A 56,224-nucleotide genomic window follows, 5' to 3' on the forward strand; every position below is an offset into this window, starting at 1 on the left:
TCGGCTGCCACACCTGTTCGGTGACCTGCAAGAACGTGTGGACGAACCGCGAGGGCGTGGAATACGCCTGGTTCAACAATGTCGAGACCAAGCCGGGCATCGGCTATCCCAAGGACTGGGAGAACCAGAAGCGCTGGAACGGCGGCTGGACCCGCACCTCCGACGGCCGCATACGGCCGCGCATGGGCGCCAAATGGCGGGTGCTGGCCAAGATCTTCGCCAATCCCGACCTGCCCGAGATCGACGACTATTACGAGCCGTTCGATTTCGACTATGGCCATCTCCAGACTGCGGGCGAGGTTCAGGCCTCGCCCACCGCGCGGCCGCGATCCCTGGTGACGGGCGAGCGGATGGAGAAGATCGTCTGGGGGCCGAACTGGGAAGAGATCCTGGGCGGCGAATTCGCCAAACGGTCGGCCGATTACAACTTCGCGGATGTGGAGAAGGAGATCTACGGGGCCTTCGAGAACACCTTCATGATGTATCTGCCCCGGCTCTGCGAACACTGCCTGAACCCGACCTGCGTCGCCGCCTGCCCCTCGGGCGCGATCTACAAGCGCGACGAGGACGGCATCGTCCTGATCGACCAGGAAAAATGCCGCGGCTGGCGGATGTGCGTCTCGGGCTGCCCCTACAAGAAGATCTATTACAACTGGTCTTCGGGCAAATCCGAGAAATGCGTCTTCTGCTATCCGCGCATCGAGGCCGGCCAGCCCACCGTCTGTTCCGAAACCTGCGTCGGCCGTATCCGCTATCTGGGTGTGCTGCTCTATGACGCCGACCGTATCGAGGCCGCCGCGGCGACACCCGACGAGGGTGATCTCTACGAGGCCCAGCTCTCGATCTTCCTGGACCCGAACGACCCCGAGGTGATCGCCCAGGCCCGGCGCGACGGCGTGCCCGAGGCCTGGCTCGAAGCCGCCCGGCATTCGCCGGTCTGGAAGATGGCGATGGACTGGAAGATCGCCTTCCCGCTCCACCCCGAATACCGGACCCTGCCGATGGTCTGGTACGTGCCGCCGCTGTCGCCGATCCAGTCCGCCGCCGATGCCGGCCGGATCGGCATGGACGGCGAGATGCCCGATGTCTCGTCGCTGCGCATCCCCGTGCGCTATCTCGCCAACCTGCTGACCGCCGGCCGCGAACAGCCGGTGATCACGGCGCTGAAGCGCATGCTGGCCATGCGCGGCTATATGCGCGCCAAGACCATCGACGGCGTGCGCGACGAGGCCCTGGCCCGCTCGGTCGGACTGAACGGTGCGCTGATCGAGGACATGTACCGGATCATGGCGATCGCGAATTACGAAGACCGCTTCGTGATCCCGACCAGCCATCGCGAGATCGGCGAGGACGCCTATGACGTCCGCGGCTCCTGCGGCTTCTCGTTCGGCAATGGCTGTTCGGGCGGCACCAGCGGCGTCGACCTGTTCGGAGCGAAGCGCACCCGCACGGTCCACACCCCCACCGACGTCTTCCGCGGGGAGGCCTGACGCCATGTCCCGGATCTTCAAGATCGCCTCGGTGCTGCTCACCTATCCGACGCCGGAGCTTCAGGCCGCAGCGCCGGAGCTTCGCGCCGCCATCGCTGCGGAGACCTGCCTTCCGTCCGCATTGCGCACGGCGCTCAACGAACTGGTCGGCACCATCGCCGATCGCGACATCTATGCGGCGCAGGAAGACTATGTCCTGCTCTTCGACCGCACCCGGTCGCTGTCGCTGAACCTGTTCGAGCATGTCCATGGCGAAAGCCGCGATCGCGGCCAGGCGATGGTCGATCTGCTCGGCATGTACGAGGCGGCGGGTTTCGTACTCGGCGCCCGCGAGCTGCCGGATCACCTGCCGGCCTTCCTTGAATATCTCTCGACCCGCAGCGCGGCCGAGGCCACGGAACTGGCGGGCGGCATCGGCCATATCATCGAAGCCCTGCAGGAACGGCTGATCGCCCGCAACAGCCCCTATGCCGCGATCTTCGCCGCGCTGATCGCAGCCGGCGCCACCGCCGAAGACCGCGAGGCGGTCGCGATGGTGATGGACCTGCCCGATGACGACCCGACCGATCTGGCCGCCCTCGACCAGGTCTGGGAGGAAGACGCCGTGCGCTTTGCCGGTGCCGCAGCCGGCGAGGGCGACTGCGGCCCCGACCGGCTGCGCCGGCGCCTGCGTGCCGCCGCCCGCCCCGCCGCAGACCCGGCGCCGGCCGCAACAGAGGAGGTTTCGTGATGGCCAGCTACATCCACGGCGCCGTGTTCGGCGTCTATCCCTATGTGGCACTCGCGGTGCTGATCCTGGGCAGCGCGCTGCGCTATGACCGCGACCCCTATACCTGGCGATCGGGATCCAGCCAGCTGCTCCGCCGCCGCCAGCTGATCTGGGGCTCGGTGCTGTTCCATCTGGGCGTGCTGGTGATCTTCGCGGGCCATCTGGTCGGGCTGCTGACCCCCATCCAGGTCTTCGACACGCTGGGCATCAGCCATGGCGCCAAGCAGCTGCTGGCGATCGTGGCGGGTGGCGTCGCCGGCATCGCGGCCATCATCGGTGCCAGCCTGCTGATCCATCGCCGCTTCTTCGACCCGCGCATCCGGCGCACCTCCAGCACCACCGATCTGCTGATCATCGTGCTGCTCTGGCTGCAACTGGCGCTCGGGCTCGCCACCATCCCGGTCTCGCTCGGCCATCTGGACGGGCATGAGATGGTGAAGTTCATGAGCTGGGCACAGGGCATCTTCACCTTCGACACCGCCGCCGCCGGCTACATCGCCGATGTCCACCCGATCTTCAAGGCGCACCTCTTCCTGGGGCTGACGATCCTGTTGCTCTTCCCTTTCACGCGGCTCGTCCACATGCTCAGCGCCCCCATCCGCTATGTCTGGCGCCCGGGTTATCAGGTTGTGCGGACGCGCCGCCGGCCCGTCGGCAACCACCCCGGCGCCAGCCGCCCCGCGGCCGCCCGGCCCGGCACCCGTTGAACGGAGGCAGAGATGGTCGTCATCCGTCAGAGCCCGCGTGTCGCGGCGGCACGGTCCGCCGCCGCCCGGCATGCCCACCACGCCGCCAGCCATATGCACATGGCCGACCCCGTCCCCGTTTCGGTTGACGGGCGGGACATCCCCGAAGAGGAGATCCGGGCCGAGATGCACAATCATCCGGGCCCCGACCCGGACACCGCCCGCAATGCTGCGGCGCAAGCGCTGGTGATCCGCGAGCTGCTGCTGAACGCCGCCCGGGCCCGCGACATCACGGCCCGCCCCGGCACCGACGGCCAGGGCCGGCAGGAGCTGGACGACGAGGCGCTGATCCGCGCCCTGCTCGATGCCGAGGTCACCACGCCCCAGGCAGACACGGCCGCCTGCCGGCGCCATTACGACAGCCATCCCGGGCGTTTCACGACCTCTCCGGTCTGGGAGGCGCGGCACATCCTGCTCGCCGCCACAGAGACCGACGAGGCCGGCCGCAAAGCGACGCGCGAGCGGGCGCAGGCGATCCTGGCCGAGCTGGCGAGCGATCCCGACCGCTTCGCGGACCTCGCCACCGCCTTTTCCGCCTGCCCGTCCCGGGCGGAGGGCGGCCGTCTGGGCCAGCTGGTCCGCGGCTCTACCGTGCCCGAATTCGAGGCGGCGCTCGCCCGGATGAACCCGGGGGAGATTGCGCCCGCACCGGTCGAGACCCGGTTCGGGGTCCATGTGGTGGCGCTGGACCGCCACCTGCCCGGCGCGGTGCTGCCCTTCGAAGCGGTGGAGGCACGCATCGCCGCCTGGCTCGAAGCCGCAAGCTGGAGCCGGGGCGTCGCGCAGTTCATCTCGGTGCTGGCCGCGGAGGCCGATATCCGGGGCGTCGCACTGGCAACGGCGGAGGGGCCGCTGGTGCGCTGACCCGGCGGCAGATCCCTGGTGACAGGCAGAGGAGGAGGTGCGGGAGCATGGAAACCGACCGGATCGCCCTTGGCGCCCTGACCGAGGGCCTGCCGCCCACGCTTTTCCTCTCGCCGCTCGACCGGATCTTCGCCGATCATTTCCGCCAGCGCGCCCTGTTCCGCAGCCTGGACCGGATCGCTACCACGCCGGATGTCGATCCGGCGCTGATCACCGCCGTGACCGGCTTCCTCGCGACCGAGGTCGAGCCCCACTGGACGGATGAGGAAGACGACCTCTTCCCCCTGCTCCGCGCCCGCGCGCGCCCCGAAGACAGGATCCGCCGGCTGCTGGCGAGGCTCGCCCGCGATCACGACGCCGCCCGGACCGCGCGCGCCCGGATCATCGCCGGCCTGCCCGACCCCGCCACCCGCCGCGATCCGGCCTTCCGCGAGATGCTGACCGGCTTCGCGGCGGATGAGCGCCGGCATCTCTGCCTGGAGAACGCCGTGGTCCTGCCGATTGCGCGGGCCCGGCTCGGCCATCAGGATCTGATGGTGCTGGGCCAGCGCATGGCCGCGCGGCGCGGCGTGCCCATCGCCATGACGGAGTATGTGACATGACCTCCCCCGGAGAGTGCAACTGCGACGGCCCCGGGCTGCTCGCCCTCGACCAGGCGGTGGCCCGCGCCGTGGCGCTCTGCCGGCCGGTCACTGACACCGACGACGCGCCTCTGGCCACGGCGGCGGGCCGGATCTCGGCCGCACCGCTCGTCGCTCCGGAACCGATGCCCCGCTTCGACCATGCCGCGATGGACGGCTATGCCCTCCGTGGCGAGGATCTGGGCGGCAGCGGGCCGTGGCCGTTGCCGGTCACCGGCCTTGCCGCAGCGGGCGGCGCCGCACCGGCAGCGAACAGCGGGCCGCACGCCCTGCGCATCCTGACCGGCGCCCCGGTGCCCGCGGGCTTAGACCGGGTGGTGATGCAGGAAGACTGCACGGCCGGGGACGGGATGGTGACGATCCGCCGCGATCCCGGCCCCGGCGCCAATATCCGCCGCGCGGGAGAGGATGCCCGGGCCGGCCAGATCCTGTTTCCGGCCGGGCGGCGGATCGACGCCGTCGCCGTGGCGCTCGCCGCCATCGCCGGCCGGCCGGTGCTGCCGGTGGTGCGGCGGACCCGGGTCGGCGTGATGACTTTCGGAGACGAGCTGGTGGCGCCGGGCGCCCCACCCGGCCCGGCGGCGATCCATGATTCCAACCGGCCGATGCTGCTGGCGGCGCTGGCGCGGCCCGATGTCGCGGCGGCCGATCTGGGCGCCCTGCCCGATGATCAGGCGATCATCACCGCCGCCATCACCGATGCCGCGGGCCGTTTCGACCTGATCGTCTCGACCGGGGGGGCCTCGGTCGGTGATCGCGATCACCTGAAACCCGCCTTCCTCGCGGCCGGCGGCACAATCGAGGGCTGGCGGGTGGCGATGAAGCCCGGCAAGCCGGTGATGTTCGGCCGGATCGGGGGTGCCGTTTTCCTGGGCCTGCCGGGCAATCCCGTGGCCGCATTGCTGGGCCTGCGCCTGTTCGGCACGGCGATGATCCGCCGGTTGCAGGGGCGCCCGGCCGAGCCCCCGCCGGTCATGGCCGCCGCCGGCTTCACCCATGGCCGCCGGGCCGGGCGTACCGAATTTCTGCCCGCCCGCCTCAGCTGCCAGCCGGGTCGGCAGCCCGCCGTCGTCACCACCGGCGGCAGCGGCGCCGCACGGCTGGTGCCGCTCGTCGCCGCCACCGGATTTGCCGTCATCCCCGCCGCGCAGGACACGGTGGCGCCCGGTGACCCCGTCGGCTGGCTGCCTTTCGCCGACACCGATCTGTCCGGAGACCCGTCATGACCGCCACCGACAGCCCCGCGCCGCGCATGGCCGTGATCATGGTCGATCGCGGCATTCCCGCCGATGCCGTCTTCGATCGGGTGGCAGCCCGGCTCAGGGCCCGGGGCCTGCGGGTCGGCGGCCTGGTCCAGCGCGAAGGCCCCGCACCCGAAGGCTGCTGCGCCGCCATGGATCTGGAAGAGCTGGAGAGCGGCCGGCTGATCCGGATCTCGCAGGATCTGGGCCCCGGCGCCCGCGGCTGCCGGCTGGACCCGCGCGGCCTGGCCGAGGCGGCGATCGCGGCCGAAACCGCGCTGGCCCGCGGGCTCGACCTGCTGGTGATCAACCGCTTCGGCAAGGGCGAGGCCGATGGCGGCGGACTGCGCGCAGTGATGGCCGCCGCACTCGATGCCGGCGTGCCGGTGCTGACCGCCGTCCGCCCGCCCCTATGCCGAGGCCTGCACCGCCTTCCATGGCGGCATGGCGGCCGAACTGCCGGCGGATGAGGCCGCCGTGCTCGCCTGGTTCGCGGAGACCGGATCATGAGCATCCTCCACCCGCCACCGCCCCTGTCGGGCGTGGCAGACGCGGCCCGGGGCTGCCCGCTGATCGACAGCTTCGGCCGCCAGGTCCGCTATCTGCGGCTCTCGGTCACCGATCGCTGCGATCTGCGCTGCGTCTATTGCCTGCCGGCGCAGGCACGCTTTCTGCCGCGCGCCGCCATCCCCTCGCTCGACGAACTGGCCACGCTCGCCGATGTCTTCATCGCAGCCGGGATCCGCCGCATCCGCCTCACCGGCGGCGAACCGCTGGTCCGGCGCGGCGTGATGACCCTGGTGGCGCGGCTGGGCGCGCTGGTCGCCCACGGCATGCTCGACGAGCTGACGCTCACCACCAACGGCACCCAGCTCGCCCGACATGCCGACGCCCTTGCGGCCGCCGGGGTGCGGCGGGTGAACGTCTCGCTCGACAGCCTCGATCCCGGCCGCTTCGCCGCCCTCACCCGCGGCGGCGATCTGGACCAGGTGCTGGCCGGCATCGACGCGGCGCAGGCCGCCGGGCTGCATGTGAAGCTCAACACCGTGGCGCTGGCGGGCGAGATCGAGCACGAGATCGACCGGCTGATCCGCTTCGCCCATGGCCGGGGCATGGATCTGACCCTGATCGAGGTCATGCCGCTGGGCGAGACCGGCACCGATCGCCGCCACCAGCACCTGCCGCTCAGCCACTTCCGCGCCGAACTCGGCCACCGCTGGACGCTCACCGATCTGCCCGACCGCACGGCCGGCCCGGCGCGCTATGTCCGGATCGAAGAGACCGGCGGCCGGCTCGGCTTCATCACCCCGCTCAGCCACAATTTCTGCGAAAGCTGCGACCGGGTGCGGGTGTCGGCCACCGGCCGGCTCTATACCTGTCTCGGCCATGAAGGCTCGGTCGATCTGCTGCCGGCGCTGCGTGGCGGCGGTGCCGCGGCGGCCGAAGACGTGATCCGCCGGGCGCTGCTGCTCAAGCCCCGCGGCCATGATTTCGTCGTCGACCGCCACCGCGTGCAGGGCATCGGCCGCCACATGGCGGCACTCGGCGGCTGACACGCGCCTTAACCGAAAGCCCTCTCCCATGCGCATCGGCATCCTGACCATCTCGGACCGCGCGGCCGACGGCCGCTATCAGGATCAGGGCGGCCCGGCCATCGAGGCCTGCCTTTCCGCCCGGATCACCAGCCCCTGGACACCCGACCGGCGGATCGTGCCTGACGGGATCGAGCCGGTTTCGGCCGCCCTGATCGATCTGGCCGACCGGGCCGGGGCCGGGCTGATCCTGACCACCGGCGGCACCGGGCCCTCACCACGCGACCTCACCCCCGAAGCCCTCGCCCGGGTGATCGACCGCGAGATGCCGGGCTTCGGCGAGGCGATGCGCGCCGCCAGCCTGAAGACCGTGCCCACCGCCATCCTGTCGCGCCAGACCGCCGGGCTGCGCGGCTCGACGCTGATCGTCACCCTGCCCGGCAAACCGGCCGCGATCGGCGTCTGCCTCGATGCCGTCTTCCCCGCCATCCCCTGGTGCCTGGAATTGACCGGGGCCGGGCGGATCGATGCCGCCGGTGCCTTCCGCCCGGCCTGACGCACAGGGAGAAAGATCCGATGACCAGCCGCCCCTCCGGCGCCGCCCTCAGGCGGGCGGGACCGCCGATCCTGCACGGTTTCCGCCTGTTCTTCCTCACCGCCTCGATCTGGGCGGTGCTGGCGATGGCGATCTGGGTGCCGCTGCTGCGCGGGATCTTCGCCCTGCCGGGCGGCCTCGGCCCGATCGACTGGCACGCCCATGAAATGGTCTTCGGCTATGTCTTCGCCGTGGTGGCGGGCTTCCTGCTGACGGCGGTGCCCAACTGGACCGGGCGCCTGCCGCTGACCGGCCGGCCGATCGCGGTGCTTGGCCTGCTCTGGCTGGCCGGACGCGTCGCCATGGCATCGGCGGGCCTCGCCGGCACAACCGGCCCCTGGATCACGGCCGGGTTCGATCTCGTCTTTCCGGTGGTTCTGGCGCTCGCGATCGGCCGCGAGATCCTGGCAGCCCGCAACCAACGCAACCTGAAGGTTCTGGTCCTGCTCGCCCTGCTGATCGCCGCCGATGCCGGGTTTCATGCCGCGCTGATCCTGGAGACCGATACCCGGCCCTGGCTGCGCGCCGGGCTGGGGGTGACCCTGCTGCTGATCATGCTGGTCGGCGGGCGGATCGTGCCCAGCTTCACCCGCAACTGGCTGGCGAAGCAGCCCGGAGCCGGCCCGCTGCCGGTGCCCTTCAACCGTGTCGATGCGGTTTGCATGGCGGTTGCGGCCATGGCCCTGGCGCTCTGGGCCATCCTGCCCGAGGCAATGGTCACCGCCTGGGCGGCGCTCGCAGCCGGGCTGCTGCACATCGCCCGCCTTGCCCGCTGGGCCGGCTGGCGGACCGGTGGCGAGGCACTGGTGCTGGTGCTGCACCTCGCCTATGCCTTCGTGCCGATCGGGTTCCTGGCCGTCGCGCTGTCGGTTCTGCTGCCGGGCAGCCTCACCCCGCAGGCGGCGCTGCACGCCTGGAGCGCCGGTGCCGTCGGGCTGATGACCCTGGCGGTGATGAGCCGCGCGGCACTCGGCCATGGCGGGCTGCCGCTGACGGCCGGGCCCGCCGCGCGCACGGCCTATGCCTGCCTGACGGTCGCGGCGCTGGCGCGGGTCGCCGCCGGCAGCAGCCTTGCCGGCGATCTGACCATGCCGCTCACCGATCTGGCCGCGGGCGGCTGGATCGCGGGGTTCCTGATTTTCATCATCGGCTATCGCCGGGTCCTGACCGGCCACAGCGCCAAGGGCTGATCGCGGCGGTCAGGCCATCTCCACCCGGTTGCGGCCGTTCTGCTTGGCGCGGTACATGGCGCGATCGGCTGCGGCAAGAGCTGCCTCCAGCCCGGCGCCGTCGGGTGTCACCAGCGCCACCCCCAGGCTGGCCGATCCGCAATAGGCCTCGACGCCGGGCCCGAGCGGCACCTCGACGCCGCGAATGGCGTCGAGCAGCCGCACGGCGATCCTCCGCGCCTCCACCCCGTCGACATCGGTCAGCAGCACGGCGAATTCCTCGCCGCCGATCCGGCCCAGCAGATCCTCGCAGCGCAGGCTCGCCTGCATCACACCCGCCAGCCTGGCCAGCACCCGATCCCCGGCCGGATGCCCCCAATTGTCGTTGACCCGCTTGAAATGATCGGCATCGACGGTGATCACCGCGGCCGGCCGGCCCTCCCCGGCCAGACGGTCGGTCAGCGCCCGCGCCTTTTCCATGAAGGCGGTGCGGGCGAGCGTGCCGGTCAGCCCGTCATGGGTGGCGGCATGATGCAGGCGCTCCATCAGCTCTTCGCGGCTGGCGGTGACCGCGACGACGGTGAGCGGCGCCAGCGCGGTGAGGGTGATGCCGATGCGGATCGAGATCATGTCCTCGCGCGGGATCGGCGGGCGCGAGGTGCACATGCCCCGCCGACACCATCAGCACCATGGCGAGCGCCGAGACCAGAACCAGTACCGCGGTGCCGAACGGCCGGTAGCGCAACGCGCACCAGAGCAACGCCGGTACCGGAAAGGTCAGCGCCCCGGCACCGCCGACCAGCACGGTGGCCAGCAGCGACAGGGCCAGTGCCACGGCCGGCGCCCAGCGCCAGGGGGCGACCTCTTCCAGCCGCGGGATCGGCGGCCGGCGCCGGCGTTCGGGGCGGGGCGGCAGCGCCGGGGGCGCCGACGATGCGCCCAGCCGCTCCGGCATGGTCAGGATCACCGGCAGGATGGCCATCACGTTCAGCAGATCGGCACCGAACCAGTTGCCGAAGGCCTCGACCGGCGAGCGGCCGAACAGCACGGCCTCGGCCTGGCACCCCAGCCCGGCACCGACGGTCGCGACCGCCAGCGCCGTGCCCGCCAGCGCCAACACCCCGGACGACCGGGTGAGCGCCAGCTGCGCAGGCGTGAGCCGCCGGAGCAGCAGCACCCCCACCGCAACCCCGGCCATGTTGGCCGCCGTCATCCACAGGCTGACATCCAGCGGCGAACCGGTGAGATAATCCGCCAGCACATAGCCGAGGGCCGCCCCCAGCCACCCCGCCGGGCCTGATGTCCCCTTCCAGCGCAACATCATGCCGAGCAGGATCGCATTGGCCGGCCAGACCGCCGCCAGAAAGCCCACCGGCCGGGTGAAGATCCCGAACAGCGCAGCGATGAAGATGATCAGGAACACGACCCCGGCCCGGGCGGGGTGGCGAAGCCAGGCCGGCATCGGCCGGGTCGGCTGCAACCCGGCCGGCTGCCTGGTGGCGATCGGTTCCTGCGGCGACATGGCCTGCCCCTCCCCCTGTCCGATGCGGGTGCATCGGACAGGCGTTCTATCACCGTTTCGCTCCGGTTGCCAAAGCGTACATGTGGCGTGGCAGGGAAGGCCTTCGTCACTCAGTGATTGAGGAGCTGCGACAGAAAGGTCCTGGCGCGTGGTGTCGCCGGATCGGAGAAGAAGCGGGCCGGATCGGCCTGTTCGACGACCCTGCCATCGGCCATGAACACCACCCGGTCGGCCACCTGGCGGGCAAACCCCATCTCATGGGTCACACAGATCATCGTCATGCCGTCACGTGCCAGCGTGACCATCACCTCGAGCACCTCCGAGATCATCTCGGGATCCAGCGCCGAGGTCGGCTCGTCGAACAGGATCATCCGAGGCTCCATGCACAGCGCGCGGGCGATCGCCACACGCTGCTGCTGCCCACCCGACAGCTGCCCCGGATACTTGTCGGCCTGATCGGCGATGTGCACCCGTGCAAGACAGGCCATCGCCCGTTCCCGGGCGGCACGCCTGGACAGCCGGCGCACGCAGAGCGGCGCCAGCATGCAGTTGTCGATCACCGTCAGATGCGGGAACAGGTTGAAATGCTGGAAGACCATGCCGGCCTCACGCCTGACGGCGTCGACATTGTCCAGCCGGTCATCGAGTTCCCGGCCGAAAACGGCAATCGAACCGCCATCATGCTCCTCCAGCCGGTTGATGCAGCGGATCAGGGTGGATTTGCCGGACCCGGAAGGACCGCAGATCACCACTTTTTCGCCCAGGGCGACATCCAGATCGATCTCCTTCAGCGCCTGATAGCCGCTGTAGAACTTGTTCATCCCGCGGATGACCACGGCCGGTTCCTGCAACGACATGGACGCACTACCTCCGGGACGAGTTCAGCCGGTGCTCCAGATGTGCACCATAGCGGGAGAGCGAGAAGGTGAAGGCGAAGTAGATCAGGGCAACGAAGAGATAGACTTCCAGATAGGCGAAGTTCCACTCGGCATCGCCATAGGCGGTGGCACCCGAGGCCAGAACCTCGAAGAAGCCGATCACCACGATCAGCGAGGTTTCCTTGAAGGTGACGACCAGCTGGTTGACCGTCGGCGGCAGGATGGCCTTGAACACCTGGGGCAGCAGCACCCGCAGGATGCGGTCGCGATAGGGCAGCCCCAGCGCCATGGCCGCCTCCTCCTGCCCTTTGGGCAGGGCCTGGAAGCCGCTGCGCAGGATCTCGGCCTGATAGCAGGCGAAGAACAGCGCAAAGACCAGGATCACCCGGTAGAGCTTGTCGCCCTGAAGCCAGCCGGGCAGTGCAAAGGGCAGGACGATCGCCGCAGTGTAGATCAGCGCCAGCAGCGGCAGGGCACGGATGGTGTCGATGATCCCGCCGGTGATCGTCGCCAGCGGCTGAAGCTTCGACCGTCGGACCAGGGCGAGAAGAATGGCGAGCGGCATGCCGATGATCACCACCGAGGCGAAGACGAAAAGGGTGAGGGCGAGCCCGCCCCAATCCTGCGGCGACAGTTCACGCAGCCCGGCGAAGCCGCCGCTCATCAACAGGTAGAAGCCGGTGAAACCACCCACCCACAACAGGGCGATCCGCCGCAGGTTCCACATCCGCGGCCAGGCGGACAGCAGGCCTGCACCGATCAGCAGGGCACAGCCGAGCGCCGAACGCCACTGCTCTTCGACGGGATAGAGGCCGAACAGGATCAGCCGCCAGCGGGCGTCGATCACGCTCCAGCAGGCGCCGGCATCGGCCGCCCGGCAGAGGGCACGGTCCGCCTGGTCCCAGACCGCCGAGACCACCGCCCAGTCGCCGACCCTGATCACGATCCAGCCGATCGCAAGGCCGAAGATCAGGCTGGCACAGCCACTGCGCCAGCTGCGGAAATAGCCGGCCCGAAGCTCGCCCCATGACCGCGGCAACAACCGCACCGGGGCGAGCCGGCCGCCTGACATGCGCAGTTGGTCGCCCTTCAGCCGGATCACGGCATTGATCCGGTTGAAGAGGGTGGCCAGCAGATAGTTGATGCACCAGAACACGACCATGAAGATGCCGATCAGCTCGAAAGTCTGGCCGCTCTGGTTGATCGCGTTGGAAACGACGAGGAAGAAGTCGGCGAAGCCGACCGCAAGGCCGATCGTGGTCGCCTTGAGCAGCCAGACATACTGGCTGGTCAGAGTCGGCATCACCGCCCGGATCGCCAGCGGCAACCGGATCTGGAAGAAGGTCGCGGCATCGCTCAGGCCCAGCGCCTTCGAGGCCTCGATCAGGCCGCGATCCACCGACTGGAATCCCGAGCGGATGATCTCGGCGATATAGGCCGAGCCGTAGACCGCGAGTGCGATGACGCAGGCCAGCATCTCCTGCGACAGGCGGAAGCCGCCCCGCAGGTTCAGCCCCTTCAGCGCCGGCAGGTCGAGCAGCGGCGTGCCCGGCACGTGGGTCGCCTGGAAGATGGCCACCGACAGGCCCAGTGCCGCCAGAAGGGCCAGTCCCGCGCGGCGAAACTTCGTGCCCGGCGTTGCACCACCCCTATTGGCCAGAAGCAGCCAGAGGGCGGTGGCCACCCCTGCGACCATCACGACGCAGATGGCGATGCCGGCGGCCACCGGCAGGTTCGCCACCGGCAGATAGACGCCGCGATTGCTGAGGAACAGCGCATCGCCCATCGACACCGCCTGACGCGGGGGCGGAAGGGCGGTGAGGATCTTGTACCACAGCATCAGCTGCACCAGCATCGGCACGTTGCGGAAGATTTCCACATAGACCGTGCCGGCCAGGCTGGCGACCGCATTGCGGGAACTGCGGATGGTACCGATCACGACGCCGACCACGGTCGCGATCGAGAGCGACACCGCCCCCAGCAGCAGCGTGTTGAGCAGGCCGGCGAGCAGCGCCTTCCAGTAAGGATCGGTCGGCCCGAAGGGAATGACCGAGAAGCCGAGATCCCAGCCGGTCGCGCGCCACAGGAAACCGAAACCGCTCGCCATGCCGTTGAACGCAATGGCGGCCCGGGCATTGCCGACCAGCCAGACGACCAGGGCCGCGAGGGCCCCGATCACCACCATCTGAATCACAAGGCTGCGGGTGCGTGCGGATCCCAGACCGTTCAGACGGCGCCTTTCCCCGGTCAGCGGACCGGGGATGCGGGGCCGGCCCCGCCCGCCGCGCGCGATCTCCGCCATCAGTCGAACGCGACCGGATAGTGGACGCCGCCATCCTTCCACAGCGCATTGATCCCGCGTTCGAGCCTGAAGGCCGACTCCATGCCGAGATCACGCTCCCAGATCTCGGAATAATTGCCGTTCACCTTGATGACATTATAGGCCCAGTCGTCGGGCAGACCCAGGCGCTTGCCCACGCCGGGGGTGGTGCCCAGCATGGTGGCGATGGCCGCACTCGGCGGATTGGCGCGGATCTCGTCGACATTCTTCGAGGTGATGCCCTCCTGCTCCGCAAACCAGAGAGCGTTGAGCGCCCAGTTGGCAATGTCTTCCCACTGGTCGTCGCCTTCTTTCACGTACCAGACCTGCGCTTCCAGAGAGACCACATCGGGCAGGATCAGCTGGTCGTCGGGGGTCTTCGCGTTCATGCGCGACACGGCGAGCGTCGAAGCCGTGCCGATGATCCCGTCACAGCGCCCTTCGAAATAGGCCGACAGCAGTTCTTCCCACTTCTCGTAGGACACCGTCTCCAGACTGATGCCCTTGGCCGCGGCATATTCGGCGATCACCCGCTCATTGGTCGAACCGGCCGGCGCACAGATCGATCCGCCATCCAGATCGGTAATGTGCGCAGCGCCCAGCTCCTTGTGGGTCATCACCTGAAAGGTGCCGATGATGTAGGGGCGCGAGGCGTTGAAGCCGAGTTCGGTATCGCGGCTCTGGGTCCAGCCGCTCTGCTTGATCACCACGTCGAGTTCGCCCGACTGGAGGGCCGGCCAGCGCTGGGCCCAACTGATCGGGATCAGATCCAGATGGCCTTCATAGGTGCCGAAGATCGCGGTCGCGAACACCCGGCACATGTCGATGTCGAAGCCGGTCCAGTTGCCGGTGCCGTCGACCTGAGCGAAGCCCAGCTGGCTGCCGGTATGGGCCGGGCAACGGAGCGCGCCACGCTTCTGGACCTCCGCCAGCTTGCCCGCAGCCGGCCTTCCCTCTGCATATGCCGCATGACCCGACATCACCAGACAGGCGAGACCGACACCCGCCATGATTCCCTTGTACATCTCCCGTTCTCCCTGTCGTTGCCGGACGCCCTTCCCACAGACGTTCCGGTGGATGATGCTCTCGCCCTCAAGATGATCTGAAATGATCAGAGCTGCATTTTTGTCGACTTCAAATCCATCATCTCCAGGATCATCGTCACCTACTCTGCGCCCCGGCTGCCTTTTATCCCAAATTCATTCTTTTGGGTGGCTCATGCCTTAAATGCATGGATTGCGGTCACGATGCCACCTGCAAAGGAGCCTCGAGGTCACGCAGAATCTGCACCAGCCGATCGATCTCGGTGGCATCGAGCCCGGTGACCGGGGTGCGCAACACGCCGCCATCCGTGCCCTGCAGCTTCATCGCGGCCTTGATCGGGCTCGGGAAGCTTCGGGTCACGAGGCCCAGCGCCAGCGGGTTCAGCTTCTGCTGCAAAGCCCGGGCCCGGGCGACGTCACCGGCGGCCACGGCCTTCCAGAGATCGACGGTCAGTTCGGGCGCCACATTGGACGTGTAGGTGACGGCACCGGCACCGCCGGCGAAGCCAAGCTCGGCGATATAGCTGTCCCGTGAGGTATAGACCGCCACCCGCGGTGACAGCCGCCGCACGCCTTCCGATGCCTGGAGCTGATCGCCTTCCTTCACACCCACGAAATGCGGGCTCACCTCGGCGATCGCCTCCAACTCGTCCAGGCTCAGCATCGGCGAGGTGTAGGTCGTGTTGTAGACGATGTAGTCGAGATCCGAGACGCTGCCCATCCGGCGGAAATAGGCCACACGTTCGGCCTGGGTCAGGCGGTAGAAGAACGGTGCCAGGATCATCAACCCCTGAGCACCGATCGCTTCGGCCGCGCGGATGTCCTCGACGGTCTCGAAGTCCCCGACACTGCCGGCCGTGGCGATGACTGCAGCCCGGCCGGCGAGGGTGTCGACGGCACAGCGCAGCGCGTCGCGGCGTTCGGCCGGCCGCAGGCTGCCGCCCTCGCCGGTGACCGCGTTCATCACCACACCCGCACAGCCGGCATCGGCCAGCCGGACCAGATGCCGCGCAAGGGCGTCGAAATCGATGCGGCCGTCGGAATCGAACGGCGTGATGGAGGCTGCCAGAATGCCCTGCAAACTGCTCATGCCCTGCGAACTGCTCATGTGGGTCTCCGGTATCTCAGACGAAACGGTGGACGATCGGGCCAGGCAACGGACACGGGCTGGCTGCCCTCGCCCGCGGCCATTGCCGGGTCGGATCGGAAAGGAACGGGAAGCTCGCCGCTCAGTCGATGGCGGTCGCCGCCACCGCGGGATGTGCTGCAAATGCGTCGAACCAGACGGCCAGGCCCGGCCGGGTGTCGCGCCAGGCCAGATCGCCGAGGCGGAAGTCCAGATAGGCAAGCGCGCAGAACACCGAGATCGTGCCGATGTCCATCCGCTGGCGAAGTCCCTCGGCTTCCGTTTCGAGGCAATCGAGGCCGTCGACGATCTTGCTGCGCCAGGCCTCGATCCATGCCGGCCAGCGCAGGGCCTCGGGACGCAGGGCCGTCTCGTAACGGCACTGAAGTGCCGCATCGACCATGGTATCGGCCAGTGCGGCCTGGCGCTGATTGCGCCACAGGTCGTCGCCGGTGCCTATCACGCCCCCCCCGGCAACCATGTCCAGATAGGCGCAGATCACCGGGCTGTCGAACACCACGGTGCCGTCGTCGGCGATCAGCACCGGGATCTGGCCCGACGGATTGATGCGGCGGAAATCGGGGTCACGGCGGGTGAGATCGCCCGGCGTGCGGATCAGTTCCAGACGATCGGCCAGACCCAGGAGATGGGCGACGATCATCACCTTGCGCGCGAAGGGCGAGCTTGGGGAGTGATGAAGCTTCATGGGGTCCTCCGGGCGGCCGCGGGGAAGAGTCGGAACCTGCCGGCGGAATAGGGTGCGAGATCGAGCGCCGGCACTTCGTCCGCAGCCAGCGCCGCCACCAGCCGTGCCGTGGCCGGCGCCATCGACGGACCGGCATGACCATGGCCGAACGCATACAGGACCTGCACGCAGCGTCGGGCGCGGCCGATCACCGGCAATCCGTCGGGGGTCGAGGGGCGGTGGCCCATCCAGCGATCGACCCGCACCTCCGGCGCGCCGGTATCGAGCCCCGGCAGGCCACGCGCGGCATGGTGCAGGACGATATCGGCCCGGCGCCAGTCCGGAGCCTTGTCGACGGGCGCCAGCTCCACCTGTCCCGCCGCCCGAAACCCGCCGGGCTGGGGTGAGACGGCGATCTTGCCGTCGCTCAGTATGACCGAATGCCGCGGACCGACGCTGGCACCTGACACATGGACATGATAGCCGCGCTCCGAGGCCAGCGGCACCCTGTCCCCCAGTTTGCGGGCAAGGACATCCGAGCGGATGCCGGCAGCGATCACCGCATGGCTGCACGGCATCAGTCCGTTATCGGCCTCCACCGCCACCAGCCGGCCGGCCTCGATCCGAAAGCCGATCGCGCGCGCCGCCAGCACCTCGCCGCCACCACGAACCAGCAGCGCCGCCAGCGCCTGGCAATAGCCGGCGGTGTCCGCAAGCCAGGCTCCATCCTCGATCGAGGTGGCGAAGCCATAGCCCTCGGCAAGGTCGGGTTCACGCGCCCTGAGATCCGCGGCCTCGATCTCGCGCAGCCCGATGCCCAGCCGCGCCCGGATTCCTGCCTCGGCCTTGCCGGCCAGATAGGTTTCCCGCCTGCGAAAAACCGTGACCAGACCATCGCGCCGGACCAGTTCCGGCACACCGGCCGCCTCGGACCATCGGACATAGTCCGAAATCGCATCGCGGCAGAGGGCGTAGCGCCGCCTGGCGCAGGCCTCGACCTTCTCCCAGCTGCTGCCCGCCAGCAGGAAACGCACCAGCCAGGGCGCAAGCCGTGGCAGATCCATCGGCGACAGATAGAACGGCCCGGTCGGATCCATCAGGAAGCCTGGCACCTTCTTCCACAATCCCGGGACCGAGGTCGGCATGACCGATGCCGGATTGATCCAGGCGCCATGACCATAGGATGCGGATTGCCGCCCGCCTGCCGGCCCGGGATCCAGCACCACCACCTGCCGGCCGCGGCGCTGCAGTTCCAGCGCCACATGCAACCCGACGATGCCGGCACCGATCACGACACAGCTTCCGGTCATGTTCTCGCCCCCCATGGTCAGCGCCCCCTCCGGCGCAGCCCGGCCATCTCGCGGACGTCCTTGCGGTCCTTGGCCGCCACCCAGCGCGCGGCCACGAACGGGCTCAGACCATGGAAGGGCAGCGGCCGCATCGGCTCGAAGGGAATGGTCAGCGCGGTTTCGGGTTCGCCCAGCGCATCGCGGGCAAGGTCGCGCCCGAAGGTCGTGCCCATGGCGACGCCACGGCCGTTGCAGCCCAGCGCCGCGGTCACGCCCGGCGCCAGACGGTGAAGCTTCCAGGTGCCGGCCAGGCTCATCGCCATCCAGCCGCTCCAGCGGATCTCCGGATCCAGCCGGACCGGCGCCAGCTGGGGAAAGATCTCCTCCAGCCGTGCCACGCTACGGGCAAGATCGGGTCCGGTGTCATGGCCGACCGGCGGGCCATAGCCGTTGAAATGGATCCGCAGATCGCTGGTCACCCTGAGCCCGATCAGCAGGCGGCGACGGTCGGTCATCACTGCCGCCCCGGGCAGGACGCTACGGGCGACGGCCTCGGACAGTGGTTCGGTCGCAAAGTGGTAGGACCGCGCCGGCACCACCGTCCGGCGCAGTCCCGGCCAGAGGTCGTCGGCATAGGCATTTGTACACAGGATCACCCGGGTGGCCGTCACCTGGCCTCGGGCGGTACGGATGATCCAGCGCGGGCCGTCGGCCGCGATCGACAGCGCCCGGCTGTCCTCGAACACCCTGGCGCCGAAGCCGATGGCGGTACGGACCAGGCCACGGACATAGGCCATGGCGTTGACTGCACCGCCACGTTCATCCTTGAAAGCGCCCAGATAGAGCCGGCTGCCGATCTGCCGGGCGGCCTCGTCGCGATCCAGGAACCTCACCGGCTTGCCTTCGCGGGCCATGACCTCCGCCCGGGCCGACAGCTCCGCCGCCGCAGCCGGGGAATGGGCGGCGACGATCACGCCCCCCCGGCGCACCCCGGCATCGAAGCCGTGCCGCTCCGCCAGGCCGAACACCAGATCGGGCCCCGCTTCGCAGGCTTCGTTGAAACGTGGTCCATGCAGGGGGCCATAGCGCCGCACCGCCTCGTCGAGGCTGAGCTTCGAAGCCGGGGCCACATGGCCGGCATTGCGGCCCGAGGCTCCCCAGCCGACGGCATTCGCTTCCAGTACGACCACGGACGCACCTGCCCCGGCCGCGTGCAGCGCCGCGGATGCGCCGGTGATCCCACCGCCCACGATCGCCACATCCGCGTCCACCGCACCGACCAGGGCCGGAAGGTCGAGCGGCGCACCGGCGCGAGCCGTAAAGGCGGTACGTGGCAGGTCGCGTGGATCGGAATTCGGGCTGTACACGGGCGGCATTCCCTGAGCGAGGCCAGCGTCGGCACGGCCAGGCCGCATGACGCGCTACCCCCTGAGCCTAGGCCCGGCAGAGACCTGCCACAAATGCATCTTTCCCCCCATGTCATATCCATTTTGGAATGAGCTGTATGACCTCAAGGTTCTGGAGATTTCAGGGGGCCGGATGCCTCAGGATTCCGGATGCTGGCCGATCTGCCTGGCTGCGACCGCCTGAACATGCGCGATGAAAGCCTCTGCAACCACCGAGAGCGGCCGCTGCTGGGGCAGGATCAGGCCCAGCGCGATCGGCACATGCGGTTCGAACGGCACCACCTCGAAGCTCTCCCGGCCGTCGCGGAACGAGACCGAAAAAGGATCGACCAGGCCGACCCTGTCGCCGATCTCGACGAATTTGCGCACGATGTGGCTATGGTTGGTCGCGATCACCTGATTGATCCAGATGCCCGCCTCCGCCAGCGAGGCCATGATCACCGCGCCCAGGCCCAGCGTTCCCGGATAGGACACGAACGCCACCCCGTCCAGGTCGCGCGGCGTGATCCGTCTCCGTCCGGCCAGCGCATGGCTGCGCGGCACCAGACAGACGATCCCGGCACTGACCAGGGTGTGTGTGGTCAGATGCTCTTCCCTCTGCGGATAGTGCACGAAACCGAAATCATAGAGCCCCTGGGCGACCATTGTATGGATCTTCTCGGCATCGACCACGTCGACCTGGATCTGGAGCGTCGGATGTTCGTCCCGGAAGGCCTCGATCGCGCCCGGCAGCAGCGAGATACCGAAGGTCGCGAGGGTGGCGATGCGCAGGGTCGGCTTGCGCAGCGGCGAATTCGCCCGTCCGAAGGTTTCGATCAGATCGATCTGCTGCATCAGTCGGGCGACATGCTGTGCCAGCAGTTCGGCCTCGGGCGTGGGCCGCAGCTTGCCGCCGGTGCGCACGAACAACGGTACGCCGACCGTTTCCTCGATCTGCTTCAGCGTCTTGCTGGCATTGGGCTGGGTGGTGTTCAGCTCGTCGGCCGCCTCGGTCACCGAGCCGGTCTTCATGTAGACGAGGAAAGTCTCCAGCTGGCGGATCTTCAGACGGTGCATGGGTATCCGGCGGGCGACAGGAAAAGGGGCAGCACCTCATTCTATGGCCGATGCGGGGTGGGAAGGCAAATCCGCCGGCACCGACCTCTGCCGGCTGTTTCTTTCGCACCTGCGTAATCCCACGTACGCAGCCCGCCGTATTTTCGCAGCGCAGCAAATCCCCGACCATTCGATGGCGCGATGCGGACCGTTCCCCCGGCGGCCGTGTCCCGAAGCTCCATCGATCAGGAGGGGACATGACCCTGACCCATTCAGCGGGCCACGCGCCCCGGTTCGGCCTGAAGCGGCTGGCGGCCGCGGTGGCCGTGTCCGTCACCACCTCGCTGGCCGCCATGGCCGGCATCGGCGACGTCGCGCAGGCGGCACCGGCCACCGCCGAGGTCAACACCACGGGCCTGGCCGTCACCGATACCGAGGTCACCGTCGGCATCCTGCACTCGGTCACCGGCACCATGGCGATCTCGGAAACCGGGTCGGTTCAGGCGGAAAAGCTCGCCATCGAGCAGATCAACGCCTCGGGCGGCATCCTGGGCCGGCAGATCAAGATCATTCAGGAAGACGGCGCCAGCGACTGGCCGACCTTCGCCGAGAAGGCCCGCAAGCTGCTGGTCAACGACAAGACCGCGGCGGTGTTCGGCTGCTGGACCTCGGCCAGCCGCAAGGCGGTGCTGCCGGTGTTCGAAAAGGAAAACGGCCTGCTCTACTACCCGACCTTCTATGAAGGCCTGGAGCAGTCGCCCAACGTGTTCTACACCGGCCAGGAAGCCACCCAGCAGATCCTGGCGGGCATCGACTGGGTGATGAAGGACAAGGGGGCCAAGTCGTTCTATCTGCTCGGCTCCGACTATATCTGGCCGCGCACCTCGAACAAGATCGCCCGCAAGCATATCGAGATGAACGGCGCCCAGGTTCTGGGTGAGGAATACTTCCCGCTGGGCCACACCCAGTTCAATTCGGTCATCAACAAGATCAAGCTGCGCAAGCCCGACGTGATCTACGCCATCATCGTCGGCGGCAGCAACGTCGCCTTCTACAAGCAGCTCAAAGCCGCCGGTATCGACCTCAGCAAGCAGACCCTGCTGACCATCTCGGTCACCGAGGACGAGGTCCGCGGCATCGGCGGCGAGAACATCGCCGGCGCCTATGCGGCGATGAAGTACTTCCAGTCGCTCGACAACGAGAACAACAAGGCGTTCGTCAAGGCCTTCAAGGACATGTGGGGCCAGGACATGGTGATCGGCGACGTCACCCAGGCCGCCTATCTGGGCCCCTGGCTGTGGAAGGCCGCGGTCGAAAAGGCCGGTTCCTTCGACGTCGACAAGGTCCGCGAGGCCTCGCCCGGGATCGAGCTGACCACCGCGCCCGAAGGCTATGTCAAGATCCACCCGAACCATCATCTGTGGAGCAAAACCCGCATCGGCCTCGCCAAGCCCGACGGCCAGTTCGAGGTGCTCTACGAGACCGCAGAGCTGATGGAGCCCGATCCCTTCCCGAAGGGCTATCAGTAAAGCGCGGACCGGCGGCAGGGCGCGGGCAGTGCTTCCCCCTGCCCGCGCCTGCCGCCGCAACCGGCCGAAGCCGCTCCCTTTTCTCCCGCGCCTGCCCCCCTCACACTCTCCTCCTCCCGCTCTCCCCCACCCGTTCCTGTCCATCCCACCACGGCGCGCGCCGCCCCGATCGGGGCGCTGCCGCCGTCCGTCCGGGAGGTGTCGCATGTTCGACGGCTACACGGCGTCAGAGCTGGTCTCGATCCTGGCCATGCAGGGCTTCGCCGGTCTGATCCTCTTCTCCGTCTTCCTGCTGATGGCGCTGGGTCTCGCGATCATCTTCGGCCAGATGGGCGTCATCAACATGGCGCATGGCGAATTCATGATCCTCGGCGCCTACATGACCTATCTCACCTCGCATCTGGTTCAGGACTACGCGCCCGGCCTGTTCGGGGGCTATTTCTTCCTGGCCATGATCGTGGCCTTCATCGCCGCGGGTGCGCTGGGCCTGTTGCTGGAATGGGCGCTGATCCGCCATCTCTATCGGCGACCGCTCGACACGCTGCTCGCCACCTGGGGCGTGTCGCTGATCCTGCAACAGCTCTACCGTTCGATCTTCGGCGCCCGCGAGGTGGGCGTCACCCTGCCCGACTGGATGATGGGCGCGATGTCGCTCACCGACACGATCGAGGTGCCGATCAACGGCCTGTTCGTGATGGCGCTGACGCTGGTCATCTCGGGCATCGTCTTCCTGCTGATGTTCCGCTCCTCATGGGGGTTGCAGGTGCGCGCGGTCACCCAGAACCGGGTGATGGCGGGTGCCGCCGGCATCAACGGCCGCCGGGTCGATGCCATGACCTTCGCGCTCGGCTGCGGCATCGCCGGCGTCGCAGGCTCTGCCTTCACCATGATCGGCTCCACCGGCCCGACCTCGGGCCAGCTCTACATCGTCGACACCTTCCTGGTCGTCGTTTTCGGCGGCGCGCAGAGCCTGCTCGGCACCATCGCCTCGGCGCTCACCATCTCGCAGTCGCAGTCGACGCTGGAATTCTTCCTCTCGGGCAGCATGGCCAAGGTGTTCACGCTGCTGGTGGTGGTGCTGATCCTGCTGGTCCGGCCGCAGGGGCTGTTCGTCCTCAAAGTGCGGAAGGGCTGAGACGATGACCGATGCCGTGACCCGGACCGCCTCCCCCGCCGCCATCCCCACCCCCTCGCGCCTGGCGCTCATGCTCGGCACGAAGCGGGACATGATCGGGATCCTGCTCTTCGCCGTGCTCATCCTGGTCGTGCTGCCGCTCGGCCTCGACCTCTTCCGGCTCAACAACATCGGCAAATACCTCACCTACGCCTTCGTGGCGGTGGGCCTGGTGCTGTGCTGGGGGCTGGGCGGGGTGCTGTCGCTGGGCCAGGGGGTGTTCTTCGGCCTCGGCGGCTATGCCATGGCCATGTTCCTGAAGCTCGAAGCCTCGTCGCCCGAAGCCACCGCCATCCAGTCCACCCCCGGCATCCCGGATTTCATGGACTGGAACCAGCTGACGACCCTGCCCTGGTTCTGGGAGCCCTTCCACAACCTGGCATTCACCATCCTCGCGGTCGTGGCCGTGCCGACCATCTTCGCCTTCTTCCTGGGGGCCATGCTGTTCCGGCGGCGGGTGGGCGGGGTCTATTTCGCGATCATCACCCAGGCGGTCGCCTCTATCCTCACCATCCTGATCATCGGCCAGCAGGGGCTGACCGGCGGCATCAACGGCATCACCGACCTGCGCACCCTGCTCGGCTGGGACATCCGCACCGATGCCGCGAAGTACATCCTCTATTACGTCAATGGCGGGCTGCTGATCCTGGTCATCCTGGCGGCGCAGTTCATCAAGAACGGCAAGATCGGCCGCATCCTGGTGGCGCTGCGCGACAAGGAAGACCGGGTCCGCTTCACCGGCTACGACGTCGCCGCCTACAAGACCTTCGTCTTCTGCATCGCCGCCGCCTTCTCGGGCATCGGCGGGGCCATGTTCACCCTGCAGGTCGGCTTCATGTCGCCCAGTTTCGTGGGCATCGTGCCGTCGATCGAAATGGTGGTGTTCTGTGCGCTCGGCGGCCGGCTGTCGCTGCTGGGGGCCGCCTATGGCGCGCTGATCGTCAACTACGCCAAGACCAGCTTCTCGGAAAGCTTCCCAGAACTCTGGCTCTTCGCCATGGGCGCCCTGTTCATCGGCGTGGTCGTGGCCTTCCCCACGGGGCTGGCCGGCCTCTGGCAGCAATATGTTCAGCCGCTGATCGACCGCGCGCTCACCCGCCGCAGCCCCACCGCCCCCGCGGGCCCCGCCGCACCGGCGCCGGGCGAGTGAAGGAGACCCGATCGATGAATGCAGCCGCAGCCACCACGATCGTCGGCGTCTCCGCCACCAACAACGACTTCCTGCTCGCGGTCGAAGGTCTCACCGTCTCCTTCGACGGGTTCAAGGCGGTCGATGACCTCTCTTTCTATGTCGACCGCGACGAGATCCGCGTGATCATCGGCCCCAACGGTGCCGGCAAGACCACGGTGCTCGACCTGATCTGCGGCAAGACCCGGGCGACCGCCGGCTCGATCCGGTTCGAGGGTCGGGAACTGACGAAGATGTCCGAGCACGAAATCGTCCGGGCCGGCGTCGGCCGCAAGTTCCAGACCCCGTCGATCTACGAGGATCTGACCGTCTTCGAGAACCTGGAACTCTCCATCCCCGGCACCCGCCATGTCTTCAAGGCGCTGGGCTTCCGGCGCGACCGGGCGGTGGTGGAGCGGGTGACCCGGATCGCGGAAGAGATCTTTCTGGCCGATCAGCTCACCCGCCGCGGCGACGAGCTGGCCCATGGCCAGAAACAGTGGCTGGAGATCGGCATGCTGCTGATCCAGGACCCGGCCCTGCTGATGCTGGACGAGCCGGTGGCGGGGATGAGCGTCGCCGAACGCACCAAGACCGCCGATCTGCTCAACCGCATTACCCGCGGCCGGTCGGTGATCGTCATCGAGCACGACATGAACTTCGTCAAGGACATCGCCCACAAGGTGACCGTGCTCCATCAGGGGCGGATCCTGTCGGAGGGCGACATCGACAAGGTGCAGTCCGACCCGAAGGTCATCGAGGTCTATCTCGGGCATTGATCGCGCGTCACGCGATCCGGATCGCTCGTACTATAACCGCACATGTGCATGAATTGCCCGAGGGAGATCCGCCATGTTGACCGTCGATGACCTCACCGTCGCCTATGGCCAGTCGGAAGTACTCCACGGCCTGAGTCTTAGCGCCGCAAAGGCCGAGATCGTCGCCGTGATGGGCCGCAACGGCATGGGCAAGACCACGCTGATGAAATCCCTGATCGGCATCCTGCCGGCACGCGGCGGCCGGATCCGGCTGGGAGAGGCCGAGCTGGTCGGCACCGAGCCCCATCAGCGGGTGCGCGAAGGCCTGGCCTTCGTGCCTCAGGGCCGGATGATTTTTCCGACCCTGACGGTGGAAGAAAACATCCGCACCGGCCTGGTCGCCCGCGGGCGGCGCCACATTCCCGATGATATCTACAGCCTGTTCCCGGTGCTGCACGAGATGCGCCGCCGCCGCGGCGGCAATCTCTCGGGCGGCCAGCAGCAGCAGCTCGCCATCGCCCGCGCGCTGGTCGCCGAACCCCGGGTGCTGCTGCTCGACGAGCCGACCGAAGGCATCCAGCCCTCGATCATCAAGGACATGGCGCGGTCGCTGCGCGAGATCCGCGACATGATGAACCTCACCATCCTGGTCTCGGAACAGGTGTTGAGCTTCGCGCTCGACGTCGCCGACCGCTTCCTGGTGATCGAAAACGGCCGCCTGGTCCACGAGGACCGCCGCGCCGACGTCAACGAGGCCCGCATTTCAGCCTATCTCTCGGTTTGAGTGTGTCCCTCGCCGGGCGGCCACTGCCGTGGCCTTGGCCGCCGCCTCAATGGCGGGACTCTGTTAGCCCCTCTGCCCAAGCGGGCGCATCCGCGCCCTTGGCCGCCGCCTCAATGGCGGGAGTCTGTTAGTCCCTCGCCGGGCGGGCGCATCCGCGCCCTTGGCCGCCGCCTCAATGGCGGCTTCGGTGGCCGGAACCGGCCACCGCCCCGTCAAGCCCCGACCACCCGTCTTCCCGCTTTTTTCGTCCCGCAATCCGATCAGAAACGGAGCGCCGCATGACTGAAACGCTCGTCAAGGTGGACCTTTCGTCTTCGGCCTATGAGAACGAGAACGTCCACAACCGCTGGCACCCGGATATTCCGATGATCGCCTGGGTGAAGCCCGGCGAGGACTTCATCCTGGAGTGCTATGACTGGACCGGCGGCCAGATCAAAAATGACGACGACGCGGCCGATATCCGCGACGTCGACCTCAGCCAGGTCCATTTCCTGTCGGGGCCGGTGGGTGTGAAGGGGGCCGAGCCTGGCGACCTGCTGGTGGTCGAAATCCTCGACATCGGCACGCTCGACGGCGCACGCTGGGGCTTCAACGGCGTCTTCGCCAAGGAGAATGGCGGTGGCTTTCTCACCGAGCACTTCCCCGATGCCCGCAAGTCGATCTGGGATTTCGAAGGGTTGTTCGCGAAGTCGCGCCACATTCCGGGCGTGCGCTTCGCCGGGCTGATCCATCCGGGTCTGATCGGCTGCCTGCCCTCACAGGATCTGCTCGACACCTGGAACACCCGCGAAAAGGCCCTGTTCGACACCGATCCAGGCCGCGTGCCCGGTCTCGCCAACCTGCCCTATGCGCCCACTGCCCATATGGGCCGGCTGAAGGGCTCGGCGGCTGAAACCGCGGCCGCGACCGGTGCCCGCACCGTGCCGCCGCGCGAACATGGCGGCAATTGCGACATCAAGGATCTGTCGCGCGGCTGCAAGATCTATTTCCCGGTCTATGTCGACGGCGCCGGCCTGTCGATGGGCGATCTGCATTTCAGCCAGGGCGACGGCGAGATCACCTTCTGCGGCGCGATCGAGATGCCGGGCTGGGCGCATCTGAAGGTCGATCTGATCAAGGGCGGCTGTGCGAAATACGGGATCAGGAACCCGATCTTCAAGCCGAGCCCGATCAAGCCGACCTATAACGATTATCTGATCTTCGAAGGCATCTCGGTCGACGAGGCTGGCAAACAGCATTATCTCGACGTCCACATCGCCTATCGCCAGGCCTGCCTGAACGCGATCGAATACCTGACCAAATTCGGCTATTCGCGCGGCCAGGCCTATTCGATCCTGGGCACCGCCCCGGTCGAAGGCAAGATTTCGGGCGTGGTCGACGTGCCCAATGCCTGCGCCACCCTGTTCCTGCCGACCGAAATCTTCGATTTCGACATCTCGCCCACGGCATCCGGGCCCTTCAAGGGCGTGGAGGGCGCCGAACTGCCGATCGCCTTCTGGAAGGACAAGGCCTGATCCCACCCGGCACCGGCCGGCCTGTCGCCGGCCGGTGCCCCACGCCCCGAACGACCGGAGACGCCTCCATGCCGCTCTATGATTACGCCTGCCCGGCCTGCGCCACCGAATTCGACGCCTTCCGGCCGATGTCCGATGCCGCACGCCCCAGCCCCTGCCCCGCCTGCGGCACCGCCGCGCCGCGCCGCATCTCGGCCCCGCGCCTCGCCGGTCTGTCGAAAGCGGCACTCGCCGCCCACGCGACCAATGAACGCGCCTCGCACGAACCCCGCCGCAGCTCCCATGTCTGCGGCCCCGGCTGCAGCCATGGCGGCGGCTCGAAGGGCTTCTCCGCCGTGGCAGAGAAGCCGGCCATGAAGACCTTTCCGGCGAAGCGGCCGTGGATGTTCAGCCATTGATCGGGCATCGCAGGGCATTGGTGACGGACCACAGGCCATGGTAGATAAGGGGCAGGATCAGAACGCGCCGGGATATCGCCCCTCATGGTCAATCAGTCCACCGCCATCATGACGATTGATTTCGGCAATGCCCATGATCGCCACTGGAACGATGCGGAAACATTGCGGGAAAATGGCCGCCTCGCGAATGCCGATCATTTGTACGGCTTCAGCGCCGAATGCGGCCTGAAGGCATTGATGCAGAGTTTCGGCATGTCCGTGCATGACGGTGAACCAGCCGACCGCGGAGACTGGAAACATGTCGATCAGCTGGCCGAACGATACGAAACCTATCGGTCGGGCAGTACTTGCCCTAATGCAGCCAGCTATATACTGGTCAATGACAACGCGTTCAACGACTGGCGAGCATCACAGCGATATGCTGTGGAATCGGCCTTCACCCAAGACCGCGTGGATGCGCATGCCGCAGGCGCCCGCGAGGTTCGCGACCTCGTCAAGACCGCAAGGCGAGAGGGGTTGCTTTGATGATCACGTTCGACGACATCGAGCCACAACTTATCTCTCTGCTACGAGCACACCGCGAGGTCCTGGCGCCCCTTGGTTCGTTACTGATCAACCGAGATCTGAACGGGCGCGTGCGAATCATCGCTCAGGAAGACTGTCTCGCGGATGATACCCGGCGAGCGCTTCTGGACGCACTCGCCGCCGATATGCGGAAACGACTGGGCACACATGTCGCCCATGAAGGCTCGCTCATTCTGTATGAGCCGGATCTCGCCGCCGTTGCGGCCTCGGGGCTCTCTCGCCCGCTTGCCGAGGATCTGCCCGAATACCGAATCGTCGACCGGTTGGCGACCGGAACCCGCTGGGCCACTGTCGAAGAGCCTTCCAGCGGTGCCGCGCGTCGGATCGTGTTCTTTTCGATCAAGGGCGGCGTCGGCCGTTCTACGGCTCTTGCCGCCTGCGCCCGGCATCTCTCCCAGCGCGGCCGCAAGGTGATGGTCGTCGATCTCGACCTCGAAAGTCCGGGTTTGTCCTCCTCCCTTCTGCCGGATGATCGGTGCCCCCGCTACGGCGTAACCGACTGGATGGTGGAGGATCTTGTCGGCAATGCCGACGAGATGATCGAACACATGGCCGCCGTGAGCGACCTGTCGGAGCTGGGCGATATCCGCGTGGTACCCGCTCATGGTGCCGAACCGGGAGATTACCTGCTGAAACTCGGGCGGGTCTGGATGCCCAGGGTCACGGCCGACCGCGCCACGGAACCCTGGCCCCGCCGGCTCAACCGCCTGATCAACGCCCTGGAGGCGCACTACACGCCCGATGTCGTTCTGATCGACAGCCGCTCCGGCATCGACGAGACCGCCTCTGCCGTCGTCACGGATCTTGGGGCGCATCTTGTCTGCCTGTTCGCCATCCACGGCGCACAGACCTGGACCGGGTACCGGATCCTGTTCGAGCACTGGAAGCGCGCAGGCGTGGTTAAGGATATCCGGGACCGCCTGCAGATCGTGGCCGGCCTGGTGCCCGAGATCGGCAGTGTCGCCTATGTGGATGCGCTTCGGCAGGCGTCATGGGATCTGTTCGGTGAGTGCCTTTACGATGAAGTCGAGGCTGGCGCGACAGCCGAATTCAGCTTCGATCTCGCCGAGCCGGATGCCCCGCATCAGCCATGGGCCATCCATTGGAACCGGGGTTTTGCCGCCCTTGAGCGACTGCACGGCAACGAGGTCGTGGTAGACGATGAACGGGTCCGTGCGGTATTCGGGGAGGTGTTCGACGGTCTGGACAAACTGACGCCCGCAGAGGACTGATCACATGACACCTGCAATGCTTCGGCGCGCATTGATCGATGGGTTGCCGGAGGTCCAGGCGCAGGACGGAACCGCGCCGGCGGCAGCACAAGTCTACGTACCGAATGCTCATGCGCGGGCACTCGCCCTGGATTGCAGCCTGGTGATCGGCGCCCGCGGTGTCGGCAAGACCTTCTGGTGGGAGGCTCTGCGTGACAACAGGGTGAAATCACGCCTCGCCGGCACGATCAAATCAATCGACAACGTCACCATCGGCACTGGCTTCGGCATTGGCGTCAGCATAGACGACGCCCCGGATCGCCAGACCTTCGCCCGGCTGATTGCGCCGGAGAGCGGCTTCAAGGCCTATGATGTCTGGCGTACCATCTGTGTCCGCTGGATCCGCCACCTTCTTGAGATTCCATCGCAATCCCAACCATGGAACCAGTCGGTCAGCGAGGTCGCCTCCGATCCCGAGATGTATGCTCGCCTGCTTGAACAGGCAAACAACCGTCTTCGCCAGCAGGCACGCCACGGGCTTCTGATATTCGATGCACTTGATCGCACGAGCAACGACTGGCGGACAACTGATACGATCGTGCGTGATCTTCTCCGGTTTGCCCTTGATCTTCAGTCTTATCAGCATCTCCATGCAAAGGTTTTTCTCAGACAGGACCAGTTCGAGGGACGTTCCATCAAGGACTTCACCGACGCGTCCAAACTTCTGGCCACACGGGTGGAACTCACCTGGGGTAGCCTGGATCTCAACGGCCTTCTCTGGCAGTACCTCCTGAACACCCCGGCCAACATCTCCGGGCCGATCGTGGATCTGCTGGCGAAGCTGGGGTGCCCGGTGGACGCGGATGCGGACGTGCGTGAAGTCCCGCCACGTCTCAGGCGTGAGGAGGCTCCTCAAAAGGCGGCATTCGCGCACCTCGCCGGCCAGTATATGGGCCGCGACCGGCGACGCGGCATTCCCTATACCTGGATTGTCAGTCATCTGTCAGACAGCCAGGGGCGCGCGTCGCCGCGATCCTTCCTTGCCGCTTTGCGTCACGCAGCTGTCAACACCAGCGAAAATCATCCTGAACATACCACTGCACTACACTATGATGCGATCAAGGAGGGGGTGCGCGCCGCCTCCGGAATCCGCGTGGATGAAATGGCGGAGGACTATCCCTGGATCCGGCATCTGATGCAGCCTTTGCGTGGGATGAGCGTGCCCTGCAGCTTCGACAACGTCGCAATGGCCTGGAGCACCGCGAAGGTACTTGACCAGCTCGGCACACCGGATGATCGTCTTCCACCGGAGCATCTGGACCAGGGCCCCGAAGGTGTTCGGGAGGACCTGGAAAAGCTCGGCCTCCTTCAACGCATGCGTGACGGCCGCGTCAACATGCCCGACCTCTACCGCGTCGGTTTCGGCCTTGGGCGGCGCGGCGGCGTGAAACCGGCGGCGCGCGAGTGACCGCCATTGCCATAACGGTAACCGCCCGGATCTCCACCTCCCCCCTTGCCCCTGCCGCCCGCTTCGGCGAAAGTTGCGCCGCAACAGGCCATGGCGGCCGGTCGACGGGGACAGGTGGATGACGGAAAGCGGGATCGATCCCGGATTGGCGGCCCTGGCCGTGGCGGTCGCGCAGGGCGTCGGCGGCCCGGTGGCGGCAGCGGCGCAGCCGATGGACCTGGGACCCGACGGCCCGCTTGGCAACTGGACCGAGACGGCGCGCCTGATTACACGCCATCGTGTCCAGGGGCTGGCCTCGCCCACCCTGCTGAAGGTGTCGGGCGGTGCGATGCCTGTTGACCTCAAGACCAGCCTGATCCGCGCGACCATGCTGGCCGTCCAGGCCCAGCGCAAACAGATGGATCTGATGTTGCGCGTGTTGACCGCACTGCAACATCACGGCATCCGGGCGATGGCACTGAAAGGGGCCATGCTCGGGCATCGCTTCATGACGCGCCCCGAACTCAGGCTGTCCAACGATCTCGACATCCTCGTCGATCCGGCGCGCATCGATGATGCCGAGGCCGTCATCGCGAGCTTCGGCTATGCCCGGCACCTTCCACCGCAGGACTGGCGACCGGCCTGGGTGGCGCATTACCGCAAATGGCGCAAGGACGCCGCCTTTCTGGCCACGGAAGGTGGCCCGATGATCGAGTGCCATTGGCGGATCTTCGACAACCGCAAGCTGCTGCCCTTCGATTTCGACAGGCTGTGGCAGGGTCGCCACGTCGAAACGGTGAACGGCGTCGACGTTCCCGTGATCGGCAACCTGCAACAGCTCGTCTATCTGGCGGTGCACGGCGCCTACCACGCCTGGTTCCGGCTGAAATGGGTGGCTGACTTCGCCGCGGTTTTTTGCGCCACGTCGCCCGAAGACCGCAGGGCCGCGGCAGCGCTTGCCCGGGAACAGGGTGTCGGCCCGGTCTTCGACCATGCGCTGTCGCTCGCCCATCGTCTCTTCGCCATACCGCTGACGGCCGAAGAGGCGGACCGTGTCGCCCGTGCCCCCCGGCGCGAAGCGCTCGACGGCTTCGCGCTGGAGGCGCTGCACCATCACGATGCCTCGGCGGTGGGCCTCGCCGTGGACCGGCGCTTCGCGCTCCGTATGGTTCTGCACAGCTATCGGCTGCGGCGCGAACCGGGATTTCTGGCGGCCCAGATCATCATGGATCTCAACTTCCCCGGCGGCCTCGAAAGCGCCGGCCTCGGCGATCGCTGGCTCTGGCTCTACCCGGCGGTTCGCGGCTGGCGATCGGCCCGCCACCATATCGCCCACCGCCTGGGACGGCAGGCCCGGGCATGACCATGACCTCAGGCGCGGCGTTCCGCGATCTCATCCGCCGCATGGTGCGGGCCGGCGGGCGCCGGCGCGTCGCGAAGCTCGCCGGCCTTCAGCTGGGTGCGGCGGTGTCCGAAAGCCTGGGTCTCGCCATGCTGCTGCCGCTGCTGCGCATGATCCAGTTGCCGGGCGGCGATGCACCAGCGGAGCTGGGCGAAAGTGCCGGCACCGGCATCGGACCGCTGGACCAGCTGATCGGGGCGCTGGACCCGGCCGCGGGGCTGATCGCCGTGCTGCTGATCTTCGTCATCCTGACCGTGATCCGCGGCCTGCTGCTCTATGGTCGCGAAGTTCACAGCTTTCATCTGACGGTGGATCTGGCAGCCCAATTGCGGGCTGACCTGTTCGGCGCTGCCGCCCGTGCACCCTGGCGGGTTCTCGCCTCGGAACCCCGGGGTCATCTGCTTGGCCTGCTGACCACCGAGGTCGACCGGATCGTGACCGGCACGGTCATGCTCCTCAGGCTTCCGGCCCTCGGCGTGATGGCCGTGGCGCAGATCACCGTCGCCGCGCTGATCAGCCCGACCCTTACCCTGGCGGCACTGGCGATCGGCGGCCTGAGCGGGGTTGCCGTCCGCCGCCGCTCCAGATCGAGCTTCGCGCAAGGCACGCGGCAGACCGGCCTGCACGCAGCCGCCTCCCGCGAGGTCCGCGACTTCCTCGACGGGCTGAAGCCCGCCAAGGGCCAGGGCGTGGAAGCACGGCACGCCGCGGTCTCAGCGACCGCCCTGCGCGAGACCGGGCTCGGCATGCTGTCCTTCATCCGGGCCAGCGCCAATGCCCGGCTGATGATGCAGGTGGTGGGCGTCATCGCCCTGTCGGGCCTGGTGGTGGTAGGCGCGCTGATCCTGAAGGTGCCCGGCCCCGAGCTGATCCTGCTTGCGGTGATCTGCGGCCGCCTGCTCCCCATGGCGCAAGAATTCCAGCAATCGGCCCAGAGGGTCGCGCATATGCTGCCGGCGCTGGTGGCGGTGAACGCCGCCGCCGCCCGCCTGGCGCGCCAGGCGGGACCGGCGGTCGTCCGTCCCGCCCTGCCCGCCGCCGATCACCCCCCCGAAATCCGGCTGGAGGGCGTGAGGCTCAGCCATCCCGGCGATCCCTCGGCGCCCGAGACGAGCGGCAGCCAGACGGTGCTCGACGGCGTCGATGCGAGCTTCCGGGCCGGCAGCGTCACCGCGATCATCGGTCCGTCGGGTGCCGGAAAGACCACGCTGATCGACCTGCTGCTCGGCCTTCTGCCACCGGATGACGGCACCGTCACCTTCGACGGCCGGCCGCTGGACGAAGCCCTTGCCGCGGCCTGGCGGCCACGTGCCGGCTGGGTGCCGCAGGAGACCTTCCTGACCGATGCCAGCCTGCGCCAGAATCTGCTCTGGTCCGCCGATCCCGAGCGCCATGCGACCGACGATGCGGCGCTGATGATGGCGATAGACGCAGCCGGGCTGGCACCGGTGGTCGCCGGGCTGCCGGACGGGCTGGATACGCCGCTCGGCGATCGCGGCAGCCGGCTTTCAGGCGGCGAGCGCCAGCGGGTGACCATCGCCCGTGCCCTGATCCGCCAGCCGCGGCTGCTGCTGCTCGACGAACCGTCAAGCGCGCTCGATGCCGAAACCGAGCAGCGTCTCTGCGCCACTCTGGCGCGACTGAAAGGGCGGACGACGGTGGTCGTGATCACTCATCGACCGGCCATCCTGGAAGTCGCCGATCAGGTGCTGCGCCTGGAGGACGGACGCTTCGTCACCGAAGCCTGATCGCGCGAGAGGCACTTCAGCGCCTCACCGGTGGGGCGAGTCCTTGACGGAATTTCATAGGCATCCTATTAATTTGCCATGACAGATTTCGATGACCTGACCGCCGCCCCTTCCGAGCAGATTGCCGACGCCCTGGAGCGTCTGGCGGCGGCCTGCCGTGCGGTTGCGCGGGATCGCGATGCCGCTGCGGGGCTGGCGCCGCTTCAGGCGCAGCTGCTGACATTGCTGGCACGACGCGGGCCGTCGAGGGTCGGCGCACTTGCCCATCTGGCCGGCCTCCGCCAGCCGACGGTAAGCGATGCGCTCCGCCCGCTGGAAGCACGCGGCCTGATCCTTCGCCAACCGCTGGCGGATGACGGGCGGGCAGTCGCAGTCTCGTTGACTGCAGCCGGTGCCACGCTTGCCGCCGTCATCACCCGTCCGCCCGCCGCCCTGGTCGACGCGGCAGCCACCCTGCCGTCAGACCGCGCGCCGGAACTGCTGGGCGACCTGATCACCATGATCCATGCGCTTCAACAGGCGGGCGTGATCGCACCACAACGGCTCTGCGTCACCTGCGCGCATTTTCGCCGCAATGCCGGGCCCGACACAGTCCGCCCCCATGTCTGTGCCCTGGTGGGCGCCCCCCTGGGCCTCCGCCATCTCAGGGTCGACTGTCCTGAACATCTCGCCGCCTGACGCGCCTCTCTGCCCCAAGCGCCCCTCCCCCTCCAGATGGACCCCCGACATGCAGCGCGATACCCCTGCCGGCCGCCTGCCGGCGCATCCTTCCGAACCGGAAATCTCTTTGTGGTTGAATACGCCTGCGCCGATCCGGTTGCCGGATCTGGAAGGCCGGCTCGTGATGATTCTGGCCTTCCAGATGTTCTGCACCGGCTGCGCCCGCGAGGCCGTGCCGCAGATGATGCGTGTCCGCCAGACCTTTCCCGAAGACCGGGTAGCGGTGATCGGCCTGCATACGGTGTTCGAACACCATGCCGCCAACACGGTCGAGGCGCTCACCGCCTTCCTGCATGAAAACCGCGTCACCGTGCCGGTGGGCATTGATGCGCCGGGGCCCCGCGGCCCGCTGCCGCTGACGATGGCGGCCTGGAACCTGCAGGGCACGCCCAGCCTTATCCTGCTCGACCGTGCCGGCCGGGTGCGGCGCAAGACCTTCGGTCATGTCGACGACCTGCGTCTTGGGGCCGAAATCGCCTGGCTGCTGGCGGAAGACTGATCGCTGCCTCCCGTCAGAACTCCGGCGTGATGCGGAGCTTCGTCTCCGGCTTGGGAACCAGCCCCTTATGGTCGCGCAAGGGCGTCGGCCAGTCGTCACGCACCAGGCGCATCAGCCGATCCATCCGCCGGAAAACCTCCTGCCGGTCGGCCGGATCTGACTGGAAATAACTGGCCGGATGCTCGAGGGTGCGGGCGATGAAGGCGGCATAGCTATCGGGATCCTCCGCATCGCCCCAGACCGGTGCGGCACCCTGAAGTGCCGCCTCGAAGGCCGCATAGAGGCTGAGGAACCGACGCCAGCGATGGTCGTCGAAATCGAAATTCGCGGCGTCGGGCCCGTCCGCGGGCGCGGTTCCGGTCATCAGCAGGCCGGCGCGCTGCCCAAGATCCGTCAGGGTCCGGATGGTTTCGGGCGGCATCGCCAGGTTCAGCCCGCCCTCGTCGGGCTTCAGATAGATATGGGCCACCCGCTCGCGATAGCCGGGCAGCACGGTGCGCAGCTCGTCCTGCCATTCGCTGGCGGCATTGAACAGCGACATCACGAAACCGCCCAGGCTGCCCACGGTCTGCAACGCGATCCACTGGCCCTGGATCGCCGGCATCGGCAGATGCACCCGCCGCTTGGGTCGGTCTTCCGAATACTGGTCCAGGCTGATGCCGAAGGTCGGGCGGGTGGGCAGCAGGGCATCGAAGAAATGGATCGGGAAATTGCTCGAAATCCCGCCATCGCTGAACAGCAGCCGGCGCATCACCGCCTTGCCGTCCGCCTGTTTCGTCGGCCAGTCGATCCGGTAGAGCGGGATGGCCGAGATCAGGAAGGGGAAGCTCAGGCTCATCCTGGCCGCCACCACCACCGGCAGATCGCCGGGGGCGGGAAAGGCGATCAGCCGCCGGCCGTCATATTCCGGCCAGATGAACCTGTCGCCGTCGCGGGCCTTCGCCTCGTCCAGCAGCCGGGTGCCGGCGGCGACCATCTGGTCGACCACGCGGGCGGGGAAGGCGCGACGCATCTCCGCCGGATCGAAGTAAAAATTGCGGTCGCCCAGATCGGGCAGCGTGCGCGGCCGCCGCTCTCCCAGGCTGGTGGTCACTGTCCGCAGATTGATCGCGGGATGCGCCGGCGTACCCTCGATGCCGCCGGGTCCGCCGGCCCAGAGATCCGAGAAGATCAGCGGCCGGCCGCCCTGCCCCTCCACATGCGCCGCGGCGTCGATCGTGTCGGTCAGCCAGTCCGAGAGCGGCGGAAAACCGGGCTTCGCCCCATCCGGCGCCGAGCCGGGGCAGAGGCCGTAATCCAGCGTCGGCAACAGGCGGTACAACCGCCAGATCGCGATCCCGGCGCTGGCGATCAGCGTCAGGAACAGGGCGAGCAAGCCGCCCGCCAGCCAGCCGGCCCAGCCATGGGCGAACCAGATCAGCAGCAGCCCCGGCAGCAGGGCGATCAGATTCCAGGGCAGACCCGCACGGATCAGCAGCGGCAGCGCGGCCATCGGGCGGCGCTGCAGCCCCGCAGTCAGGATCAGCTCGAACAGATCCCGCGCCCGTGGATCGGGCTGGAACAGATCCAGCAGCCGGGTCTGCAATGTGTCAGGGATGGCGCCCAGGGTCTCGAAGCCGCCGGATGCACGGCCGTATTCCGCCGCGGCCGTGATCGAGGCCGCGATCGCGCCGGCCGAGGTCCCGCCGACACTGCGAAAACGGTACATCGTCGCCAGTTGGAGGATCGCCTTGGGGTAAACGACGCCGGAGGTGATCCCCCCTTTCATGATCACGTCACAGGTCAGCTCTGGATCCGGGCGGGCTGTCATCGGCAGGGAGGCTCCGGTCATGACGCGTAATGCAACAGACTATCCCATAGATGGATTTATTCCGCCAGACTCTGGGAGGTTTCGGTTGCACGCTCTGCGGCCTCTTCGGTGATCCATTCCCTGAAGGCGCGAATACGCGGATGGGTGCTGAGGGCATCTGTGGTGATCAGCCAATAGGCCGCGCCAGTACGCAGGGCCGGCAAGACCGGCGCCACCCTCTTCAGCCGGCCGGCCACCAGATCGGGGCGGGCGAAGGCTTCGGGCACCAGGGCGATGCCCAGCCCCGCCACCGCCGCCGCCAGGATCATGAAGAAGTGCTCGAAGCGCGGCTCCGCCCGCCGGCCCGCCGCACCATCGGCCCCGGCCCCCTGCGGCGAGGGCCGGAAGCCCTGCGGCGGCAGGCCCGCAGCCCCGGCCCAGTCGGGCCAGAGATCGGCCCGGGTGGTGTGGCGGATGAGCGGCGGCCCCTCGCGGCCCAGCCGTGCCGGATCGTCGGGCAGGGCAAGGCCGGGGGCGGTGACCGGTATGACCCGTTCGTCGAACAGGCGCCGGGCGGCGAAGCCGCGCCAGCCGCCCCGCCCCCAGCTGATCACCGCATCCACCGCCTCTCCATCCCAGGTGACGGCATCCTTGCGGCCGTCGGCGAAATCGGCCCCGATGGTCGACAGATCGATCGCAACCGCCGGATGACGGGCGGCGAACCCCGCCAGCCGCGGCGCCAGCCATGCCGCGGCAAAGGTCGGCAGGGTGCCGAGCCTGAGCGTGCCCGCCACCTCGTCCGGCCCGGCCGCACCCAGCATTGCCACCGCCGCTTCCAGCCGGTCCGATGCCGCCCGGATCGCCGGCAGCAGGGCGGCACCCTGGGGGCTGAGCCGCAGCCGGCGGCCGTCGCGCAGGAAAATCGGCACGCCCAGCGCCGCCTCGACCGCCGCGATCCGCCGGCTCATCACGCTCTGGCCCAGGCCGAGTTCACGGCCGGCGGCGGTCAGGTTCATATGCCGGCAGGCCGCCTCGATCACGGCGAGTTCGGCGGCGAGCAGGCGGGCGGCGGCATCGGTGGCCAAGGGGGTGCCTTTCATGCACCAGAAGCATCAGCATATGATAACCGGCACCGTTTGATCCGCCAGCGCCATGAGAGATGATGGCAGCCGAGGACGACTGCACATCCGCGCAGAGAGACTCCGCGCCAAACAGACATGGGAACACGCGCCATGACCGCCATCCGCCCCTTCCACCTCGCCTTCCCGGTGCTCGACCTGGAAGAGACCCGCAGCTTCTATGTCGGTGTGCTCGGCTGCGGCACCGGCCGTGAGGACGTGCACTGGGTCGATTTCGATCTTTATGGTCATCAGGTGGTGGCCCATCTGGATCCGAATCTGGATCGCGCCATCGCCGCCCGCAATCCGGTCGATGGCGACGACGTGCCCGTGCCGCATTTCGGCGTGGTGCTGACCATGGATCAGTGGCGGGCCCTGGCGGCGCGCCTGGAGGCCAATGAGGGCACGCGCTGGGTGATCCGCCCGCGCATCCGGTTCGAGGGTCAGCCGGGGGAACAGGCCACTCTGTTCATCCTCGACCCCTCCGGCAATGCGCTGGAGTTCAAGGCCTTCAACGACGATGCGCAGCTGTTTGCGACGACCTGACAGCAGTTTACCGGGACCTGCAGCGCGGCCGACCGGTCATCCGGACGCCGGACGGCCACCTGCGGCGATCCCTTCAGCATGTGGTTTTGTTCTGCTGTACTGATATTATGAGTGCTATCCACCTGGGTATGCGATAAACTCAGACGATGGTAATTTTTCATTAGACACGAGTTAACAATGGCTGACACCCCCTACGCGACGTTGACTCCCCCCAGTGGCTGGAGTGTCTATAGCAACCAGGGCGCAGAAAGCGGCCTGAAAACGACCGTATCGCTCAGCTCTGGAGAGATTGTCGGCGGAGATCCGGCCTTCCTCGACAGCATCGCCGATGCATTTTATGAGGTCGCCCTCACTGCGGTCGAAGCATACATCACCCCCTCAAACATCGAGGATCCTCTGCAGAATTGGGGGGATTTTCTCACTTCTTTGAAGTCCAACACCGTTATCCGTGATGCATTGGACAGCATTGCCAATGTCACCGCAGTTCAGGCTGTCCAGGCGGTCGCCGGTAATACCGTGCAGACCTCGGGTTCCGCGCTTGGTGAGTTGCAGGACGAAACCCTGCAAGATGCAACCGATGCAATCTTCTCCGAACTGAACAGCGGGAATGTCGAGCCGGGCTCTCTTCTCGGTTGGTATCAGTATACGATCCACACCATCACTCAGCTTCTGACCTCGACCACTCTTCAATTCCAGAAGTCGGTCGTGGGCAACGCCGTCGAAATCTATCTGGGTCTCGACGGACAGATGGTGGCGGCATCGAATTCTTCGTCCATCACTTACAGCGGCAACAATTCCGTGGTCGTCCAGGGCGGCGCTGCAGACGATCTGCTGACCAGCGGCAGCCGCGACGATGTGCTGGTGGGCTGGGCCGGCAATGACATCATGATCGCCAGTGAGGGCAAGGACACCTATATTGGCGGCGATGGGACTGACACTGTCGATTACAGCGGTTTTCATGGTTTTGCGACCCCGCTGAAGGCAAGCCTGGCGACCGGCAAGGGCACCTCCGGCCCCGCCACGGGGCATAGCTATGTCGGCGTCGAAGTGCTGATTGGTACCGCTGGGGGGGATGACCTCACTGCCAACGGCGCAGGCACCACACTCTATGGCGGCGGGGGTAATGATGTTCTCAGAGACACGTCGACCACTGGCAGTGCCACCCTCAATGGCGGGGACGGCAACGATACCGCCAGCTATTTCGGGAGAACGCAGGGCATAACTGCCTCGCTGTCAGCGCCGGGGGACACGACGGGTTACCTGATCTCCATCGAGAACCTGTATGGCACTGACTATAATGACGTTCTCGTTGGAAACTCTGAAAACAACATTCTGACTGGTTTGGAAGGCAACGACACACTGGTCGGCCGTGGTGGTGCCGACACGCTGGATGGCAGGGGCGGCTCAGACACGGCTTCCTATCAGAGTGCTTCATCCAGCGTGACTGCTGATTTGAGGGCGGGCAACGGGACGCAGGGCGATGCTGCCGGCGACACGTTGATCAGCATTGAGAACCTCACGGGCAGCGCGTATGGCGACAAGCTTTACGGTGACTCTGCGGCCAACGTTCTGCGGGGCGGCAATGGAGACGATGCCCTGCGGGGACGCGGCGGTGCCGATACGCTTGACGGTGGTAACGGCTTCGACTTCGCGTCCTATTCCGATGCGACAGCTTCGGTGACGGTCGACCTTGCTTCAGGCAAAGGTCTTGCCGGCGAAGCTCTGGGCGATACGCTTGTTTCGATCGAAGGACTTGCCGGCAGCGGCTATGACGACCTGCTGCAGGGTGACGGCAACGACAACTACTTCTACGGCAACGGTGGAAATGACATTCTGCGCGGTCGGGGCGGTGCCGACACCTTCGACGGTGGGAGTGGTCTTGATTTCGCCACGTACAGCGACGCATCTGCGAGTGTCGTGGCTGATCTTGCAAGCGGCGGCATCTCGGGTGAAGCCGAAGGTGACGTTTACATCAGCATCGAGGGCCTGACAGGCACTTCCTATGCGGACACGCTGCATGGCGACGCAGGCAGCAACACGCTTGTGGGTCGTGACGGTGACGACATTCTCAACGGCCGTCGGGGGGCCGACCAGCTTATCGGCGGCGACGGTTTTGACTTCGCTACCTACAGCGAGGCCTCGGCAGCTGTTGCGGTGGATCTCGCCAGTCAGAGGGGGACCGCTGGTGAGGCCAAAGACGACATCCTCACTGAGATCGAAGGTCTGATTGGCAGCGCCTATGGAGATACGCTCTCCGGCAACAAGGAGGTGAACCACCTCCGCGGTGAGGCCGGTAATGACGTTCTCGACGGACGTGGTGGTGCCGATCTCCTTCAGGGCGGTGCAGGCGCGGATCAACTCACTGGCGGGACCGGTGCCGATAACTTCCTGTACCTGAACTTGTCGGATAGCGGCAAGACCAGCGGTACTTGGGATACCATCACCGACTTCAGCCAAACAGATGGCGACAAGATTGACGTCTCCGCTATAGACGCCTATGTGGGATCGCCCGGCAATCAGACCTTCACCTTTATTGGCAGTGCCGGTTACAGTGGCACACCAGGTGAACTGCGGGCGAATGTTTCGAACGGCTATACCTATATCGGTGTGGACGTCGACGGAGATCAGGCGTCTGACATGGTCATACGCCTGAATGGGATCCATACCCTTACTGCCGCAGACTTCATTCTTTGACATTGCCCTGCTGAAGAGAAACGGCCCGTGCGCAGGCGACCGCCCAGGCGGCGCCTGCGCACCAGCCGGCGATGACGTCGGTCGGCCAGTGGACGCCCAGATAGATCCGGCTGATCCCGACCAGAAAGGTGAGCCCGATCGCGACCGCCAGCACATAGCTCTTCAGCCGCCGCCGGTCCTCGAACCGTGCGAGCAGGGCGCCGAGCGTGAGGTAGGTGGTGGCCGACAGCATGGCATGGGCGGAGGGGAAGCTCGCCGTCTGCACCTCCACCAGATGGGCGACCAGATCCGGCCGCGGCCGCTCGAAGACCAGTTTCAGGCCGAAGCTCAACACCGTGCCGCCGATCACCGACAGCGCCACGGTCAGTGCGGCCGCACGGCTGCGGCGGATCAGCAGATAGCCGACCACGACCAGGGTCATCAGCCCCAGCACCGTGGTGCTGCCAAGCGCGGTCAGGTCGGCGAAGCCGGTTTCCAGCCAGTGGGGGCCCAGCGGATCGGCCGGGTCGGCGGGGTTGCGCAGGCTTTTGAGCACGGCGCGATCCAGCGCCTCGGTTTCCCCCTCCATCACCTCGTCGGCCAGCCAGACGAAGAACACGATCGCCGCCGTCACCAGGCCCAGAGGCCACCAGCGGTCGATCAGCTTCCGCCTGCCCTCGGCCGCACCTTCGGACATGTTTCCTCCCGCAGTTCCATGATCGGACACGCGAAAACGCTACCGGAAGCGGCAGGCCGCTTCCAGTGAGCGTTCCGGGAGGATGGCGCGGCCGCGATCAGCGGCCGCTGCGCGTGGTCGGGTCCAGCAACATGCGCACGCTGTCGCCCAGCCCGTTGAAGGCGAGCGCCGTCACCAGGATGGCGAGGCCCGGGGTGACCATCTGTTCGGGCGCAATCTCCATATAGAGATAGGCTTTGGCGAGCATCGAGCCCCAGCTGGCATCCGGCGCCTGAACGCCCAGCCCCAGGAAGGAGAGCGAGGCTTCAGCCAGCAGCGCACCGGCCAGAAGCAGGGTCACCTGCACCAGGATCGGCTGGATGGCGTTGGGCAGAATGTGGCGGGCCAGGATGCGCACCGGGCTTGCCCCGAAACAGCGGGCAGCATCGACGAACAATTCCTCTTTCACCACCAGCGCCCGCGCACGGGCCAGGCGCGCGATCAGCGGCGAGAACACGATGCCGACCGAGATCATGCCGTTGGTGAGGCCGACCCCCAGCGCGCCGGTGACGCCGATCGCAAGCACGATGGCCGGAAACGACAGCAGCGCGTCGATCACCCGGCTGACCACCTCGTCGACCCAGCCGCCGGCGAAGCCCGCAAGCAGGCCGATCGGCAGGCCGATCACCAGCGCGATCGAGACCGAGAGCACGCTGGCATACATGCTGGCCGAGGCGCCGTGGATCAGCCGGCTGAACACGTCGCGGCCCAGATCGTCGGTGCCGAGCCAGTTTTCGGCCGAAGGCGGCATCAGGATCAGGTCGAAATTCTGCTCGATCGGCGAATAGGGTGCCAGCTGGTCGGCGAAGATGCCGGTGAGCGCGATGATCGCCACCACCAGCAGGCTGAGCGCGCCACGCGGATCGCGCAGCATCCAGGCGAGCACGGGGTTGCGTCGGCGGGGCGCCGCCCCGGTGGCAGAAGGGGTTGCGGTCCGGCTCATCAGCGTACCCTCGGGTCGAAGACGACATAGAGCATGTCGATGATCAGGTTCAGCCCGACCACGAAGACGATCATGGTCAGCACCACCCCCTGCACCACCGGAAAATCGCGGGCGAGCGCCGCGTTGACGATCAGATTGCCCACACCCGGGATGGCGAACACCGTCTCGACCACGACGGTCGCCGCCAGCAGGCGGTTGGCCAGCAGGCCGATCACCGTCAGCAGGTTGACCGAAACGTTCTTGAGCCCGTGCTTCCAGAGCACCGCGCCGCCGGGCAGGCCCTTGGCATGGAGCGTGCGGACATATTGCGAGCCCAGAATATCGACCAGCGAGGTGCGCAGCTGGCGCGCCACCTCGGCGATGCCGCCGGCGGCAAGCGCGGTCGCAGGCAGGATCGCATGTTCCAGCGCCCGGATCGGATCATCCGAAAAGGCGACCGCCCCGGTCGCCGGCAGCCAGCCGAGCGAGAGGGCGAAGGTCGCGACCAGGATCATCGCCAGCCAGAAATTCGGAATGGCGATGCCGACCGAGGCCAGCCCCATCACCGCGCCGTCGATGATCGAATTGGGCCGGAGCGCCGCCAGGATGCCGAGCGGAATGCCGATCACCATCGAGATCAGCATCGCCAGCACCACGATCAGCAAGGTCAGCGGAAAGGTGCGGGAGAGCGAGGTCATCACCTCCTCGCCCGAAATCAGCGACCGGGCGAGGTCGCCATGAACCGCCCCCCACAGCCAGTCGAAATACTGAACCAGGAAGGGACGATCGAGACCGTAGAGTGCCCGGATTTCGGCAAGGCGTTGATCGCTGGCATTGTCGCCGGCCAGCGTCACCGCGATGTCGCCGGGGATCAGCTGGATCAGCCCGAACACCACGAAGGTCACGATCAGGATCACCGGCACCACCTGGATCAGGCGGCGGCGCACGGTGCGGATCGCGCGGCGGCTGGACATCGGATCGGAAGTCCTCGAACTGGGGAGGGAAGCCGGAAAGCGGACCGGGTGGAGCCTGGCTCCACCCGGCGACGGGCAGGCCTCAGGCCAGCGACACGTCGTAAAGCTTGGGCTTGTTCAGCAGGTTGGGCTTGTAGCCCTCCACCTTCTCACCCGCCACGTCCAGCGCCGACAGGAAGGCGAGCGGGCAGACCAGGGCGTTGTCGAGCACCAGCTTCTGGACCTTCGAGAAGGCCACCTTACGCGCCTCCTTGTCGGGCGAGGCACGGCTGGCGGCGATCGCCTGCACCAGCTCGTCGGGCACCGGGCCGCGGCCGCCATTGTAATAGGCGTCGGGCAGGTACATCAGCGAGAAGGTCAGGCTGGGATCGGGCCGGCCGGTCCAGGCCGAGACCAGGGCGTCGGTCTTCTTTTCGTTGCCGAAGAAGGCGGCCGAGGCCTCGGGAATGGTGCCGATCGAATAGCGCACCCGGATGCCGACCTGGCGCAGCTGCTCCATGATGAATTCCTGCCGCTGCACCGAACTCTGGTCGGGATAGCCACCCAGATGCAGATCCAGCCCGTCGGCATAGCCCGCCTCGGCGAGCAGCGCCTTGGCCTTCTCGGGATCATAGGGGTAGTAGCCGGCCAGCTCCCTGTCGAAGGCCCAATGGGCAGACGGCAGGTTGGTGATCGCCTTCTCGCCGATGCCGTTCATCGTCACCTTGACGAAAGCGTCTCGGTCGATGGCGTGGTTGATCGCCTGCCGGACGCGGAGATCGTCCAGTGGCTTGCGCGCCCAGTTGAAATAGATCTGGATGCAATAGAGCGTCGGGCCGGTAAAGGTGGTCAGCTTCGGCGCCCGCTTCGCGATCAGCCCCTGCTGGGGCGACAGGAAATAGACGAAGTGGTTCTGCCCGGCCATCACCGAGCGCAGCCCGGTGGAGAGTTCCGGAATGATCGCGAATTCGATGCCGTCGACCTTGGGCGTGCCCTTTTTCCAATAGCCCTCGTTGCGCTTCACCACCACCTTTTCGTTGTCGTTCCAGGCAACGAAGCTCCAGGCGCCGGTGCCGACGGGGTTGCGGTCATGGGCATCGCCCTTCTCCGTCACCGCCTTGGGCGAGCACATCATGCCGGCGCGGTCCGACAGGATCATCGGCAGGGCGGCATCGGGGTTCTTCAGCCGGATGGTGACCTGATGCGGCCCGCTCACCTCCACCGCCTCGACATTGATCAGGTCGGCCTTGATGTTGGAGCGCTGATCCCCGCGATTGCGGTCCAGGTTGAACTTCACCGCCTCGGCATTGAAATCGGTGCCGTCGTGGAATTTCACCCCCTCCTGCAGATCCATCACCAGGGTCTTGGGGTCGGGGAAGCTCCAGGCGCGCGCCAGGCCGGGCTTGGGGTCCAGGCTTTCATATTCCCATTCCACCAGTGTGTCGAAGACGGTGTAGAGGAAGGGATGGTCCTGGCCCGAGCCACCGGTCATCGGGTCCAGGCTCGACGGGTTGGCGGGCGCCGCCACCTTCAGCACGCCGCCCGCGGCCAGCGCCCGGCGGACATGGCCGGGCAGCATGCCCGATGCCGCGGCGCCGGCCGCACCGGCGCCCAGCAGCGACAGGAAACGGCGGCGGTCCATCGCGAAGGCCGGGCGGCCCCCGACGGTGACCGGCTCGCCCGCGGAGATGTTCAACGGATCCTTGGTCATTCTGGTCTTCCTCCCTGGTGGCCGCCGCCGGATCTTCTGTCGCGGTCGACCGTGCCGCCTGATGCGGTCATTCTGGTTGGGTCCGGTCTTCGTCAGCCGGGCGCCAGCTCCTCGGCGAAGTGGCAGGCGACGAAATGGTCGGGGGCGACGGGGCGCCAGTCGGGCACCCGCTCGGCGCAAGTCGCCTGCGCATGGGGGCAGCGGGTGCGGAAGCGGCAGCCCGAAGGCGGGTTCAGCGGCGACGGGATCTCACCCTCCAGCAGGATCCGGCGCTTCTGGCGCAGATGGGACGGCAGCGGCACCGGCTCGGCCGACATCAGCGCCCGGGTATAGGGGTGCATCGGCCGTTCGGCCACGGCCGCCACCGGCCCCAGCTCCATGAACCGGCCCAGATACATCACCGCCACCCGGTCGCTGATATGCGAGACCACGCCGATATCATGGGTGATGAAGACATAGGCGAGGCCGCGTTCGCGCTGGATCTCGGCGAAGAGGTTGAGCACGTCGCCGCGGATCGACACATCCAGCGCCGCCACCACCTCGTCGCAGACCACCAGTTTCGGGTTGAGCGTCAGCGAGCGGGCGATGTTGACCCGCTGTTTCTGGCCGCCCGACAGCTCGTGCGGATAGCGCCGCGCCTGTTCCGCGCTGATCCCCACCCGGTCGAGCAGGTCGAGTGCGCGGCCGGTCCGCGACGCGCGGTCCCCCTCCCCCACCACGTCCAGCGGCTCGCGGACGCTGTCGAGAATACTCATCCGCGGGTTCAGGGCCGCGTTCGGGTCCTGGAAGATGATCTGCAGCTCGCGGCGCTTGTGCCGCAGGCGGCGGCCCTTCAACCGGGCGATGTCGTCGCCCTCGTACAGGATCCGGCCGCCGGTCGGGTCGAGCAGGCGGACGATGGCGCGGCCGAGCGTCGACTTGCCCGATCCGCTTTCGCCGATCACGCCGAAGGTTTCGCCCGGGCGGACCTCGAAACTGATGCCGTCCACCGCCTTCAGGCTTTCGCCGTCGGCGGTGGTGAAGGTGACGCGCAGATCCTCGACCGACAGCATCGGCTGGTCTTCGGTCGTGGCGGCTGCCTGTCGAGGGGCGGGCTTCACGGTGATCATCCGACGGTGCCCTCCAGCTGGAGTTCCCCGGTGCGCCGGCAGCGGGCGCGGTGCCCCGGCTCGGGCTCACGCATGGCCTGTGCCGTGGTGCAGGCCTCCTCGGCATGGGGACAGCGGGGGCGGAAACGGCAACCCTCGGGCATTGCCATCAGGGGCGGCACCCGGCCGGGGATGGAGGGCAGCGGCGCGCCGCGCTCCACCAGCCGCGGCAGGGCGGAAAACAGCCCGGCGGTATAGGGGTGGCGGGGCCGGACCAGCGCGTCGTCGACGGTGGCATCCTCGACCACTTCGCCCGCATACATCGTCACCATCCGGGTGCAGGTCTCGGCGACCACCCCCAGATCATGGGTGATGAACAGTAGCGCCGTGCCGGTGGTTTCGCTGAGGTCGACCAGCAGATCGATGATCTGGGCCTGGATGGTGACATCCAGCGCCGTGGTCGGCTCGTCGGCGATCAACAATTTCGGGTTGCAGGCCAGCGCGATGGCGATCATCGCCCGCTGGCGCATGCCGCCCGACAGCTGGTGAGGATATTCCCCCGCCCGCCGCGCCGGCAGCGGGATCCCGACCCGCGCCAGCAGGTCGACCGCGCGTTCCTTCGCCTCGCGCCGCGACACCGCCTCATGCGCCAGAATGGTCTCGACGATCTGCTCGCCGATGGTGAAAACCGGGTCGAGCGCGCTCATCGGTTCCTGAAAGATCATGGCGATGCCGGCGCCGCGCACCCGGCGCAGCTCCCGCCCCGAGAGCTTCAGCAGGTCGCGGCCCTCGAAGCGGATCGCACCATCGATCCGGGCGAGGCCACGCGGCAGCAGCTGCATGATCGCAAGCCCGGTCAGCGTCTTGCCGCAGCCGCTTTCGCCCACGATACCGATCCGCTCGGCGGCCCCCACCTTGAACGAGACGTCACGGGTCGCCGAGACGATCCCGCCGCCGGTGCGCAGGTTGATCCCCACACGGTCCAGCTCCAGCAGCGGCGTCGCCGCCGTCATCGGCCCGTCTCCGCGGCCGCGCGCGCGGCGGCGAGTTCGGCCAGAAGGGATTGTTTCAGCTTGTACTTTTCGATCTTGTTGGTTGGCGTCACCGGCAGCGCCTCGACGAAGCGCACATGGCGCGGCGTCATGTAGCGCGGCATGACCGAGGCCGCGAAGCTGCGCAGCTCCGCCTCGGTCATGCTGCAGCCCTCGACCAGCTGGATGAAGACGGCGCAGTCCTCTTCCTCGCCTTCTTCCGCCGGGACCGGCAACGCGGCGGTGGCGCGGATGTCCGGATGGGTGTTCAGCAGATCCTCCACCTGGTAGGACGAGACGTTCTCGCCGCGCACCCGGAAGAAGCCGCCCATGCGGTCGATGAAGTAATAAACGTCGTCTTCGGTCCGCCGCACCGCATCGCCGGTGTGGAACCAGAGGTTCGAGAAGGTCTTGATGGTGGCGTCCGGCTTGTTGAAATAGCTCCTCAGCAGCAGATGCGGAAAGCGCGGCCGGAAGGCCAGCTGCCCGGCCTCATCCGGACCCAGCACGTTATCGTCTGCGTCCAGCACCGCGGCCTCCAGCAGCGGCGAGGGCCGACCCATGAAGCCCTTGGCCAGCGGTTCGGCGCCGTCCACCACCATGATCCCCCGCTGGCGGGCGATTTCCAGCACCGCCGCGCGGTCATGCCCGACCCGGAAGTCCGGGCGCTTGGCCTCGGCCTCGCCGAACTGGTCGATCAGGGCGACGAAGCCGTTGCCGCTTTCGGTCTGGCCGAAGCCTGCGGTCGAGAACGGGATGCCGAAACGCTGCGCCACCTCGTGATGGCGCGCCGGCAGCGGCTGCATATGCACCCGCATCATGGTGTTGTCGCGATCATCCGCCCGCGGCTCGGCGCTCATCAGCCAGGGCACCATCACGTCCAGCAGCACGGCGTTGCTCGCCCGGTGGGTGCGCACCCGGTCCCAGAACCTCGTCGGGCTGAACTTGTCCCAGAGCGACACGGCACAGCCGGTCCAGCAGGCCTTGGCGACCAGGAACATCGCCCCGCCGACATGATAGAGCGGCAGGTCGCAATAGATCGTGTCCTTCGCCGTCAGAAAGGCGCGGCTGTTGAAGGTGTACTGGTTGATCCAGCGGAAGGGCTGCACCACGCCCTTGGCCGGGCCGGTGGTGCCCGAGGTGTAGATGATGTTGGCGATATCGGCGGCCCCGCGGGTCACCGGCCGGTGGCGGCGCGGGGTACGCATCAGCTCGGCCAGGTCATGCAGGCCGGGCCGGGCCAGAAGCGCCGGCGGCAGCGCGGCTTTCGCCGGATCATGGTCGTGATCCGAGGGCAGCGGCCGGTGCACCACGATATTGGCCAGGCTCACCTCGTCCAGCACCGCCGCGACCGCCGGGGCCAGATCGGCATCGGTGATCAGCACCCGCGGTGCGGTGTCGTTCAGCTGATAGGCCAGCAGCCGGCCGGCATAGTTGAAATTGACCGGCGCATAAACGGCGCCCGCCTCCCAGACCGCGAACATGGCAAGGGTGGCGATCCAGGAATTGCGGGTGAAGACCGACACGCGGTCGTCGGGTTCCAGCCCCATCTCCTGCAGGGCGGCGGCAAGGGTCGCCACCTCGGCCTCGAAGGCGGCGAAACTGAGGTCGCGGCCCTCCTCGCCATAGCGGATGAAGGTTTGGTCAGGATGATGGCGCACGGCATCGCGGAAGCGGTCGGTGACCACATCCCCCTGCTGCACCATCATCGCGAACAGCGCCTGGGCGTTCACGGTGGCAGTCCTCCCGTCGCGGCCGTCTGTCGCGGCCTTGTATCGATCCGTCTGTTCCGGGTCTGCCGTCCGGCCGGGGATGACCGGCGGTCAGTTAGAACAAACGTTCGACCTAGGCTTGATTGTTGAGGAGATGGAGGGCTGCGTCAATAACGCGATCTGTATCACCACCGCGGTGGCTTCAATGCCATGGCATGCAGGCCGATCAGTCGGCGACATCCGCGACCCGATAACCCCGCCGGATTCCGGGCCGCCGGCAGGGCAGATTGTCCAGGGCGATGCAATCGTCCAGCATCTCGACCAGCCCGTCAGGGCAGACCCGCATTTCGACCTGATAGAGGGCGGCGGCATGCAGCAGGCAGCCGGCGATCATCCAGTCGCCGCCGGCGGTGCGGCCATGGACCGTCAGCGGCTTCAGCACCTGCGCCAGACGATCGCCCAGCGCGGGCGTCACGGCGGTGAAGGGCAGATCGGTCAGGCGCTCCACCACCAGGAAACCGCCATGATCGCCGCAGACCACGGCACAGAACCAGCGCAGATAGTCCATCACCTGTTCGGGCCCGTCGAGCAAAGGCGGATCGGCGGCATTCAGCGCATGAACAACGCGCGAGGTGCCGTCGACATGGCCCAGCCGGTCGGGCAGCATCCCCAGAAGCAGGGTCGCGAACCGGCCGTCGGGGCGGCGGACCAGCAATTCCGCCAGTTCCAGTCGGGCATGGAAGATCGGCCGGCACAGCCGGACATTCAGCAGGTCGGGAACCAGCGGTCCCAGCCCCGCGGCCAGCGCCGTGCGCATCACCCGGGCGGCGCAGGCCGGCAGTCGCGCCTGCCAGACGCCGATGCCGACCGGCGGCAGAGGCCAGGGTCGCGCCGGGTCGCAGGCAAGCCGGCCCGTGATCGCCTCGTCCGCAATTGCGGCTTCGGCGACCGGGTCACGCCGGATCAGCGGCTCGGCCGTCACGACCATGGGCCGGGATCTCCGTCAGGGGGCTCCGCTGCCATAGCGTGACACGACCGGCCACCGCATGCCACAGCTCTTGCGTGCGGGGACACGACGGCCGGGCGTCGCCGGGTTATGATATCCCCCGAAACCCAATCTCAGGTTTATGGATGTGCTGCATGCTTTCTGCGCCCATCACGCCCGTCATCGACCCCGCCATTCACGCCCTGCGTCCGGATTTCCGGGCCGTCAGCCTGACCGTCACCCTCGCAGGCCCGGCGGTGGCCGATGCGGATGCGATCGTGGCCGAAACCCTGGCCCGGGCCATCGGCCAGGTGCAGGCCGGCGGACCCGACTGGGCAGTGGCGCATCTCGACGACTGGCGTGCGGCCTTCCGGGCCTTCGGCGCCAAACCCGCCCGCACCCCGTCATCGGCGGAAGCCCTGCGCAAGCGCGTCATCCGTGACGGCGCCCTGCCACCGGCCGGGCTGGCGGTCGATCTCTATAACGCCGTCAGCCTGGCCTTCGCCATCCCCGTGGGCGGCGAGGATCTGGAGGCCTATCAGGGCGCCCCCCGCCTGATCCGCGCCACCGGCACCGAAGCCTTCGATGTGATGAAAGACGGCACGCCCGCGATCGAAACACCGGAGCCCGGCGAGGTGGTCTGGTGCGACGACGCCGGCGTCACCTGCCGGCGCTGGAACTGGCGCCAGGGGCTGCGCACCCGCCTGACCGCAGATTCGCGTCGGCTCTGGTTCATCCTGGAGGCCCTGGGCAGCATGCCCGACACCGCGCTGGCGGCGGCGGGCGCGGCATTGGCCGACGGCCTGATGCGTATCTGGCCCTCGTCAATAATCGTGCGGCATGACCTTGATCCGCGAAACTGAGATATGGCGCCAAATGCAGTGCCTGTTGTAGACTTATGCCAGGCGTTTTCGCCCTCAACTTTAAAGTACGACAGGCCACACGCCATGCAGCAGAATCACCCGGTCTCCGGCGCCGAGACATCCGACACCAACGCAATGCATCGCACCGTCTGGCAGCGCCCGCAGCTGCAGACCGACGACGTATCGTTGTCCACCATGTTCAATATAGCCACCAATGGCACCGACAGTGTTTACCAAATCTCCTGATGTCCGGCGTATCATAACCGGCAAGCCTGCCTCCCGACGCCGATCCTGCTACACGAAAGACATCATATCATGCAGCTGACCCACCCGGTCTCCGACACCACAAAAAGCCCGCGCCGTCTGGCCCGCGCGGTCTGGCGCCGCCCGCAGCTGATGATCGACGACACCGCGTCGTCAACGCACGCTTTCTCCGCGTTCACCGAGGACGGCGGCCTGCAGGTGTCCTGACGATCAGGCCCGTCCGTCGATCAGACCCGTCCGCCGGCTCCGCGGACGGGAACCTTCACATGGGCAACCGCCCGCCGCGGCGGCAGGAAGATCTGCGGAATGCGGATGCGCCGGCCGCCCGAGCCGTCATGATCATCGCCGGCCTGGAACCAGACCGCGAAGGCGACCTGAACGCTCCCCAGCGTCAGCCCCATGAAGAAGGTGAGCACCGCCGCCGCCAGCGGGCCGTCGGCATTGCCGCTCATCAACGTGCCCAGGCCCGAGACGTCGAACCAGAGCAGGGCGCCGACCACGGCGAAGGCGAGACCGAAGCCCACCAGGGCGTGCATGACGACAAAACGGACCAGCATGGGCATCGGACGGGCGCTCCCCTTCGGCGCGGTGACGCATCTTCCATGACTATGGCCCCGCCCTGGCGGGGGTCAAGATGCCGGAAGGTCGCAGGCGCGCGCGGTGCCCGCCGCCGCCATCCCCCGGTGCCCCGGCCAGCAGCCAGAGCGCGAAGGCGATCTGCACCACGGCGAGCGTCTGCCCCATCAACAGGGTGAAGACCGCCCCCGCAAGCAGCCCGCCCCGCACCTCCAGAACCAGCCCGCGCAGCCCCGAGACATCCCCGGCGAACAGTGCGGCAACAACGCCCAGCGCCAGCACATAGCCCGCCGCGGCATGGGCGATCAGAAACCGCGGCAGGCGCCCTTCGGCCATTCCATCCATGACAACAGCCTTCCGTCGGGGGCAGCCGGAAAACCCGGCGCCTTTCCCGACGCAACGCGGTGCTGCCCGGCGTGTTCCGCCTCAGACCTCCGCGGAGGGCCGATCCTCCAGCAGCCGTTTCGGGTGCATGCCGTCCACCATGCCCATGAAGGGCGCGTGGATCGAATAACCCAGCATCCGCCGGATGTGTTCGCTGCACTGCTTCACCACCGGAAGCGGCACCGACAGGCTGAAATTTTCCTGCTGGCGGCACCAGGGCGCGCAGTACTGGGCGGTGAGCGCCAGGCGCGCGCCGTCGCTGCGATTGGCACCGCCGCTGTGCCAGAGCGTGCCCAGAAACAGCACCACCGATCCCGCCGGCATCACCACGGGGACCGCCCCTTCCGCCTCTTCAGGCGTGGGCAGGCGGTTGCCCCAGCGATGGCTGCCGGGGATCACGCGCGTCGCACCGTTCAGCGGCGTGAAATCATCCAGCGCCATGATCGTCGCCGCCCCCAGCACCGGCCGCGGCCGGGGCAGGCTGTAGAAGCTGTCGTCGAAATGCAGCGCCTGCGCCTCTTCCCCGGGCAGGATGTCGATCACCTGCAGCTGCGAGAGCAGATAATTGGGCTCGAACACCCGGTCGAGCAGGGCCAGCACCAGCGGATGTTCGACCAGCGGGTTGCAGGCCAACGTCTTGGCGATCACGGCATAAAGCCTGCGGGTCTTCAGCCCCTCGAACGGGTTGCGGCCGCCGCGCGGCGCCATATGCGGCAGCACCGCCGCCCGCATCCGGGCCACCTCGCCGGGTGCGAACAGATTTTCCAGGATGACATAGCCGTCGCGCTCCAGCGCCGCCCAGGCATCCTCCACCCGCGCGAGCGGCGCCGTCTCCTGGCTGCCGGCGGTGGAGTGGTATTTGCGCGGGGAACCGGTGCTGGCATAGTCGTCGAGGCCGTCGAGCATCAGCGGGGCCATGGGCGGGTCTCCTCCTCCGGTTGCGACATCCATGCCGTCTTGGCCCTTAAGGATGATCCTGCCCGCCCTCGGGAACAATGACGCGGCGTCTCACACGACATGACCGAAAACCCGACCGTCCTTCGCCGTTGGATCACGCCCACCATCCCGGTCCGCTTCGCGCGGGAGCTGACCGACCGCCTGCCGCTGGCACCCGAAATCCTGCGCCGCATCCACCGGCGGGCCGGCATCGACCCGCGCCTGCTGGAGGCCGACGGGCCGCGCATCGCCCCCCTGGCCTATCGCCGGCTGCAACGCCTGGCGGTCGGCGCGGCGGGCGACGAGTTCCTGGGCCATCTGGCCCGACCGGTGCCCCCGGGCATGACGGCCGAACTGCTCAGGCTGATGGCGCATCTGCCCTCGACCGGCCATGCCATCGATGCCGCCGGACGCATGATCCGGGTTTTCGATGGCGCCCTGCCCTGGCGGATCGATCAGGCCGACGGTCCCGCCGGCCCGGTGCGACTGCAGCTGACGCCGCGCACCGCCGCCCAGGGTGATGCCCTGCTGATGCCGCATCTGATCCTGCTCGGGCTGATCCATGTCATCGGCTGGCTGGCGGGGGAGGCCCCGCCGCTGCGGCGGGTCATGCTGCCCGAGCGCTTTGCCGCCCTGGCCGCAGAGTCCACCTTTCTGTTCGGCCGGCCGGTGGAGCATGGCGCGACGCCCGGCGGGCTCGAATTCGCCCCGGGCAGCTTCGCCCTGCCGGTCACCGCCCGCCCCGACCGCGCCGGCGCCTTCACCCGCCGGCTGGTGGAGCTGATGACCGCCCCCACAGCCCCGGCCGGCACCGAAGCCGCCCTCCGCCACCTGCTGGCGGCCACCCGCCCCTTCGCCGGGCTCAGCGAGACGGTGGCGGCCCGGGCGCTCGGCATGTCGCGGGCGACGCTCGCGCGCCGGCTTGCATCTTCCGGCATGTCCTTTCGCGGGATCCGCGACGAGCTGCGCCGCGATCTGGCCTGCAGCCTGTTGAGGCGCACCGAACTTTCGCTCGCGGACATCGCCGACCGGCTCGACTTCTCGGAACCCAGCGCGTTCCAGCGCGCCTTCCGCCAGTGGACCGGCCAGCCTCCGGCGCGCTGGCGGCGGCTGAACCGCTGATGCACGATCGGCCAAGTTCGGCTTTTCGCACTTTCGTTCCTGGCTATATGATGACTGAAACGAAAGCCGGGGGCCCAAGGGACCGCCGGAAACCCGCAGTCGAGGACGCGCCGCCGATGTACCTGTCTCCCCGCCATGCCGAAATCGTCCAGCTTGCCAAGGACAAGGGCCGGATTCTGGTCGACGAACTGGCGACGCATTTCGGGGTGACGCCACAGACCATCCGCAAGGATCTGAACGACCTCTGCGAGCGCCGGCTGCTGACCCGCATCCATGGCGGCGCGCTGTTCCCGTCCGGCGTGCAGAACATGGAATACGAGGCGCGCAGCCTGATCGCGTCTGACGAGAAAACCGCGATCGGCCGCGCCGCCGCCCAGCTGATCGGCGACAACACCTCGCTGTTCATCAATATCGGCACCACCACCGAAGCGGTCGGCCGCGCGCTCACCGATCATGCCGGGCTGATGGTCATCACCAACAACATCAACGTCGCCAACCGGATGCGGATCTACCCCTCGATCGAGGTGATCATCGCGGGCGGCGTGGTCCGCGGCTCGGATGGCGGCGTGGTGGGCGAGGCGGCCGTCGATTTCATCCGCCAGTTCCGGGTCGATTTTGCCGTGATCGGCGTGTCGGCAATCGACAATGACGGCGCGCTGCTCGATTTCGATTTCCGCGAGGTGAAGGTGGCTCAGGCGATCATCGCCAATGCCCGTCATGTGATCCTGGTCGCCGATTCGACCAAGTTCGAACGGACCGCCCCGGTGCGCATCGGCCACCTGTCGCAGGTCAACACCTTCATCACCAACCGCTGCGACCTGCCCCAGATCCGACGGATCTGCGCCGATGCCAATGTCCGGCTGATCGAGACCGATGCACAGGCGAGCCTGATCTGACGTCAGACTGGTCGGGTCTCAGACAAAAGACACCGAGAGCTGGCCGAAGGCCCTCCAGTCCGCTGCGACACGGTCGCCCGGCTCGACCGCGATCGGTACTACGCAGGTGCCGGTGATCACCACCTGACCCGCCCTCAACGGCAGGCCCAGGGCCGAGACCTCGTTGGCAAGCCAGGTGAGCGCGAGGCGCGGATCGCCCAGCACATTGGCGCCCAGCCCGTCATGACGGCTGCGGATCCGGCCATCCGGACCGGTGACCACGGCCGAGGGCGTCTCGGCGGCGAGGTCGACCTCGCGCCAGGGCGCGGTCGTGGCCGGGCCCAGGATGAACAGGTTGGCGCAGGCATCATCGGCGATCAGCTGGGCCGCACCCACAGCGCAGAAATCCTCGTAGCGCGAATCCGGCAGCTCGATCGCCGGATGCAGGCTCGCCACCGCCGCCACCACCTCGTCGACGGTGAAAGGCTCGGGCCGCGGCGCCAGATCGCGGCCGAAGCGGAAGGCGAATTCCACCTCGGCCACACGCATCAGACTGGTGGCGAGCGGCACCACCACCCCATCGGGCAGCAGACGCTCTGCGAACAATCGGCCGGCCAGCGGACCGTCGACGCCGATATGGCGCTGACCGGCC

At 67.5% G+C, this 56,224-nt stretch carries 55 protein-coding genes (2 of these 55 running past the window's edge); 31 read left to right on the plus strand and 24 right to left on the minus strand.

Annotated features, from left to right (window positions below):
• The 10 genes in view from narH to TMO_RS23055 are tightly spaced (at most 47 nt apart) and all read left to right on the plus strand, a layout consistent with a single transcriptional unit that may run on beyond the window.
• Positions 1-1,490, plus strand: partial view of a nitrate reductase subunit beta gene (gene narH, locus TMO_RS23015; protein WP_014753212.1) — the 3' portion only. Its footprint begins 49 nt before the window's first position; 1,490 of the gene's 1,539 nt are visible here — the last part of the coding sequence; the start codon falls outside the window, past its left edge; it ends in the stop codon at positions 1,488-1,490.
• Between the two features lie 4 nt (positions 1,491-1,494).
• Positions 1,495-2,220 (plus strand): nitrate reductase molybdenum cofactor assembly chaperone, encoded by a 726-nt coding sequence (narJ, locus tag TMO_RS23020; RefSeq protein ID WP_014753213.1) that lies wholly within the window; start codon positions 1,495-1,497, stop codon positions 2,218-2,220.
• Positions 2,220-2,966 carry a respiratory nitrate reductase subunit gamma gene (narI, locus tag TMO_RS23025; protein ID WP_014753214.1) on the plus strand — a complete coding sequence of 249 codons (747 nt, stop codon included), beginning with the start codon at positions 2,220-2,222 and terminating at the stop codon, positions 2,964-2,966. The genes narJ and narI overlap by 1 nt, the downstream gene beginning before the upstream one ends.
• A 12-nt stretch (positions 2,967-2,978) precedes the next feature.
• On the plus strand, positions 2,979-3,869 hold the full coding sequence (locus TMO_RS23030) for a peptidylprolyl isomerase (RefSeq protein WP_014753215.1): 891 nt from the start codon (positions 2,979-2,981) through the stop codon (positions 3,867-3,869).
• A gap of 47 nt (positions 3,870-3,916) precedes the next feature.
• The gene (locus tag TMO_RS29930; protein ID WP_014753216.1) at positions 3,917-4,471 is read left to right on the plus strand and encodes a hemerythrin domain-containing protein; all 555 of its coding nucleotides are present in this window, start codon (positions 3,917-3,919) and stop codon (positions 4,469-4,471) included.
• Entirely contained in the window at positions 4,468-5,736 is a 1,269-nt protein-coding gene (glp, locus tag TMO_RS23035; RefSeq protein ID WP_014753217.1) for a gephyrin-like molybdotransferase Glp, read from the plus strand. Before TMO_RS29930 ends, glp begins: the two co-directional genes overlap by 4 nt.
• Positions 5,733-6,221, plus strand: a complete 489-nt coding sequence (locus TMO_RS23040) for a DUF2478 domain-containing protein (RefSeq protein ID WP_014753218.1) — start codon at positions 5,733-5,735, stop codon at positions 6,219-6,221. The genes glp and TMO_RS23040 overlap by 4 nt, the downstream gene beginning before the upstream one ends.
• A 36-nt stretch (positions 6,222-6,257) precedes the next feature.
• Positions 6,258-7,304 carry a GTP 3',8-cyclase MoaA gene (moaA, locus tag TMO_RS23045; RefSeq protein ID WP_014753219.1) on the plus strand — a complete coding sequence of 349 codons (1,047 nt, stop codon included), beginning with the start codon at positions 6,258-6,260 and terminating at the stop codon, positions 7,302-7,304.
• 28 nt (positions 7,305-7,332) lie between these two features.
• A complete protein-coding gene (gene mog / locus TMO_RS23050; protein ID WP_014753220.1) occupies positions 7,333-7,839 on the plus strand; it encodes a molybdopterin adenylyltransferase in 507 nt (168 codons plus the stop codon).
• 20 nt (positions 7,840-7,859) lie between these two features.
• On the plus strand, positions 7,860-9,068 hold the full coding sequence (locus TMO_RS23055) for an NnrS family protein (protein WP_014753221.1): 1,209 nt from the start codon (positions 7,860-7,862) through the stop codon (positions 9,066-9,068).
• Between the two features lie 9 nt (positions 9,069-9,077).
• Here the strand turns inward: TMO_RS23055 and TMO_RS30800 are convergent, their stop codons facing one another.
• The 10 genes from TMO_RS30800 to TMO_RS23105 form a co-directional block, all read right to left on the minus strand.
• The gene (locus TMO_RS30800) at positions 9,078-9,677 is read right to left on the minus strand and encodes a GGDEF domain-containing protein (protein WP_187297861.1); all 600 of its coding nucleotides are present in this window, start codon (positions 9,675-9,677) and stop codon (positions 9,078-9,080) included.
• The gene (locus TMO_RS31865; RefSeq protein WP_014753223.1) at positions 9,562-10,569 is read right to left on the minus strand and encodes a hypothetical protein; all 1,008 of its coding nucleotides are present in this window, start codon (positions 10,567-10,569) and stop codon (positions 9,562-9,564) included. Before TMO_RS31865 ends, TMO_RS30800 begins: the two co-directional genes overlap by 116 nt.
• A 110-nt stretch (positions 10,570-10,679) precedes the next feature.
• Complete coding sequence (locus tag TMO_RS23065) at positions 10,680-11,426, minus strand: amino acid ABC transporter ATP-binding protein (protein WP_014753224.1); 747 nt, start codon at positions 11,424-11,426, stop codon at positions 10,680-10,682.
• A 7-nt stretch (positions 11,427-11,433) separates the two neighbouring features.
• On the minus strand, positions 11,434-13,632 hold the full coding sequence (locus tag TMO_RS30805; RefSeq protein ID WP_187297862.1) for an ABC transporter permease subunit: 2,199 nt from the start codon (positions 13,630-13,632) through the stop codon (positions 11,434-11,436).
• Positions 13,633-13,748: 116 nt separating this feature from the next.
• On the minus strand, positions 13,749-14,792 hold the full coding sequence (locus TMO_RS23080; RefSeq protein WP_014753226.1) for a transporter substrate-binding domain-containing protein: 1,044 nt from the start codon (positions 14,790-14,792) through the stop codon (positions 13,749-13,751).
• Positions 14,793-15,009: 217 nt separating this feature from the next.
• Entirely contained in the window at positions 15,010-15,918 is a 909-nt protein-coding gene (locus tag TMO_RS23085) for a dihydrodipicolinate synthase family protein (RefSeq protein ID WP_014753227.1), read from the minus strand.
• Between the two features lie 121 nt (positions 15,919-16,039).
• Positions 16,040-16,642, minus strand: a complete 603-nt coding sequence (locus tag TMO_RS23090; RefSeq protein ID WP_014753228.1) for a glutathione S-transferase family protein — start codon at positions 16,640-16,642, stop codon at positions 16,040-16,042.
• Positions 16,639-17,946, minus strand: a complete 1,308-nt coding sequence (locus TMO_RS23095; RefSeq protein ID WP_014753229.1) for an NAD(P)/FAD-dependent oxidoreductase — start codon at positions 17,944-17,946, stop codon at positions 16,639-16,641. Before TMO_RS23095 ends, TMO_RS23090 begins: the two co-directional genes overlap by 4 nt.
• A 2-nt stretch (positions 17,947-17,948) precedes the next feature.
• Complete coding sequence (locus TMO_RS23100; protein WP_014753230.1) at positions 17,949-19,277, minus strand: NAD(P)/FAD-dependent oxidoreductase; 1,329 nt, start codon at positions 19,275-19,277, stop codon at positions 17,949-17,951.
• A 177-nt stretch (positions 19,278-19,454) separates the two neighbouring features.
• On the minus strand, positions 19,455-20,372 hold the full coding sequence (locus tag TMO_RS23105) for a LysR family transcriptional regulator (protein ID WP_014753231.1): 918 nt from the start codon (positions 20,370-20,372) through the stop codon (positions 19,455-19,457).
• Between the two features lie 332 nt (positions 20,373-20,704).
• Between TMO_RS23105 and urtA the strand changes: the two genes are divergently transcribed.
• The 14 genes from urtA (at position 20,705) to TMO_RS23175 (ending at position 35,288) form a co-directional block, all read left to right on the plus strand.
• Positions 20,705-21,880, plus strand: coding sequence for an urea ABC transporter substrate-binding protein (gene urtA, locus TMO_RS23110; RefSeq protein WP_041607532.1), 1,176 nt, complete (start codon positions 20,705-20,707; stop codon positions 21,878-21,880).
• Positions 21,881-22,085: 205 nt separating this feature from the next.
• Positions 22,086-23,015 carry an urea ABC transporter permease subunit UrtB gene (gene urtB / locus TMO_RS23115; RefSeq protein WP_014753233.1) on the plus strand — a complete coding sequence of 310 codons (930 nt, stop codon included), beginning with the start codon at positions 22,086-22,088 and terminating at the stop codon, positions 23,013-23,015.
• Between the two features lie 70 nt (positions 23,016-23,085).
• Entirely contained in the window at positions 23,086-24,204 is a 1,119-nt protein-coding gene (gene urtC, locus TMO_RS23120; protein WP_041607533.1) for an urea ABC transporter permease subunit UrtC, read from the plus strand.
• 14 nt (positions 24,205-24,218) lie between these two features.
• The gene (urtD, locus tag TMO_RS23125) at positions 24,219-25,001 is read left to right on the plus strand and encodes an urea ABC transporter ATP-binding protein UrtD (protein WP_014753235.1); all 783 of its coding nucleotides are present in this window, start codon (positions 24,219-24,221) and stop codon (positions 24,999-25,001) included.
• A gap of 73 nt (positions 25,002-25,074) precedes the next feature.
• Positions 25,075-25,764 (plus strand): urea ABC transporter ATP-binding subunit UrtE, encoded by a 690-nt coding sequence (gene urtE / locus TMO_RS23130; RefSeq protein ID WP_014753236.1) that lies wholly within the window; start codon positions 25,075-25,077, stop codon positions 25,762-25,764.
• 278 nt (positions 25,765-26,042) lie between these two features.
• Positions 26,043-27,278, plus strand: coding sequence for a formamidase (fmdA, locus tag TMO_RS23135; protein WP_014753237.1), 1,236 nt, complete (start codon positions 26,043-26,045; stop codon positions 27,276-27,278).
• A 68-nt stretch (positions 27,279-27,346) separates the two neighbouring features.
• Positions 27,347-27,676, plus strand: a complete 330-nt coding sequence (locus TMO_RS23140) for an FmdB family zinc ribbon protein (RefSeq protein WP_014753238.1) — start codon at positions 27,347-27,349, stop codon at positions 27,674-27,676.
• Positions 27,677-27,760: 84 nt separating this feature from the next.
• Positions 27,761-28,201: a hypothetical protein gene (locus TMO_RS23145; protein ID WP_014753239.1), complete on the plus strand. Its 441-nt coding sequence runs from the start codon at positions 27,761-27,763 to the stop codon at positions 28,199-28,201.
• Positions 28,201-29,493, plus strand: a complete 1,293-nt coding sequence (locus TMO_RS23150) for a ParA family protein (protein ID WP_041607369.1) — start codon at positions 28,201-28,203, stop codon at positions 29,491-29,493. Before TMO_RS23145 ends, TMO_RS23150 begins: the two co-directional genes overlap by 1 nt.
• 4 nt (positions 29,494-29,497) lie before the next feature.
• Positions 29,498-30,940, plus strand: a complete 1,443-nt coding sequence (locus TMO_RS23155; RefSeq protein ID WP_014753241.1) for a hypothetical protein — start codon at positions 29,498-29,500, stop codon at positions 30,938-30,940.
• Positions 30,941-31,058: 118 nt separating this feature from the next.
• Positions 31,059-32,282: a nucleotidyltransferase family protein gene (locus TMO_RS23160; RefSeq protein ID WP_014753242.1), complete on the plus strand. Its 1,224-nt coding sequence runs from the start codon at positions 31,059-31,061 to the stop codon at positions 32,280-32,282.
• A complete protein-coding gene (locus tag TMO_RS23165) occupies positions 32,279-34,069 on the plus strand; it encodes an ATP-binding cassette domain-containing protein (RefSeq protein ID WP_014753243.1) in 1,791 nt (596 codons plus the stop codon). Before TMO_RS23160 ends, TMO_RS23165 begins: the two co-directional genes overlap by 4 nt.
• 78 nt (positions 34,070-34,147) lie before the next feature.
• Positions 34,148-34,747 (plus strand): MarR family winged helix-turn-helix transcriptional regulator, encoded by a 600-nt coding sequence (locus tag TMO_RS23170; protein WP_014753244.1) that lies wholly within the window; start codon positions 34,148-34,150, stop codon positions 34,745-34,747.
• Between the two features lie 49 nt (positions 34,748-34,796).
• Positions 34,797-35,288, plus strand: coding sequence for a peroxiredoxin family protein (locus tag TMO_RS23175; RefSeq protein ID WP_014753245.1), 492 nt, complete (start codon positions 34,797-34,799; stop codon positions 35,286-35,288).
• 13 nt (positions 35,289-35,301) lie between these two features.
• Here TMO_RS23175 and TMO_RS23180 read toward each other — a convergent pair whose 3' ends face one another.
• Together TMO_RS23180 and TMO_RS23185 are read right to left on the minus strand one after the other, a co-directional pair.
• A complete protein-coding gene (locus tag TMO_RS23180) occupies positions 35,302-37,098 on the minus strand; it encodes a patatin-like phospholipase family protein (protein WP_014753246.1) in 1,797 nt (598 codons plus the stop codon).
• Between the two features lie 56 nt (positions 37,099-37,154).
• Complete coding sequence (locus tag TMO_RS23185; protein WP_041607370.1) at positions 37,155-38,177, minus strand: LysR substrate-binding domain-containing protein; 1,023 nt, start codon at positions 38,175-38,177, stop codon at positions 37,155-37,157.
• Positions 38,178-38,309: 132 nt separating this feature from the next.
• Here TMO_RS23185 and TMO_RS23190 point away from each other — a divergent pair, with 132 nt between their 5' ends.
• Together TMO_RS23190 and TMO_RS23195 are read left to right on the plus strand one after the other, a co-directional pair.
• Positions 38,310-38,741 (plus strand): VOC family protein, encoded by a 432-nt coding sequence (locus tag TMO_RS23190; protein WP_145978388.1) that lies wholly within the window; start codon positions 38,310-38,312, stop codon positions 38,739-38,741.
• 177 nt (positions 38,742-38,918) lie between these two features.
• Positions 38,919-41,435 (plus strand): calcium binding hemolysin protein, encoded by a 2,517-nt coding sequence (locus tag TMO_RS23195; RefSeq protein ID WP_014753249.1) that lies wholly within the window; start codon positions 38,919-38,921, stop codon positions 41,433-41,435.
• On the opposite strand, the gene TMO_RS23200 is transcribed toward TMO_RS23195, so the two are convergent.
• The 8 genes from TMO_RS23200 to TMO_RS23235 all read right to left on the minus strand — a co-directional run bounded on the left by TMO_RS23200 (position 41,425) and on the right by TMO_RS23235 (position 50,555).
• The gene (locus TMO_RS23200; RefSeq protein ID WP_014753250.1) at positions 41,425-42,111 is read right to left on the minus strand and encodes a phosphatase PAP2 family protein; all 687 of its coding nucleotides are present in this window, start codon (positions 42,109-42,111) and stop codon (positions 41,425-41,427) included. The two genes, TMO_RS23195 and TMO_RS23200, sit on opposite strands and share 11 nt — an antisense overlap.
• A gap of 97 nt (positions 42,112-42,208) precedes the next feature.
• Positions 42,209-43,093 carry an ABC transporter permease gene (locus tag TMO_RS23205; RefSeq protein WP_014753251.1) on the minus strand — a complete coding sequence of 295 codons (885 nt, stop codon included), beginning with the start codon at positions 43,091-43,093 and terminating at the stop codon, positions 42,209-42,211.
• A complete protein-coding gene (locus TMO_RS23210; protein ID WP_014753252.1) occupies positions 43,093-44,046 on the minus strand; it encodes an ABC transporter permease in 954 nt (317 codons plus the stop codon). The genes TMO_RS23205 and TMO_RS23210 overlap by 1 nt, the downstream gene beginning before the upstream one ends.
• An 82-nt stretch (positions 44,047-44,128) precedes the next feature.
• Positions 44,129-45,736 carry an ABC transporter substrate-binding protein gene (locus TMO_RS23215; protein ID WP_014753253.1) on the minus strand — a complete coding sequence of 536 codons (1,608 nt, stop codon included), beginning with the start codon at positions 45,734-45,736 and terminating at the stop codon, positions 44,129-44,131.
• Positions 45,737-45,828: 92 nt separating this feature from the next.
• On the minus strand, positions 45,829-46,845 hold the full coding sequence (locus TMO_RS23220; RefSeq protein ID WP_014753254.1) for an ABC transporter ATP-binding protein: 1,017 nt from the start codon (positions 46,843-46,845) through the stop codon (positions 45,829-45,831).
• A complete protein-coding gene (locus TMO_RS23225) occupies positions 46,842-47,837 on the minus strand; it encodes an ABC transporter ATP-binding protein (protein ID WP_014753255.1) in 996 nt (331 codons plus the stop codon). Before TMO_RS23225 ends, TMO_RS23220 begins: the two co-directional genes overlap by 4 nt.
• On the minus strand, positions 47,834-49,588 hold the full coding sequence (locus TMO_RS23230; protein WP_014753256.1) for a class I adenylate-forming enzyme family protein: 1,755 nt from the start codon (positions 49,586-49,588) through the stop codon (positions 47,834-47,836). Before TMO_RS23230 ends, TMO_RS23225 begins: the two co-directional genes overlap by 4 nt.
• 205 nt (positions 49,589-49,793) lie before the next feature.
• A complete protein-coding gene (locus TMO_RS23235; RefSeq protein WP_014753257.1) occupies positions 49,794-50,555 on the minus strand; it encodes a hypothetical protein in 762 nt (253 codons plus the stop codon).
• Between the two features lie 152 nt (positions 50,556-50,707).
• Here TMO_RS23235 and TMO_RS23240 point away from each other — a divergent pair, with 152 nt between their 5' ends.
• The 3 genes from TMO_RS23240 (at position 50,708) to TMO_RS31875 (ending at position 51,886) form a co-directional block, all read left to right on the plus strand.
• A complete protein-coding gene (locus tag TMO_RS23240; protein ID WP_041607371.1) occupies positions 50,708-51,415 on the plus strand; it encodes a B3/4 domain-containing protein in 708 nt (235 codons plus the stop codon).
• A gap of 84 nt (positions 51,416-51,499) precedes the next feature.
• Entirely contained in the window at positions 51,500-51,661 is a 162-nt protein-coding gene (locus TMO_RS31870; protein ID WP_187297863.1) for a hypothetical protein, read from the plus strand.
• A gap of 69 nt (positions 51,662-51,730) precedes the next feature.
• Positions 51,731-51,886 (plus strand): hypothetical protein, encoded by a 156-nt coding sequence (locus TMO_RS31875; RefSeq protein ID WP_014753259.1) that lies wholly within the window; start codon positions 51,731-51,733, stop codon positions 51,884-51,886.
• A gap of 20 nt (positions 51,887-51,906) precedes the next feature.
• On the opposite strand, the gene TMO_RS23245 is transcribed toward TMO_RS31875, so the two are convergent.
• The 3 genes from TMO_RS23245 to TMO_RS23255 all read right to left on the minus strand — a co-directional run bounded on the left by TMO_RS23245 (position 51,907) and on the right by TMO_RS23255 (position 53,557).
• Entirely contained in the window at positions 51,907-52,242 is a 336-nt protein-coding gene (locus TMO_RS23245; RefSeq protein ID WP_014753260.1) for a hypothetical protein, read from the minus strand.
• A 43-nt stretch (positions 52,243-52,285) separates the two neighbouring features.
• Entirely contained in the window at positions 52,286-52,600 is a 315-nt protein-coding gene (locus TMO_RS23250; RefSeq protein ID WP_014753261.1) for a hypothetical protein, read from the minus strand.
• 81 nt (positions 52,601-52,681) lie between these two features.
• Complete coding sequence (locus TMO_RS23255; RefSeq protein ID WP_014753262.1) at positions 52,682-53,557, minus strand: phytanoyl-CoA dioxygenase family protein; 876 nt, start codon at positions 53,555-53,557, stop codon at positions 52,682-52,684.
• A 99-nt stretch (positions 53,558-53,656) separates the two neighbouring features.
• Between TMO_RS23255 and TMO_RS23260 the strand changes: the two genes are divergently transcribed.
• Positions 53,657-54,697, plus strand: coding sequence for a helix-turn-helix domain-containing protein (locus TMO_RS23260; protein WP_014753263.1), 1,041 nt, complete (start codon positions 53,657-53,659; stop codon positions 54,695-54,697).
• A 116-nt stretch (positions 54,698-54,813) separates the two neighbouring features.
• Positions 54,814-55,593: a DeoR/GlpR family DNA-binding transcription regulator gene (locus TMO_RS23265; RefSeq protein ID WP_014753264.1), complete on the plus strand. Its 780-nt coding sequence runs from the start codon at positions 54,814-54,816 to the stop codon at positions 55,591-55,593.
• An 18-nt stretch (positions 55,594-55,611) separates the two neighbouring features.
• Here the strand turns inward: TMO_RS23265 and TMO_RS23270 are convergent, their stop codons facing one another.
• Positions 55,612-56,224 carry the 3' portion of a 2-keto-4-pentenoate hydratase gene (locus TMO_RS23270; RefSeq protein WP_014753265.1) on the minus strand. Its footprint extends 194 nt past the window's final position, so the window shows 613 of its 807 coding nt (coding positions 195-807); its start codon lies beyond the right edge, outside the window — the gene reads right to left on this strand; its stop codon occupies positions 55,612-55,614.

Origin of the sequence: Tistrella mobilis KA081020-065 (assembly GCF_000264455.2) — a bacterium.
GTDB lineage: Bacteria > Pseudomonadota > Alphaproteobacteria > Tistrellales > Tistrellaceae > Tistrella > Tistrella mobilis.

Coding starts and splice junctions, on each gene's coding strand:
- narI (WP_014753214.1), top strand. CDS start 2,220: ATGGCCAGCTACATCCACGGCGCCGTGTTCGGCGTCTATCCCTATGTG.
- TMO_RS31865 (WP_014753223.1), bottom strand. CDS start 10,569: ATGTCGCCGCAGGAACCGATCGCCACCAGGCAGCCGGCCGGGTTGCAG.
- mog (WP_014753220.1), top strand. CDS start 7,333: ATGCGCATCGGCATCCTGACCATCTCGGACCGCGCGGCCGACGGCCGC.
- TMO_RS30800 (WP_187297861.1), bottom strand. CDS start 9,677: ATGATCTCGATCCGCATCGGCATCACCCTCACCGCGCTGGCGCCGCTC.
- TMO_RS23200 (WP_014753250.1), bottom strand. CDS start 42,111: ATGTCCGAAGGTGCGGCCGAGGGCAGGCGGAAGCTGATCGACCGCTGG.
- TMO_RS23175 (WP_014753245.1), top strand. CDS start 34,797: ATGCAGCGCGATACCCCTGCCGGCCGCCTGCCGGCGCATCCTTCCGAA.
- TMO_RS23215 (WP_014753253.1), bottom strand. CDS start 45,736: ATGACCAAGGATCCGTTGAACATCTCCGCGGGCGAGCCGGTCACCGTC.
- narJ (WP_014753213.1), top strand. CDS start 1,495: ATGTCCCGGATCTTCAAGATCGCCTCGGTGCTGCTCACCTATCCGACG.
- TMO_RS23160 (WP_014753242.1), top strand. CDS start 31,059: ATGACGGAAAGCGGGATCGATCCCGGATTGGCGGCCCTGGCCGTGGCG.
- TMO_RS23085 (WP_014753227.1), bottom strand. CDS start 15,918: ATGAGCAGTTCGCAGGGCATGAGCAGTTTGCAGGGCATTCTGGCAGCC.
- TMO_RS23180 (WP_014753246.1), bottom strand. CDS start 37,098: ATGACAGCCCGCCCGGATCCAGAGCTGACCTGTGACGTGATCATGAAA.
- TMO_RS31875 (WP_014753259.1), top strand. CDS start 51,731: ATGCAGCTGACCCACCCGGTCTCCGACACCACAAAAAGCCCGCGCCGT.
- urtE (WP_014753236.1), top strand. CDS start 25,075: ATGTTGACCGTCGATGACCTCACCGTCGCCTATGGCCAGTCGGAAGTA.
- glp (WP_014753217.1), top strand. CDS start 4,468: ATGACCTCCCCCGGAGAGTGCAACTGCGACGGCCCCGGGCTGCTCGCC.
- urtA (WP_041607532.1), top strand. CDS start 20,705: ATGGCCGGCATCGGCGACGTCGCGCAGGCGGCACCGGCCACCGCCGAG.
- TMO_RS23245 (WP_014753260.1), bottom strand. CDS start 52,242: ATGCCCATGCTGGTCCGTTTTGTCGTCATGCACGCCCTGGTGGGCTTC.
- TMO_RS23225 (WP_014753255.1), bottom strand. CDS start 47,837: ATGACGGCGGCGACGCCGCTGCTGGAGCTGGACCGTGTGGGGATCAAC.
- TMO_RS23140 (WP_014753238.1), top strand. CDS start 27,347: ATGCCGCTCTATGATTACGCCTGCCCGGCCTGCGCCACCGAATTCGAC.
- TMO_RS29930 (WP_014753216.1), top strand. CDS start 3,917: ATGGAAACCGACCGGATCGCCCTTGGCGCCCTGACCGAGGGCCTGCCG.
- TMO_RS23065 (WP_014753224.1), bottom strand. CDS start 11,426: ATGTCGTTGCAGGAACCGGCCGTGGTCATCCGCGGGATGAACAAGTTC.
- TMO_RS23055 (WP_014753221.1), top strand. CDS start 7,860: ATGACCAGCCGCCCCTCCGGCGCCGCCCTCAGGCGGGCGGGACCGCCG.
- TMO_RS31870 (WP_187297863.1), top strand. CDS start 51,500: ATGCAGCAGAATCACCCGGTCTCCGGCGCCGAGACATCCGACACCAAC.
- moaA (WP_014753219.1), top strand. CDS start 6,258: ATGAGCATCCTCCACCCGCCACCGCCCCTGTCGGGCGTGGCAGACGCG.
- TMO_RS23265 (WP_014753264.1), top strand. CDS start 54,814: ATGTACCTGTCTCCCCGCCATGCCGAAATCGTCCAGCTTGCCAAGGAC.
- TMO_RS23250 (WP_014753261.1), bottom strand. CDS start 52,600: ATGGATGGAATGGCCGAAGGGCGCCTGCCGCGGTTTCTGATCGCCCAT.
- TMO_RS23185 (WP_041607370.1), bottom strand. CDS start 38,177: ATGAAAGGCACCCCCTTGGCCACCGATGCCGCCGCCCGCCTGCTCGCC.
- TMO_RS23105 (WP_014753231.1), bottom strand. CDS start 20,372: ATGCACCGTCTGAAGATCCGCCAGCTGGAGACTTTCCTCGTCTACATG.
- TMO_RS23190 (WP_145978388.1), top strand. CDS start 38,310: ATGACCGCCATCCGCCCCTTCCACCTCGCCTTCCCGGTGCTCGACCTG.
- TMO_RS23090 (WP_014753228.1), bottom strand. CDS start 16,642: ATGAAGCTTCATCACTCCCCAAGCTCGCCCTTCGCGCGCAAGGTGATG.
- urtC (WP_041607533.1), top strand. CDS start 23,086: ATGCTCGGCACGAAGCGGGACATGATCGGGATCCTGCTCTTCGCCGTG.
- TMO_RS23040 (WP_014753218.1), top strand. CDS start 5,733: ATGACCGCCACCGACAGCCCCGCGCCGCGCATGGCCGTGATCATGGTC.
- TMO_RS23220 (WP_014753254.1), bottom strand. CDS start 46,845: ATGATCACCGTGAAGCCCGCCCCTCGACAGGCAGCCGCCACGACCGAA.
- TMO_RS23165 (WP_014753243.1), top strand. CDS start 32,279: ATGACCATGACCTCAGGCGCGGCGTTCCGCGATCTCATCCGCCGCATG.
- TMO_RS23095 (WP_014753229.1), bottom strand. CDS start 17,946: ATGGGGGGCGAGAACATGACCGGAAGCTGTGTCGTGATCGGTGCCGGC.
- TMO_RS23155 (WP_014753241.1), top strand. CDS start 29,498: ATGACACCTGCAATGCTTCGGCGCGCATTGATCGATGGGTTGCCGGAG.
- TMO_RS23210 (WP_014753252.1), bottom strand. CDS start 44,046: ATGTCCAGCCGCCGCGCGATCCGCACCGTGCGCCGCCGCCTGATCCAG.
- TMO_RS23235 (WP_014753257.1), bottom strand. CDS start 50,555: ATGGTCGTGACGGCCGAGCCGCTGATCCGGCGTGACCCGGTCGCCGAA.
- TMO_RS23170 (WP_014753244.1), top strand. CDS start 34,148: ATGACAGATTTCGATGACCTGACCGCCGCCCCTTCCGAGCAGATTGCC.
- TMO_RS23240 (WP_041607371.1), top strand. CDS start 50,708: ATGCTTTCTGCGCCCATCACGCCCGTCATCGACCCCGCCATTCACGCC.
- urtD (WP_014753235.1), top strand. CDS start 24,219: ATGAATGCAGCCGCAGCCACCACGATCGTCGGCGTCTCCGCCACCAAC.
- TMO_RS23255 (WP_014753262.1), bottom strand. CDS start 53,557: ATGGCCCCGCTGATGCTCGACGGCCTCGACGACTATGCCAGCACCGGT.
- urtB (WP_014753233.1), top strand. CDS start 22,086: ATGTTCGACGGCTACACGGCGTCAGAGCTGGTCTCGATCCTGGCCATG.
- TMO_RS30805 (WP_187297862.1), bottom strand. CDS start 13,632: ATGGTGGTGATCGGGGCCCTCGCGGCCCTGGTCGTCTGGCTGGTCGGC.
- TMO_RS23030 (WP_014753215.1), top strand. CDS start 2,979: ATGGTCGTCATCCGTCAGAGCCCGCGTGTCGCGGCGGCACGGTCCGCC.
- TMO_RS23195 (WP_014753249.1), top strand. CDS start 38,919: ATGGCTGACACCCCCTACGCGACGTTGACTCCCCCCAGTGGCTGGAGT.
- TMO_RS23205 (WP_014753251.1), bottom strand. CDS start 43,093: ATGAGCCGGACCGCAACCCCTTCTGCCACCGGGGCGGCGCCCCGCCGA.
- TMO_RS23260 (WP_014753263.1), top strand. CDS start 53,657: ATGACCGAAAACCCGACCGTCCTTCGCCGTTGGATCACGCCCACCATC.
- TMO_RS23080 (WP_014753226.1), bottom strand. CDS start 14,792: ATGTACAAGGGAATCATGGCGGGTGTCGGTCTCGCCTGTCTGGTGATG.
- TMO_RS23145 (WP_014753239.1), top strand. CDS start 27,761: ATGGTCAATCAGTCCACCGCCATCATGACGATTGATTTCGGCAATGCC.
- fmdA (WP_014753237.1), top strand. CDS start 26,043: ATGACTGAAACGCTCGTCAAGGTGGACCTTTCGTCTTCGGCCTATGAG.
- TMO_RS23150 (WP_041607369.1), top strand. CDS start 28,201: ATGATCACGTTCGACGACATCGAGCCACAACTTATCTCTCTGCTACGA.